Below are 53,173 nucleotides of genomic sequence, written 5' to 3'. Positions count from 1 at the left end.
TGATGGTGGGTCGTGCTGGATTCGAACCAGCGACCAATTGATTAAAAGTCAACTGCTCTACCGACTGAGCTAACGACCCATCTAAATCATTTTTTTACAAACTGGTGGTCGTTACTGGGATCGAACCAGTGACCCCCTCCTTGTAAGGGAGGTGCTCTCCCAGCTGAGCTAAACGACCTGGGAATTCTGTCTCCACCGAGTGGATAAAATGGTGGGTCGTGCTGGATTCGAACCAGCGACCAATTGATTAAAAGTCAACTGCTCTACCGACTGAGCTAACGACCCTCACCACGACCAGTTCCGACTGCATTACTGCTTCGGCTCTGACGGCGGCCTATATTACGGATTTAAATTTCCGGTGCAACAGAAAATTCGTAATTTAAATCCGTTTGCTCACTGTGCGTACAAATGCAGGCTGTTTTTACAGTAGCGTTACGAAAACAGTGACATACAGCAATGTTACAGCTTGCTCAGACTCTGTTTGGCCAACTGGGCCGGCGAGGTGTTGGGATAGCCCTTGATCACCTGCTCATAGAAGGATTTGGCTTCCGCCTTCTTGCCATCCAGCTGCGCCAGCATACCCAGCTTCAGCAGCGCATCGGCTCGCTTGGGGGATTTGCTGTATTTGTTGGCCACGGTCGAGAACTGGGCCGAGGCACCGGCTCTGTCACCCTTGTTGAACAGCAACTGGCCGAGCCAGTAGTGTGCATTGGGAACATAGCCCGAATTGGGGTACTGCTTGATGAAGCCCTGGAAAGCCGGAATGGCTTTGTCGTAGTTCTTCTCTTTGAGCACCATGTTGACTGCTGCGTCGTAGGCCTGATTCTCATCCTGATTGGTTGAGTAATTGGCGGCGGCAGCCGGTGTGGCAGCAGCAGGGGCCGGGGCGGCTGGAGCAGCCTGCTGGCTGCTGGCAACCTTGTCGAGCTCCTGGTAGAGCTGACGCTGGCGCTCTTGCGACTGTTCCATCTGGTAGGTCTGCTGCTCCAGCTGACCACGCAGCTCGGAGACCTCCCCTTGCAGGGAGTCGACCTGTTGCTGCAATTCAGCTTGCAGTCGCAGACGGGCATTGAGGGTGCGCTCCAGCAGGGCAACCCGATCTTCCAGGCTACCGGTGGGCACGATGGCGCCGTTGTTGCCACTAAGGACAACGCCACCACCCGAGTCACCGCCCAGATCGCTGACAGGAGCCGCAGCTTGCGCATTCAGAGCAACCATTACGGCCAGCGCAGCGACAGCTTGCTTGTACACAGATTTCATTCGGATCAAACCTTAGCGTTTAGTACAGATAAAACGGCCAGCGCCATCGTCGCTCGCATATACAGATTTCATTCGGATCAAACCTTGGCGTTTAGTGCAAATAAAACGGCCATCGAAATGGCCGCTTGCATATAAACGAACTTCGTTCGGTTCAAACCTTAGTAAACCAAAACCGCGCGGCGGTTTTTGGCAAAGGCATCCTCGGTGTGGGACATGTCCAGCGGCTTCTCTTCGCCATAGCTGACGATGGAGAGCTGCTCGGCCTGCACACCCAGGGTTTGCAGATACTTGGCAACAGCCTTGGCACGACGCTCGCCCAGGGCGATGTTGTACTCCGGAGTACCGCGCTCATCGGCATGACCTTCGATCAGGACTTTAACGCTCGGGCGCTCGCGCAGGTAGCTGGCGTGGGCATCCAGCAGATCAGCGTACTGACCCTGGATATCGTAACCGTCGAACGGGAAGTAGATCACGTTGTCACGCTGCAGTGCTTCGAACTTCTGACGCATCTGCTCTTCCGGGGACAACATGCCGTTGGCGCCGCCGGTTTGTACACCGCCCATGCCGTCGGTCATACCTGATTCAGCGCCAGCGGCGTCGGAATCAGAAGAAGAACTACAAGCGGCCAGGGTGAACAGTGGCAGTGCGATGGCCAAACCCTTGAGCAGTTTATTGAGTTGCATGCTATTTCCTTAAACCTTTATAACAAAACAAAAAACAATTGGATTTTTATCAATTCAAGAAGGGCGACCAAGCTGGTGCACGAATTTCACCGCTACTGGTCGGAAGCACAGCCTTGAAGCGACCATCAGTCGACACCAACGCGAGACTCTTACGACCCTGATAGATGGTGGCATAAATGATCATGCTGCCATTGGGAGCCACACTTGGCGACTCATCCAGAGCACTCTGGGTAAGGACCAACAGGGCATTGTTTTCCATGTCCTGACGGGCAATACGATACTGTCCCTGAACACGGGTCACCATCACCATGATTTTGCCATCAGGAGTGATGGATGCACCCTGGTTGGATTCACCTTCCCAAGTCATCCGGCGAGTCATACCAGTCGCCAAATTTACGCTATAAATCTGGGGTTTGCCACCACGTTCAGAGGTGAACAACAAATTTTGCCCATCCGGCATCCAGGAGGGTTCGGTGTCGATCACACGGCTGGTTGTGACGCGGGTCAGCTGCTTGCTAGCGACATCAACCACATAGAGGTTCGGTGAACCATCTTTGGAGAGAACGATAGCCAGACGACGACCATCCGGAGACCACTCCGGCGCCCCGTTGATACCGCGGAAACTGGTGATCAGGCTGCGCTGCTGGGTGTAGATATCCTGCACGTAGATTTCGGACTTCTGGTTCTCGAAGCTCACGTAAGCCAGCTTGCTGCCATCCGGCGACCAGGCCGGAGACATCAAGGGCTCGCGGGAGCGCAGCAGGGTCTTCTCGTTGTAACCGTCGTAGTCAGAAATGCGCAGCTGGTACGGGAACTGGGTACCCTGCTGTACGGAGACGTAAGCCAGACGGGTCAGGAAGGCACCGCGCTCGCCAGTCAGACGCTCATAGACGATGTCGGAGATACGGTGGGCAAACTGGCGCATCTGGGCACCCGGGATGGTCGCCATACGGCTATCCAGAATGTAACCGTTGCTCTCGCCACCTTGTGCCTTGGCCAGCTGGCCTTTCAGCACATCGACCAGCTCGAAGTTCACCTTATAGGTGCCGTCACCGACTGCCGAAATGGAACCCACCACCACGGCTTCAACCCCTTGGGAGGCCCAGGGCGCGAAGTTGATCTCGCTGCTGCTGCTCGGGGTTTGCGGCATCTGGCCACGGGCCAGCGGCTTGAACTTGCCGCTGCGCATCAGGTCGTTGGAGACCACTTCCGCGATGTCCTGCGGCAACTGCCCGTTGCCTTCCCACTTGAAGGGAGCGACAGCGATGGGGCGTGCGCTATCAATACCGCCGGTGATGACGATGTCCAGGGCCGCCTGGGCACTCTGGCCCAGCAACAAACAGCCAACCAAAGCAAAAAATACTTTTCTGATCATGGCTTAAATACTCGGTTCCAATATAGATGAGAGGTTAAATTCCTTTCTCGGCGAGAGGTTGCCAACCGGAGGCAAGCAACCTCGTTTTATCACGCTTAGATACTCGGTTCTAACTTCAGGTTAAATTCCTTCAACATCTCGAATGCCGCAGGATCCTTGGGCACAGGCAGTTGATTGGCTTTCAGAACAGCCGCCTTACCGGAACGACAGACCGCCGGGTCACCCTGGCCGTTATCTACCGATATGACAAAGCCACTGCTCGCAAGACGTACGCCGATAGTACATGTTTTGCCCCGCATGGTGGGATCCAAAATCATATACCGCTCAACAGTGGCCTTGATGAGCGCCGCATATTTGTCGACTTCGCCCTGGGCTGCTGCCGATGCCGCCTGACTGCGGGCATTGGCCTCAGCCGACAGCTGCTGCTGCATCATCTCTTCCATCTCTTTTTGCAGCTTGGCCTGCTCGGCGGCTTTACGCTTGCGCTCAGCCGCGATCTTGGCCTGCTTTTCGGCCTCTGCCTTGGCTTTCTTCTCTGCGTCAGCTTTTGCCTTTTTCTCAGCCTCTTCCTTGGCCTTCTTCTCGGCCTCGGCTTTGGCTTTTTTCTCTGCTTCTGCCTTGGCTTTCTTCTCGGCTTCGGCTTTGGCCTTCTTGTCAGCTTCCGCTTTCTTGGCCTTGGCTTCTGCCGCCTTTGCCTTCTCTTCGGCCTCTTTCTTCTCTTGTTCCTTTTTCTTCTTCAGCGCCAACGCCTTGCTCTCGGCTTCCGCCGCTTTACGCTCGGCTTCGGCCTTCTTGGCCTTCTGTTCTTCCAGCTTGCGGGCTTCCTCGGCTTTTTGGGCCTTCTCTTCCGCCTGCTTCTGCTCGGCAACCTTCTTCTGCTTCTCGGCCTCGGCCTTGCGAGTCGCCTCTTCGGCCTGCTTGCGCTTGGTCTCGGCGATGCGAAGCTGCTCCTGTTTCTGAGCCAGCTCACGCTTGGCGAGATCCGTGTCTTCCTTATCCTTCTCTTTCTCTACCTTTTGCGGCTTGGGCTGAGATTTCTGCTGCTGGATCTGCTTGGCCTGTTCGTTGAGGAAGTTCTCATCGAGCATGACGGCATTGACGATCTGCCCCTTCGATTCGGGTCGTTTCGGTTTGCTGAAATCGAGCCCGACAAACAGGATGATGCCGATGATCAGGTGCAGCAGAAACGACGCGATGAGATAACCGGAAATACCACGCTTCACATCCATCTCCGTTAGTTCACCGGATCTGTCATCAGGCCAACCTGAGGCACACCCGCATTCTTGAGGGCCACCATCAACAGGATCACCTCTTCGTAGCGCACGGCCTTGTCACCCGCGACCACCACGGGGGCATTCTGGTTGATCGCCAGATAGCCCATGGCTTTTTCGGTGATGTATTGCTGCATCGCCTCTGGCGTGCCGCTTGGCACCGGCTCGTCATCGGCTTCGCCAGCCTTGATGACATACTCGCCTTCGGTATTGACGCTGACGATGAAGGGCGGCTTGGCATCTTCCGGCAACTGCTCGGACTCAGCCTGTGGCAGATCCACCTTGACCCCTTGCGTGATCACCGGCGTGACCGCCATAAAGATGATAAGCAGCACCAGCATGACGTCGATATAGGGAACCACGTTGATCTCGGCCACCTTCTTGCGCCGGATCCGCTGATAGGTTTGCATTACTGATCACCCTGCTGCTGTGCAATTTGACGGTTCAGAATGGTAGTGAACTCGTCCATGAAGTTGGCGTAGGCGTTCTCCAGCCGCTCGACCTTGTTGGAGAAGCGGTTGTAGAAGATAACCGCCGGGATAGCGGCAAACAGACCCATGGCGGTAGCGATCAGCGCTTCCGCGATACCCGGCGCCACCATTTGCAGGGTGGCCTGCTGAACCTGACCCAGGGCGATAAAGGCGTTCATGATCCCCCATACGGTACCGAACAGACCGATATAGGGGCTGATGGAGCCGATGGTCGCCAGCACCGGCAAGTTGGATTCCAGATCATCCACCGCGCGGGAGAGGGAGACGCGCATGGCGCGGTAGGTACCATCCATCACCGCATCCTGACCACGGGCACCGGCCTTGAGCAAGCGGGCATACTCCTTGAAGCCGGAGTAGAAGATATCTTCCATGCCTTCGATATCATCGCGGCGGGAAGAGGACTCCTGATAGAGGCGATTGAGATCGACCCCTGACCAGAAGCGATCTTCAAACTGTTCCGATGCGAGATTGGCCGCCTTGATCGCCTTTGAACGCTGGATAATCAGCGCCCACGAGACAATAGACATGCTCATCAGGGTCATCATGACCAGTTTTACCAACAGGCTGGCTTGCCAAAACAGGCCAATAAACGAAATTTCAGCGTGCACTTAACAGCACTCCCTTGATTTTTTCAGGTATAGCTACAGGTTTCATTTGCGGATGACTGACACAGGCTATCTGTACCATGGCCTGGGTGATCAGTCGTCCATCAGCCGCCAGGATCTGCTGCGAAAAGCGCAGGGATGCGCGTTTCACTTCAATCACTTGCGTTAATACATTCAATAGTTCATTAAAACGGGCCGCCGAGCGGAAATCGATCTCAGTTCGGCTCACCACGAAGGCATATCCCTCCTGCAGCCAGACGTCCTGTTCGACCCCTTTGGCACGAAGAAACTCGGTGCGAGCACGTTCCATAAACTTGAGATAATTGGCGTTGTAGACGATGCCCCCGGCGTCGGTGTCTTCGTAGTAGACACGCACCGGAAACTCAAAGACTTCCCCCATAACAATCTGTGATCCATTCGACAGTCAGATGGGGGGCTATCATAGCGCAGGGCTGAATAGGAAAGAAGCAGGGGGAGACAGGGAAATCCTGCCTCCCCCCGTTTTTTATGAAAGGAAATATGAATGTGTCAGCCAGAGGCCATACAACAAACTGGGCCAGGCGAGCCAGGGGTTGAACAGCACACGTCCGGGCAGGCTTTTCAGATGAAAGCCAAGCCCGTTAAGTACGCCACAACAGACGGCCCACATCAGCCAGGGAGCAAGCCAGAGACCATGCTCGCTGGTGTTGGCCGCGATCAGATTGGGGGCCTGTAAAATAGCGACGGCCAACAAGGCCGCCGCGAGTAACATCAACCCCTGCCACGGCTGCCGCTCCAGTGGAGCGGCCAGCCTGGCGAGTCGATCACTTGTTTTCATCGATCTGACGATCCATGTTCTCGGTGTGTTCCAGCCACAGCGCATTGATGATGCCAAATGCACAGGCCAGCAACAGTCCCAGGATCCAGGTGAAATACCACATTGTCAGCGCACCTCTTAATAGAGAGATTGTTGGTTATCTTCGATGTGCTTGTTGGTTACCCGGCCAAACATCTTGATGTAAGTCCAGATGGTGTAACCCAGCACAATCGGTACGAAGATCGCTGCGGCCACAGTCATCACCTGCAAGGTGTTGAAAGAGGCGGTAGCATCCCACATGGTCAGGCTCAGTGACGGCTCAAGGCTTGAGGGCATCACGAACGGGAACATAGAGAAACCGGCAGTGAGGATGACCCCGGCAATCGCCAGCGAAGAGCTGGTAAACGCCAACCAGCCGATGTTCATGCGGGCAAACAGCGCAGTCAGCAGGCTCATGGCCAGGCCCAGTACAGGGGCAGCCACCATCCACGGATAGAGGGTGTAGTTGTTCATCCAGGCACCAGCCTGCAGGACAACTTCCTTGTTCATCGGGTTGGATACCGCGTCAGTCGCAGCAGCCTTGACGATGACATACCCTTCCATACCGCTTACCCACCAACCTGCGGCAGCAAACAGCACCAGGGTCAGCAGTGAGCAGATCATGGCGGCAGTGCGGGAACGCGCCAGCACTTCACCGTCGGTCTTCATCATCAACCAGGTTGCGCCCTGAGTGAGCAGCATGAACAGACTCACCAGACCAGCCAGAATGCCGAACGGGTTAAGCAGGCCAAAGAAGTTGCCGTGATAGGTCAACATCATGAACTGGTTAAACTCGAACGGAACACCTTGCAGCAGGTTGCCAAAGGCCACACCAAAGACGATGGGCGGTACGGCGCTACCGGCGAACAAGGCCCAGTCCCAGTTACTGCGCCATTTGGCATCAGCACGCAGGGAGCGGTACTTGAAACCGACCGGACGCAGGAACAGCGCCATCAGCGTCAGGATCATCGCGATGTAGAAGCCGGAGAAGGTCGCGGCATACACCATCGGCCAGGCGGCGAACAAGGCACCACCGGCAGTGACCAGCCAAACCTGGTTACCTTCCCAGTGCGGTCCCATGGTGTTGAGCATCACGCGGCGCTCGACATCTTTCTTGCCGACGAACGGGAGCAGTGCGCCTACCCCCATGTCGAAGCCGTCAGTGATGGCAAAACCGATCAGCAGTACGCCGACCAGAGCCCACCAGATGACACGCAGAGTTTCGTAATCAAACATGGTCGCTCTCCTTATGCCTTGATCTGTTCAAAGTGATACTTGCCAGTCTTCAGGCTGCTGGGGCCAAGACGGGCATACTTGAACATCAGGTACATCTCGATAACCAGAAGTACGGTATAGAACAGGCAGATACCGATCAGAGAGAACCAGATCTCGGCTGCAGGCAGGTTGGATGCAGAGAGGGAAGTCGGCAACACCTCTGCAATAGTCCACGGTTGGCGACCATACTCAGCGACAAACCAGCCAGCTTCAATAGCGATCCACGGCAGCGGGATACCCCACAGCAGACCCTTGAGCAGCCACTTGCGCTTGCCGATCTGGTGACGGGCACTGTCATAGAAGGCCATACCAATCAGCACCAGCATCAGCATGCCGACGGCAACCATGATGCGGAAGGCGAAGAACAGCGGCAGTACCTGCGGGATGGAGTCATCCACTGCGGCCTTGATCTGCTCGTCGGTAGCATCGGTCACGTTGCTGGTGTAGCGCTTGAGCAGCAGACCGTAGCCCAGATCCTGTTTCACTTCGTCGAAGCGAGCGCGGGTCTCGTCAGACTTGTCACCGGATTGCAGCTTGGTCAGCAGGTCGTAAGCGGTCATACCGTTACGAACGCGCAGTTCGTGCTCGCTCTTCAGATCTTTAAGACCGGTGACCTGACCGTCCAGAGAACGGGTCGCAATAATGCCCAGCGCATAGGGGATCTTGATGGCGTAGTCGGTGCGCATCTCTTCCTGATTCGGAATACCGAACAGGGTAAAGGCGGCCGGAGCAGGTTCAGTCTCCCACTCAGCTTCGATAGCGGCCAGTTTCACCTTCTGCACTTCACCGGTCTCGTAACCGGATTCATCACCGAGGATCAGAACGGACACGATGGAAGCCATACCGAACGCGGCGGCAATGGCGAAGGAGCGACGGGCGAACGCCACATCACGATTCTTCAGCAGGTAGTAGGAGGAGATACCCAGCACAAACATGGCGCCACAGGTATAACCAGCCGCCACAGTGTGGACGAACTTGACCTGAGCAACCGGGTTGAGCACCACGTCAGCGAAGCTCATCATCTCCATCCGCATGGATTCGAAGTTGAACTCTGCACCGACCGGGTTCTGCATCCAGCCGTTGGCGACCAGTATCCAGAGGGCGGAGAGGTTGGTACCCAGCGCCATCAACCAGGTGGCAGCCAGATGCTGATGCTTGCTCAGACGATCCCAACCAAAGAAGAACATACCGACGAAGGTGGACTCCAGGAAGAAGGCCATCAGCCCTTCGATAGCCAGCGGGGCACCGAAGATATCGCCGACATAATGGGAGTAGTAAGCCCAGTTCGTACCGAACTGGAACTCCATGGCCAGACCTGTGGTGACCCCCAAGGCAAAGTTGATACCAAACAACTTACCCCAGAATTTGGTCATGTCCCGGTAGATGGTGTTGTTGGTCATCACATAGACGGATTCCATGATCGCCAGGAGAAAGGCCATTCCCAGCGTCAGGGGTACAAACAAAAAGTGATAAAGGGCCGTCGCAGCGAACTGGAACCGCGATAGGTCTACCACATGCTCAGCAATCATGATGTTTCCTCACCGATTATTGGCACGGCTATTTTAAGTTTTAAGCACAAAGCTTCCGTTGGAGGTTAGCGAATGAGCCTTATTGGGACGTGTCACAACAAAACGCGTTCAGTAACCACTGGCATTAACAACAAGGCAATACGAGAACACAAATAAAGCTAATGTTTAACAATTCCAAAACAATCAGCCTAAATTTATTCTCGCCCATGATGACCGGGTTTTTATATCACCTTTATTTGATTGAAATCAATGTAAAAGGACCCGCCATACATGGCTTTGAAAGGCATTTTTAATCTATTTCACGATTATTGACGCGAGCCAGATCACAAAACACGATAAAGCGTAAAACATTGATTTAAATCAATTTAAGAATTTAACATCCCGCTGCTCGGTTTAATTTGAAAAGCGTGAATGACGCGCCTTTTTCCATGTTATCCGAGTCAGGCAATCTGATTCGAAAACTCAATTTAAAATTGCAAAGAATGCATACTCATGCGAACCAATTTCATCAATAAAGACATTAGATAAACTAATTTGAAGAGTGCAATTTTTCTTGTTTGCCGGGGTCGATTCGAACTCCTACAATGCGCCTCGCAGTGAGGGCATACCCTTGGATACAGGCCGGTTAATCCGGGTTCACGGTACGTATTCGACGATCAATTTGAACCTGTCTATTGGAATCGAAGATGAAAAAGTTTGTTGCTAAAACCATCCGTTACTACAAGCTTTCCTTTGTTCAGCTCTATCAACTGAACCGACTCTGAGAGCTCGCGACGGCTCACCTGTTTATTTTCCGGTCTGTGTCCAGACGCACTCACTGTCTGTGAACATCCATCCTGAATTGTCTTTGCCCACCGCATCCGCCGTGGGCTTTTTTTTGCCCGGATAATAAAAAACCGCCTTTGACGGCGGTTTCATGTTCAAACGACTGTTTTTACTTCTCATCTGGTCGCTGAAGACCGAAATGAGCGTAGGCTCGTGTGGTCGCAATCCGTCCTCTGGGTGTACGTTGCAGATACCCTTGCTGGATCAGATAAGGCTCCAGCACATCTTCGATAGTATCTTTCTCTTCCCCGATCGCGGCGGCCAGATTATCGAGACCCACCGGGCCCCCCATAAACTTGTCTATCACAGCCAACAATAACTTGCGGTCCATGAAGTCGAAGCCTTCATTATCGACATCCAGCATGTCCATGGCGCGGGCAGCAATGGGGCCGTCGATCCGGCCATCGGATTTCACCTGGGCAAAGTCGCGCACCCGCCTTAACAAACGGTTAGCAATCCGCGGCGTGCCGCGAGAGCGACGGGCGACCTCAATGGCACCATCTTCCGTCATGTCGAGTCCCAGACAACGGGCGCTGCGGGAGACGATATCGGTCAGATCCTTGACGTTGTAGAACTCCAGCCGCTGGACGATACCGAAGCGATCCCGCAGCGGGCTGGTCAGTGAACCTGCCCGAGTGGTGGCGCCAATCAGGGTGAAGGGAGGCAGATCCAGCTTGATGGAGCGAGCTGCGGGTCCCTCCCCGATCATGATGTCGAGCTGGTAATCCTCCATCGCCGGATAGAGCACCTCCTCCACCACTGGGCTGAGGCGATGGATCTCGTCGATGAACAGCACATCGTTCGGTTCGAGGTTGGTGAGCAGCGCCGCCAGATCCCCCGCTTTCTCCAGCACCGGGCCGGAGGTGGTCTTGATATTGACCCCCATCTCGTTGGCGACGATGTTGGCGAGGGTAGTCTTGCCCAGACCCGGCGGGCCGAAGATCAACAGGTGATCGAGCGCTTCACCCCGCTGGCGGGCCGCTTCGATAAAGATCTCCATCTGTTCGCAGACGGTATCCTGACCGGTGTAGTCAGCCAGCTTCTTGGGGCGGATAGCCCGGTCAATAATGTCATCCTCACGGGCGGCACTGGCCGAGATGAGGCGGTCTGCTTCAATCATCAACTACCTCATACCAGGCTACGCAGGGATTCACGGATGATATCTTCCACCGACATCCCCTCTTTGGCGATCTTGCTGACAATCTGACTCGCCTGCTGCGGCTTGTAACCTAGGGCCACCAGCGCACTGGCCGCCTCTTCGGTCACATCAGGTGCCCGCAATTCGGGCTCACTGGCTGGCAAGGTGACCATGGCCGGGGAGAAGAGGTCGTGACTGACCCAGCCCTTGAGGCGATCCTTCATCTCCACCACCAGCCGCTCGGCGGTCTTCTTGCCGACTCCCGGCAGTTTGACTAAAGAGCTTATCTCTTCACGTTCGACACTCAGCACAAACTGGGTAGCTGTCATGCCGGAGAGAATAGCCAGCGCCAGCTTGGGGCCGACTCCGTTGGTCTTGATCAGCTCGCGGAACAGCGCCCGCTCCTGTTTGTGGTTAAAACCATAGAGCAGCTGGGCATCTTCCCGCACCACGAAGTGAGTATGGATGGTCGCTTCCTTGCCGATCTCCGGCAAATCATAGAAGCAGCTCATCGGCATCTGCACCTCATAGCCAACCCCGCCCACTTCCAGCAGGACCTCGGGGGGCTGCTTTTCAATGACAATGCCTCTCAAGCGACCAATCACGGCTCTCTCCTCACCAATACAACTATTCGTAAATTGGCTCATAGCATAAAGAATAACTGGATAAGTATCCAGCATAGGGCAGCAACACCCTTGTGGTCAGAGAGGCTTTTTATCCAATTTTCCACCATGCTTGATCGGGTGCAGCCAGTGCACGGGATGTTTCAGCGCCGCACCGGCCCCCGAGCGGGGGATAAACCACTACACTAAACCCGTTCGGAACCGAAACTGGTGCCAATGTCGATACCAAGGAAGGCCATCACATGAAAATTGTTACCACCTCCAATCTGGGTCTTGCCATATTGCTCGGCTGTACGCTGGGCATGGGGGTCGTTGGCTGGTATGGCAGCCAGCGGCTAGCCAATCTGCTCTCCTATGTCCTGGGCGCCGCCTGGCAGACCGCCGACGGCGCCATGGAGGGCTCCATAGAGCTGGGCAACCAACAGCTACAGATTCAGAAGATGCAAAACGGAACCCCGCTCAATCGCGCCGAACTCGATGCTGCCAAGGCGGCGACCGATGACGCGCTGGCCCGGGTCAGCCAGGGGCAGCTCATTGATGGTGCGGCCCTTGCCACCATGGAACAGCACAAGCAGGACTATCAACAGCAACAAGAGAAGCTGCTGGCGCTCTATCACGCCTATACCGAGGTGGATCAGGCACTGCATCACAATGCCGATCTGATGGCCCGCCTCTCGACCCAGCTGGAGGTGATCGGCGATGGCGCGGTCGAGGCGCTGACCCAATCCCCCGACCAGACCATCAGCTGGAACAGCGGCCTCTCCACCCGTTGGGAGGCGGCCGACGGGGGGATGGAATCCAACATAGGCTTTTTGCGCCAACTCTATGCGCTGGAGAAGATGCGCAGACAAGGAGTCACAGAGGCGATCAAGGTCGAGTTGAAAGAGGCGACCGATTTCTACCACGAAGCGATCGACAGCATGCTCGGCACCGGGCTGTTCGATATCGAGGGAACCGGCGAATTTGCCGGCAAAACACTGTCGGCAGAGTATCGCGCCCTGTTGGCCCGGCATCAGCAACTGATGGGACAGTGGGTCGATGCGCTCGGCAGCTATCAGGCCCAGCAGTCCGTCTATGAGGTCAGTGCCGATGAGCTGCGACAACAGCTGGTTGCCATCGAGGAGAGCGGCGATGCCACCGTCGAGGATCAGGTGGCCCAGCTCAACGGCATCATCAGCCAGACCCGAACCCTGCTGCTGGGTGGCCTGTGCTGAGCCTGATCATGGTCACCCTCTGCGGCTTCTGGCTGACCCGCAAACTGGTAACCCCGCTGCTGCAAGTGGACAAACGAATGCAGGATATCGCCGCCGGCGAGGGAGACCTCAACGCCCGCATCAACCTGCAACGGGATGACGAGATAGGCTCGCTGGCCAACAGCGTGGATCGTTTCATCGAGAAATTGCAGAAGATGATCAGCTCCACCATGGACAACAACCAGCACATCAGCGAACACGTTCACACCTCGGTCAACCGGGTGGAGGCAATCAGCCAGAGCAGCCGCCAGACCGCCGAACATGCGCTGGCCCTGCACCACGACAGTGAACAGATGGTGCAGGTCGCCACAGGTATCTCGGACAACTGCAGCATGGCGGCCCACAATGCCAATGAGGTGCGCCAGCTGACCACCGAGAGTAGCCAGTATGTCGCATCCGCCAGCGCGGGCATGCAGCGGGTGGTACAGGAGGTGAGCGAGTGTGCCATCGCCATCAACTCACTCAAGGAGCAGGCGGGTCAGATTGGCCAGATCATCTCCACCATCAGTGGCATCTCGGAGCAGACCAACCTGCTTGCCCTCAATGCGGCCATCGAAGCGGCCCGCGCGGGGGAGATGGGGCGTGGCTTTGCGGTGGTTGCGGACGAGGTGCGCACCCTGGCCAATCGCACGGCGACATCAAGCGCCGAGATCAGCCAGGTGATCAGCAGCATCCAGCAGCAGACCGAAACCGCCTATCTGATGATGCAGCGCAACCTCAAGACGGTGGAGTCCGGCATGCAGGACTCCGAGAATACCAAGCAGATCCTGTTCAAGGTGGAAGGCGCCATCGACCAGCTGGCCGACATGGTGCAGCAGGTCGCCGTAGCCACAGGTCAACTGTCACACACCCTGAGCCACTCCTCTGACAAGGTCTCCGGCATCAGTCTGCAAGCCAGAACTGGCGAACAGGAGGCGCAGGAGTGTCTGCAGCTCGCCTCCTCGCTCCATCAGGCCAGCCTGCTGCAGCAGCGCCTGCTCTCTCAGTTCAGAGTCTGAGCCCCCTGTAATAGCAAGGATGCCACTCATATGAGTGGCATCTTTTTATTACCGGTCGCTCATTCCTGCCGCCTTAACTTCCTCAACGTCCTATGGCCAGTTGAACAGCCAGGCTCAGCATGATGATGCCAACCAGCAGATCGATCCCCTGCTGCACACGGCTGCGGGCCAACCAGGGCGCCAGTGCCGCAGCACCCAGCGCCAGCGAGTAGAACCACACCAACGAGGCCAGCATGGCCCCCGCAGCAAAGGCCGGACGCAGGGACTCGTTCACCTGACTGCCAAGGGAGCCGAGCAGCATCAAAGTATCGAGATAGACGTGAGGATTGAGCAGCGTAACACCCAGCGTCATCGCCAGCACGCTTTTGGCACCCATCTGCTGAGCAGACTCGGCAAGCCCCTCCCCTTTGCCACGCCAAGCACTGAGCAGGGAACGGCCACCAAACCAGCCGAGAAACAGTACGCCCCCCCAGGTGAGCAGTGCCATGCCGAGGGGGCTGGTGGCCAGCACATTGGCTCCGCCAAATACGCCGATAGCAATCAGGGTGAGATCGCAGAGGCTGCAGAGCGTGGCCGTCAACAGATGGTGATTGCGATGGATGCCCCGGCTCAGCACAAAGGCATTCTGGGCGCCGATGGGGATGATCATGGCCAGACCGATGGTGAAGCCTTGTAGTGTCGTTGCGAGCATCATGGAGAGTACCGTTCGAAATGATGAATGAGCGGCACTATAGCGATGGCGGTTCCTTCTTAGAAATTCATTGATTTACTGATTGATTCATTTTGCTAATAAAAACCGGCATACCCAGCCGCTGTTCCAGCCCTTGTCAATTACCGGATCTGACAATTGTGACCCTCAGAGTGCGGCAGGAGAATCTGTTGCGCCTGTGGGCTCAGCCTACTGCAGCAATCTGGGGAAGTTGGTAACCACGACTTGCTCCAGATTGGGTAGCAACAGCCCCGTACTAACCCCTTTGGCAATGGCCTGATAGCGGTTCATTGAGCCGGTTTTGCGGGTGACCTGATTGAGATGGTAATTGACCGTGCGCTCCGTGATCCCGAGGATGCAGGCGATCTCGCTAGAGGTCTTCCCTTCACTTGCCCAGAACAGGCACTCGGTCTCGCGCTCGGTCAAGGGGTCTTTACCCGCACTGTCCATCATGCTGAAACGCACCACCCGAATGGCCGCCTCGAAGATGTAATTGGACATCCAGGAGAGGATCGGCGAGGACTCCAGCAGCAGGTCGCTCGAGGCCCGCTCGGAGGTGATGAAGGAGAGAATACCGTTCTCCCCGGCAGCACCGTGCAGAGGGAAGGAGATGCCGTTACGCAACCCGAACTCGGCTGCCAACCCCATCACGTCCATGGTTCCCTCCTGCAGAAAACTGGCCCGCTCATCGAGGCGGTTCCAGTAAATGGGCAGCGTCTGCTTGCGTGCCAGCCGGATCACCGGATCGCACGCCAGCATGTTGTTTTCGGTATAGGCCTGCACCCAGGAATCGGGACACTGGTTGAACAGCACCACCTTGGGCCTTTGCATCGACATCGGCAGGATCAGGGCGAAGCGATAGTAGTCATAGCCCATCCCGAGCGTAAAGCGACCGATCAGTTCGGCCAGACGATTGCCGTCCGTCACCGAAGTGAAATGTTCTAGGTACTCAAGCAGTTGGTCTCTGTTCATATGAAAGCCCCCTTGGCCAGACATGTGATTATAACGGCGAATAGCAAGATAGAGGGTCCATAATGTTGGTTTTTAAAGGAAAATTGAGAGAACATCCACGAAACGAGGTGGAGAATGAACTCTATCGCTTTCGAAATCGCGTCTTTTCCGACCGGCTAGGCTGGGATGTCGAGTCTCATCGGGGCCTAGAGCGTGACAGCTTCGACACGCCAGACACCCATTGGGTTCTGATCGAGGACGAACAAGGGCTGTGTGGCTGTATTCGTCTGCTCAACTGTGCCGATGCCTATATGCTGCCCACCATCTTCCCCACCGCCCTTGCCGGTGAAAGCGCGCCACGCACTCCCGATGTCTGGGAACTCACCCGTCTGGCTATCGATGCCCAGCGCGCACCGCGCATGAGCAATGGCGTCAGCGAACTCACTTGCGTCATCTTCCGCGAGGTCTATGCCTTCGCCCATGCCCACGGGATCCGGGAGCTGGTCGCCGTCGTCAGCCTGCCGGTGGAGCGCATCTTCCGCCGACTTGGCCTGCCCATCGAGCGGCTCGGTCATCGTCAGGCGGTCGATCTGGGGGCGGTAAGGGGCGTTGGCATCCGCTTCCATCTGGATGAGCGCTTCGCGCAGGCGGTCTCCCAACCTCTGCTGGGCCATTATCAAACCAGCCATTATCCACTGCAGCAACCGTCACCGGTGCTGGCAGTTCACTCATAAAAAATCCCGGGAAAACAGACCCGGGATAAAGATGTCGCTACGATCTGCGCAGGGCTACCCCATGCGGCACCAGAGAGTATCCTCCCTCAATGGCCTGACCACTACTGTCAAAAATCACAGCGCAACGCCCCTTCCACCGCCCATTGTTGTCCCCTGCCGAGTGACGTAGAGTCAGCCCTTGGGCAACGGAAGGGAGAGAAGATGAAAGAGCTGGACTACAAACTGCTGCGGGCACTGGATGCGGTACTGCAGGAACAGAACTTCGATCGGGCGGCCAAGTCGCTCCATATCACCCAGTCGGCCATCTCCCAGCGGATCAAGCAGCTGGAGCAACAGTTTGCCGAGCCGCTGCTTATTCGTAGCCAGCCGCTGCAGGCCACCGCGCTCGGCCAGAAGCTGCTGGCCCACTATCGGCAAGTACATCAGCTTGAGCTCGAACTGGCGGGGGAGCTGACCCCCGACCAGCCGCAAGGGCCAATCCGGATCAGCATCGCAGTGAACGCCGACAGCCTGGCCACTTGGTTTTTGCCCGCCATAGCCCCCTTGTTGAAACAGCACCCCATCGAACTCAACCTGCTGGTCGATGACGAGAGCCGTACCCTCGACAAGGTCCGCGAGGGTCAGGCCTTTGGCGCGGTCAGCCTGCATCCCCAACCGCTGGCGGGTTGCTGCGTCGATGAGCTCGGTGAGATGAACTATCTGCTTACCGCCAGCCCCGCCTTCGTTGCCCGCCACTTCCCTCGCGGCCTGACCCGTGAGGCGCTGGCCAAGGCACCGGCGGTGGCGTTCGATCAGCGCGATGACATGCATGTGAGCTTTATGAGAGAACACTTCGGGCTGGAGCCAGGCGGTTACCCCTGCCATACGGTCCACTCGTCAGAGGCCTTCGTCGCCATGGCCGAGCAGGGGTTGGCCTACTGTCTCATTCCCGAATTGCAGATAAGAGGCCAGCTCTCAGGCGGGTCACTGCTCAACCTCAGTCCCGACCACATCCTGACGGAACGCCTCTACTGGCACCGCTGGGTACTGGAAAAAGGGGTTCACAAGCAGCTCTCCCAACGCCTCATCGACCATGCCAGATCGCAGTTGAAACCACGCTGAGCAGGCCATTCACCTTGGCTTTGCAGGGCTAAAAACGTATAGTGCTGGGCGATCCTTCATCAGGTCTCCACCCAGGTTTTCACTTCAGGTTCCTCACTTATGTTCCAAGACAATCCGCTGCTGGCCCAGCTCAAGCAACAAATTCGCGAAAACATCCCGAAGAAAGAGGGTGTTATCCGCGCCTCGGACCGGGGCTTCGGCTTTCTGGAAGTCGATGAGAAGACCAGCTATTTCGTGCCGCCTCCCTACATGAAGAAGGTGATGCACGGTGACCGGGTGACCGCCCTGATCCGCACCGAAAAAGAGAAGGAAGTGGCCGAGCCGGATACCCTGCTGGAGCAGTCCGTCACCCGCTTCGTGGCCCGGGTCAAGATGTTCCGCGACCGCCTCAACGTGGTCGCCGACCACCCGCTGATCAAGGATGCCATCAAGGCCCGCGTCAAGAAGGGCCTGGATGAGAAAGAGTTCAAGGAAGGTGACTGGGTGGTGGCAACCCTCAAGCGCCATGCGCTGGTCGACGGCAACTTCTCTGCCGAGATTATCCAGAAGATCGCCGCCCAGGAAGATCACAATGTGCCCTGGTGGGTGGTGCTGGCGCGCCACAATCTGGCCCAGGTCGAGCCGGCTGATTTGCCGGAGTGGAAGGTGATCGAAGAGGAAGAACTGCCCCGTCGTGACCTGACCAAGGTGCCCTTCTTCACCATCGACGGTGCCAAGACCAAGGACATGGACGATGCGCTGGCCATCACCAAGCTGGACAACGGCTGGGAGCTGCTGGTCGCCATCGCCGACCCGACCGCCTATGTGGCCGAAGGGAGCGAGCTGGACAAAGAGGCCGCCCAGCGCGCCTTTACCGTCTACATGCCGGGCCGCAACGTGCCGATGATCCCGCGCACCCTCTCCGACGAGCTCTGCTCCCTGAAAGAGGGTGAGGAGCGCAACACTCTGTGTGCCCGTCTGCTCATCGCCGAAGACGGTCTGCTGCTGGAGGAGACCGAGTTCTTCGCCGCTCGCATCTGCTCCCACGCCCGTCTCAACTATGACGACGTCTCCGACTGGGCGGAGCACGGCAAAGAGCTGGCCATCGACGCCGGCGTGCTGGCCCAGCTGCCGCTGATGAAGGCGATGACCGAAGCGCGCATCAAGTGGCGCACCGAGCATGCGCTGGTATTCCCGGATCGTCCCGACTACGACTTCGAGCTGGGCGAGAATGGCGAAGTGCTGGCCATCCACGTCGAGCCGCGCCGCATCGCCAACCGCATGGTGGAAGAGTCGATGATCGCCGCCAACATCTGCGCCGGTCGCGTGCTGGGCAAGAGCGTCGGTTACGGCATCTTCAACGTTCACACCGGCTTTGACGAAGAGTCCCTCGACGGCGCCATCGACCTGCTGAAGAGTGCCGAAGCCCCGTTCGAGCGCGACGAGATCGCCAGCCTCTCCGGCTTCTGCGCCCTGCGCCGCTGGATCGACAACCTCGACACCCGCTGGCTGGATGGCAAGATCCGCCGCTTCCAGAGCTATGCGCTGATGTCCTCCGAACCGGGCGCCCATTACGGTCTGGGTCTGGATGCCTACGCCACCTGGACCTCCCCGATCCGTAAATACGGCGACATGGTCAACCATCGTCTGCTCAAAGCGGTCATCGCCGGCAAGACCCCGGGTGAGCGCCCGAGCACCGAGCTCACCGAGCATCTGACCGCCTGCCGCCGCCTGCACCGCATGGTGGAGCGTGACATCGGCGACTGGCTCTATGTTCGCTACCTGAAAGCCGCGGCTGGCACCGATCAGGTATTCAACGCCGAGATCATCGACGTGATGCGTGCCGGTCTCAAGCTGCGTCTGCAGGAGAACGGCGCTGTGGTCTTCCTGCCTGCCCGCCATATTCTCGACAACAAGGATCGCCTGGAGTGCAACTGGGACAACGGCCGCGTCTATCTGGACAAGACCGAGGTGGTCTACGAGCTCGGCCAGATCATCGAGGTGAAGCTGACCGAAGCGGTGGAAGAGACCCGCTCCCTTATCGCCAAGCCGGCGGTGGAGTTGGTGCCGGGCCCGGCACCGGAAGCCCCGGCGGCCGAGAGTGCGCCAGCCGATAGCAGTGAAACGCCCGCTGAGACTGCCCCCAAGGCAGAATAAGCCACGCAGAATCATCTGATCTGCCGAGAGCCCGCCATCGTGCGGGCTCTTTTTTGCCCGGCATCCCGCCCTACAAGCTGCCATATATACCGTTATGGCACACAGTTCTATCCACGATTGGCAGAGAACGCAGTGAATGTCTCCACCAGCAGGGCTGAAAGCAACCGTTATGTGCGCTGCCTCTCCTTTCTGACATATTAATCAAGGAGAAATATGTCTATACTCGCTTGGGTACAATCCAAGGGATATTGGTATGCAGGAATGGGACCCGGAACACTTCACCAACTTTGCTCAGTTATGCGAAGTGAGCCTCGCCACCATCCGTGAAAAGACCGATGCCGAACGCCTCTACCTCTGGCTGAAAGCCCCCGAACCGCAGCTCTACAGTTTTCAGCTCGATCAGGGGCTGACCACGCTTGATCTCGCCCATCTCGGTCAACTGACCCTGCCCCACCACCTGATCGACAAGGCGATGGAGAAGGGACAACTGGTGATCGAGCAGCTCCAAGCACCGCCGGATCCCGGCGAAAATGTGGAGCCCGCCCAGCCTCAGCTACGCGCCTGTTTCCCTCTCAAGCGTCACATGAAACTGGAAGGGGTCATCTATCTGGAGACCCGCCGCCGCATCGATCGCCTCTCCTCCCACCAGCGTCAGGGCATCCAGCTCCTTATCCACTATCTGACTGCCGAGCTCAGCAATCACCTGCTCTCCAGCCAGGTCAATCAGGAGCGGGACCAGCGGCTCCATACCCAGACCGATCTGGTACAAAGTCAGGCACTGCAGGGCTCCTTCCTCACCATGTTGCAGGCGCTGCACATGGTCAGCGTCACCCTCTCCCGCAGTCGCAGCGAGAACGATCTGCTGCGGGATGCCGTGCTGCTGGCCCGCAAGGAGCTGCAGTTCGATCGGGTCGCCATCTTCCTGATCGAACCCGATGGCAAGACCATGCGCGGCACCTGGGGCACCAGCGAAGAGGGCGAGCTGATGGATGAACACAACTTCATCAGCCCCATTCCGGATCACCCCACGGTGCAAGAGGCGCTCAGGCGCAAGGACTACGTGCTGGTGATGGAAGATACCCCCCTCTACTACGAGAAGCAGCAGGTGGGCCGTGGCTGGAACGCCATGGTATCGCTATGGGATGGTACTACCCCCATCGGCTGGATCGCCGCCGACAACCTGCTCTGGCACCGTCCGCTCAAGGCCTATCAGAGCGAGATCTTCAAACAGTACGCCGCCATTCTGTCACAACTGCTGATCCGCCAGCGTACTCAGGAGCAGTTGGAAACCCTCAACCGCCAGCTGGAGGCCAGGGTCGCCGAGCGCACCATGCAACTGGCCGAGACCAACCGTGCGCTGGAGGAGGCCAATCACCGCCTCTCCCTGCTGTCGCTGGAAGATCCCCTCACCGGCATCGCCAACCGGCGCCAGTGGGACATCACCATGCAGCGGGAGTGGGAGTGGGCACGACGCACCCAGAACCTGCTGGCGGTATTGATGATCGACGTCGACGAGTTCAAGGCCTACAACGACCACTTCGGCCATGCCAAGGGGGATCTCTGCCTGCAACAGGTGGCCCATGTGCTGCGGGATGCAGAGCGGCGCTGTACCAATCTGGTCGCCCGTTACGGCGGGGAGGAGTTCGTCATTCTGCTCTGCGCCCCCCAACCCGGTGAGGCCGAACAGCTGGCCGGGCGGATCCACGATGGTCTTGCCCGCTTAAAAATGCCCCATCCCGCCTCGCGGGTTGCTGATTTCATTACGGTTAGCATAGGCTTTAGCTATCTGGTTCCCTCCCTGGACGGAGCATGGCAGACCCTGACCGAACAGGCTGACCAGGCGCTCTACCACGCCAAGTCACAAGGGAGGGCCCGCACTCTGGCCTATCGGTGATCCCATGCTGTTGCGTCGCTACCCCATCTTCAATCGTCGCCAGGCTCTGGTGGCCTACGGCATCGACTATCAGCTCAGCTCACCGGCCGAATGGCCTTCACTGGTGCAACATTGCCGCCTGCTGGCGCAGGGGCGTCAATATCTGGTGCCCTTCACCCACGAACAGCTCGATGAACAGCGCCCCCTGCTGCTGGATCAGGACGCGATCCCGCTGGTTGAAGCCTCCAGTGAACGCCAGCCCAACTCGTTCCCGGTGCTGGAGCAGTGGCGCGACAGTCGGCGCAGACTGGCGGTGCGCGGCGCCAACCGGGATCCACGCTGGCTCGGCGCCAGCCGCCTGCTGGTGTACTGGATGGGGGAAGAGGGGATCTGCCAGCCCACCGAGCACAAGCGGATGGCGCTGAACATCGAAACCTGGGCGGATTTTCTCCCGCTGCGGGAGGCCGGGGTCGACTTCTTTGCCGGCGGCTTTCTCGCCCGTCCCGAGCTGGTCAATCAACGGGCCAACCAACCCGATATGGCGCTGGTACAGCAGATCCTTCAGCTCATCTGCCACGAAGAGTTCTCCTTCGCCCAGGTAGCCCGCCTGCTGGAGCAGGATGCCTGGCTGCCCGGCCTGCTGCTCACCTACGTCAACGCCCCCGGCTTCGATCATGCCGCCCCCATCACCTCGGTGCCCCGCGCCCTCTCCTATCTGGGGGAGCAGGAGATCCGCAAGTTCGTACTGATCAACGGTCTGGCCCGGGTGAGCCAGCACATGCCGGAGGCCTGCACCCGCATGGCCATCGCCCGCGGCCGCTTCTGCGAGTTGATTGCCCTCACCGCCCTCGGTAAAGCGGAGGCAAGCTGGGCCTTTCTGGTGGGACTGGTGCTCGATGGCTCCCTGCTGTCGGAACCGCTGATGGCCCACCTGCCCAAGAGCGTGCAGCGCGCCATCGAACTGCACGAAGGGCCACTCTTTCATCTGTTTCAGCTGGTCAGCACCTATGAACAGGGTAACTGGGCCCTGCTGGAACAGCTTGCCCCCAAATATCAACTCGATCCGGCCCAGCTCACCCCCGTCTATTTTCAGTCACAAATGTGGGGGCAAGCGTTTCTCACCAGCTAGGTGATGGCGAGGCGGGGAGCCACTGGCTAGAATGGGTTCCCTTTTTTCAGAGACTGACCCGCACCATGACGCTTTCCGGATTCCAAGGCCTGATCTTTGACCTTGATGGCACCCTGGTCGACTCCATGCCGCTGCACCTCGCCGCTTGGGAACATACCGCCCGCGAGTTTGGCTTTCACTTCAATGCCGACTGGTTCTATGAGCTGGGTGGCATGCCGAGCCGCAAGATAGCCCTGCTGGTGGCACAGGAGCAGCAGATCCCTCTCGATCCGCTCGAAGTCACCCGCTGCAAGACCGCCCACTATGTTGCCAACCTGCACAAGGCGACCGTCTTTCCCGCCATGCAGGCGCTGGTCGAGCGCTATCATGGCGTCATCCCGATGGGGATCGGCACCGGCTCGCCTCGCGTCAACGCCGAGGCTGTGCTGCGCAACACCGGGCTGGATCGCTATTTCTCCGTGGTGGTCACCGCAGACGATGTGGAGTTGCACAAGCCCAATCCGGACACCTTCCTGCTGGTCGCCAGCAAGCTGGGGGTCGAGCCATCAGGCTGTCTGGTGTTTGAAGATACCGGAATCGGGGTACAGGCCGGAGAGGCGGCGGGTATGCAGACCTGCATGGTCAAAGAGGGCAAACCGGTCGGCATAACGGCATAGTGCGGAAAAAAATATCGCCCTGCAAGGGGCGATAACCGGAACCGGCTCTCATACGGGACATGAATGAAAATGAGAGCAGGTTCCGTCAGCCGCTGACGCAGGGCGCGTCAACGGGGAGTGCGGGGCAGACGATTACTCGTTGTTGCCGCCGCCCTGATTGTCGTCATAACGACCCGGCGCACCGTGGGGACGCGGCGCCATGGAGACACGTGGCTTGCGAGCACGCTGGATATTCACCTGCGGACGGCCGGTGTGCATGGCGATGGTGGAGATCTTGGCCTTGTAGACCAGCTGCTGGTTACCATGAGCATCGGTCAGCAGCACGCTGTACTGGTCGAACCCGCTGATGGTGCCTTCCAGCTTGATGCCGCTCACCAGAAAAATAGCGACCTGACTGCGGTTCTTGCGCAACCAGTTGAGGGCAGAATCTTGCCCGTTCCCGAGGGAGAAGGCTTGCTCAATCGTGGAGTAGCTGGGGGATTCAGTTGTCATAAATTATTGTCCCGCGGAAAAAAAGTGGCGTTTGATTGTGCTAAATGGGCACTGGCTTGTCAAAGTCATTCTCACTCCCGCCAGCAATAGCGGCCTCCGGGGGCTGGTCGCTGACCAGCACAACTGCGATAATCGCCAGCTCTGGCTCTACCACGGGCCTTATCTGGGGTTTTATCTTGCATCCGGTTTCACACCAACACCACACCACCTATGTCCATGATGCCACTGCCTGCGAAGAGTGTGACCTGCTGATACCGGCCACACCGCTCGAGGTGGGACAGGCCAGCTGCTGCCCCCGTTGTGGGCACACCCTGAGTCGCCACCTGCCACAGCAGGAGTTGCGGCCGATCTCCTACGGGTTCGCGGCACTCATCATGTTCGTGCTCGCCAATGCCTTTACCTTTATGTCCTTCTCGGCCAAAGGGGTGGGCCAGGAGATGACCTTTTTGCAGAGCATCACCACCCTGGTGGATGAGGGCTATCTGTTTCTCGGCGCGGTATTGAGCCTGACCCTGATCGGCCTGCCGCTGGTCTATATGGGCTCCATCATGCTGGTGCTGTGGCGGGTCGATAAAGATCTGCACAGCAATGCCCTGCGCTCCCTCGGCCGTCTGCTCTGCCGGATCAAACCTTGGCTGATGGTGGATGTCTTTCTGGTGGGGGTGCTCATCTCGCTGGTCAAGCTGATGGGGATGGCCGACATCAAGATGGGGCTGTCATTCTGGGCTTTCGTCGGTTACACGGTGCTGCTCATCAAGATGATCTCCTCACTGGATCAGATGTGGCTGTGGCAGCGGCTGTTCGGCCCGACCGAGGCGCGGGATATCGACCCGGAAGCGGGCGCGCTGGAATCAGGTCTGGTGGGCTGCCACATCTGTGGCGCTCTGAGCGAGGTGGGTAGCCACAGCTGCTCCCGCTGCGGCGGCAAGCTGCATGCGCGCAAGCCGGGCGGCCTGAACCGTACCTGGGCGCTGCTGTTTACCTCCGCCATTCTCTACATTCCGGCCAACGTCTATCCCATCATGGATACAGTGTTTCTCGGTGATGACAGCCCCTCCACCATTCTCGGCGGTGTGGTGCTGCTCTGGGCCATGGGCTCCTACCCCATAGCTGCGGTGATCTTTTTCGCCAGCGTGGTGGTGCCACTGGTGAAAATACTGGCGCTATTCTGGCTTTGCTATATGGTGCAGCGCGGCAATGTCACCTCCCCCCTCGGCAAGCTCAAACTCTATCGCATGACCGAATTTGTCGGACGCTGGTCGATGATCGACGTCTTCGTGGTGGCCATTCTGGCGGGCCTGATCCGGCTCGACAATCTGATGACCATCTATCCCGGCCCTGCGGCCGTCGCATTTGCAGGTGTGGTGCTGATCACCATGGTCGCCGCCATGAGTTTCGACTCCCGCCTGATCTGGGATTTACAACAAGGAGAACGCGAACGTGAGTGAGCGTAAAAAAAGGTGGAAACCGGGCTCTGACTTTCTGAGCTCTGCCGCCGCAATCTGGATGGTGCCCCTGCTGGCGCTGTTCATCGGTCTCTGGATGCTGTTCCAGCACTGGTACTCCCAGGGCCCCAGCTTCACCCTGACAGTCGCCACTGCCGAGGGCATAGTCGCTGGCAAGACGGTGATCCGCTCCCGCGAAGTGGACGTCGGCCGTATCGAGGCAGTCGAGCTGAGCGATGACTACAGCCATGCGGTGCTGAAAGGACGGCTGACCAATGCCGCCTCCGGCATGCTGCGCGGTGACAGCCAGTTCTGGGTGGTCAAGCCCAGAGTGGGCCGTGAAGGGGTATCGGGTCTGAGCACCCTGCTCTCCGGCGCCTATATCGAGCTCGCCCCCGGCAAGAAAGGTCGGGCGCGGGACGAATACGCCATGCTCGATAAACCGCCACTCGCCTCCCTCGATGCCAAGGGGCTGCGTCTCACCCTCAGCAGTCGCGACACCCGCGCGCTGGGGGAAGGCTCCCCCATCAACTATCAGGGCTTCACCATAGGTCAGGTGGAAGAGGCGAAGTTCCTGCCGGAAAAGAGCGAGATGCAGTATCAAATCTTCATCCACGCCCCCTATGACATTCTGGTGAGCAGCAACTCCCGCTTCTGGATGACCCCGGGCTTTGAGGTATCCATGAGCAGCGAGGGGATGAAGGTGAAGATGGATTCGCTGGAGAGCCTGATCGATGGCGGCATCACCATGGGTCTGCCACCCGGCTGGGCACCTGGCGAGCCGGTCAAACAGATGGAAGGGTTCACCCTGTTCCAGGATGAGGCGAGCGTGCTGGCCGGTAGTCTGGATCAGTTCATCGACTACGTCTTCCTGTTCGATGACAACGTGGGTGGCCTGCACCCGGGCGCGGCGGTGCAGTATCGCGGCATTCGGGTCGGTACCGTCATCTCCGCCCCCTACCTCATCGAGGACAAGGGCGTGCAGATCTTCAAGAGCCGCCAGATCCCGGTGCTGGCTCGCATCGAGGTACAGCGCCTCTCCCACCGCTATGCCAAGGCGGAGAAAGATCAATGGCGCGCCCTGTTCGGCAAGCAGTTCAAGGAGGGGTTGCGTGCCAGCCTCAAGACCTCGAGCCTGCTGACCGGCGGCAAGATCATCGATCTCAACTTCTATCCGGACGCGCCACGTTTCGAGCAGGCCAAGCTGGCCGGTTATCAGGTCTTCCCCACCGTGCAGGGTGGGTTGGATCAGATCGAGCGCAAGGTAAACCTCATCCTCGACAAGTTTGTCGACATGGACATGGCGACCACCCTGACCAAGGTCAACGGGTCACTCACCACCCTGGATGGCACCCTGAAGAACATCAGTGCAGTCAGCGCCAACCTGAACAAGCTCACTGCCAAGGATTCCACCCAGCAGCTGCCCGCCTCGCTCAACGAGAGCCTCAAGCAGTTGCAGGAGACCTTGCAGGCCTATGATGCCCAGTCGCAGACCAATCAGGACCTGCGCCAGTCGGTGCAGACCCTCAATCAGTTGATGCGCGAACTGCAGCCGCTGGTGCACTCCCTCAACGAGCAGCCCAGCTCGCTGATCTTCGATCGCGCGCATCCATCGGACCCTGAGCCCAAGCGAGGCAAACAATGAAAAAAGAGATCCTGACGCTGGCCCTGCTGGGCCTGCTGGCGGGTTGCAGCAGCCAGCCAAGCCTGCACTACTACTCGCTCGATGGCGACAACCAGCAACCCGTGACGGCCCCGGCCCAACCGCAACACCAGTTGGTGCTGCGCCCGGTGGCGCTGGCCAGCCAGCTCGACCGGATCAGTTTGGTCTATCAGCTGGAAGGGCAAGAGCTGCACTTCACCGAGTACCATCGCTGGGCCGGTGCGCTGGACGATCAGCTCAACCAGCTCACCCTCAATGGCCTCTCCACCCGCCTGCCGGGCTGGGTGGTACGGCAGGATGGCGCCCGCAAGGGGCCGGTGCTGACTATTCTGGTGGAGCGCTTTCAGGGCCGTCATGACGGCAGCGCCGTGCTGAGCGGTCGCTGGCGCCTGCTGGCGGAAGATGGCACCGTGCTGCGCGATGCTCCCTTCCGTCAGGAGCGGGTACTGCCGGCCGATGGCTACAACGCGCTGGTGAACGAGCTGGGTCAGGGCTGGCAACAGCTGCTCGACCAAATCGCCGCCGAGGTGCGCAAGCAGGGTTGAGCACATCAACCTGCGAGCATCAGATAGAAAAAAACGACGCCAGTTGGCGTCGTTTTTTATATGGGCAAGAGTCGGGAGGCGACTTATGCCTTGGCAGGCTCAGGCGTGCTACCGCTTCCACATGCATGGCGTGGAGGGGGAACATGTCCATCGCTCCGCGCCCATGCCTACTCACACGTTCGCTGGCAAGCTCAGACGAGCAACAGCCTCGACATGCATGGAGTGCGGGAACATATCGACCGGTTGCACCTCGTCCAGCACGAAGCCCTGCTTGACCAGCCAGGCAAGGTCGCGGGCCAAAGTCTGCGGGTTGCAGGAGACATAGACCAGACGACGGGGCGCCATGGCGATCAGGGTCTGCAGCACCGCCTTGTCACAGCCTTTGCGGGGCGGGTCCATCACTACCACGTCAGCGGTCACGCCTTGGGCGTGCAGCTCGGGCATCAGCTGCTCGGCCTTGCCAACGTGGAATTCGGTGTGCTCGATGCCGTTGAGGGCGGCGTTGCGGCGGGCATCGCTGATGGCGCTCTCCACCGACTCGATCCCCACCACCTTGGCGGCCTTGCCAGCCAGGAACAGGGAGATGGTGCCGATACCGCAATAGATGTCGAACACAGTCTCGTTACCGGTCAGCTCGGCATACTCGAGGGCGCTGGAGTAGAGCACATCGGTCTGGGTCGGGTTGTTCTGGAAGAAGGAGAGCGGCGAGATCTCGAACTCGAGTTCGTGGATCTTGTCGCGGATCACCCCTTCGCCGAGCAGCACCCGGTTGGTCGCGCCCAGAATGCGGTTGGTGCGCTCATCGTTGATGTTCTGCACCAGGGTGGTGACCGGCAGATCGCTCAGGGCTGCCAGCAGCTCGGCTTCGAACGGTAACTCCTCGCCCAAAGTGACCAGCACCACCATCAGCTCGCCGCTCTTGAAGCCCTTGCGGGTCATCAGGTTGCGCACGCAGCCGCTGTGGTTTACTTCGTCATAGGCGGCGATGTCGTGCGCGCGCATCCAGTTGCGCACCCGGGCGTTGAGCTCGACGTGCAGCGGATCCTGCACCGCACAGTCATCGGCGGTAATGAGATCGTGGGAGTGCTTGCGATAAAAACCAATCTCGGCACCGGCATCGCAGCCACGCACCGCATATTGCGCCTTGTTGCGATAGGCGAACGGGCTTTCCATGCCAAGGATATCCTTGACCGGAGTATCACCCAGCCCAGCCTGCTCCAGTGCGCTCTGCACCAGTGCCTGCTTGAGCTTGAGCTGGGCCGGATAGGCCAGCGGGCGCACCTGACAGCCACCGCACTCGGTGTTGGGGCAGAAATCGGCAACCCGATCTGCAGAAGGTTGGAGCAGCTCGGCAACCTTGCCGTGCAGATAGTTCGGCTTGACCTCGGTCAACTCCACCAGCGCCTGCTCACCGGGCAGCAAACCTTCGACAAACAGGGGGCGATCGAACAGGCGTCCTTTGCCATCTCCTTTGTCGGTCAGTTCCAGGATCTCGATCTGGTGTTGATGTCCCACTAACGGCATGAGCGGCTCCAAAAGTACTAAAAATGGGGGGTGATGAACGCGGCAGAGCCATGCCCATCGAGAAAAGGTGGCAGAGTTTAGCGGAGATCCGGCCAAATTGCAGGCATAAAAAGCCTGCTTGTTGCAATGGTCATTACTCCTGGCCATCTGCCGGGCGTGGCCACCTTTCGGGTTGCGGCAAATTTAGCCCTTGGGCCATAACGCCCAGCCTGTTAAAATTCCGCCCTTGAAATTATCCTGGGCCCCGCGCCCGTTCTAGCTAAGGTCTACCGCGATGCGTACCAGCCAATATCTGCTTTCCACTCTCAAGGAAACCCCCTCCGACGCTGAAGTTGTCAGCCACCAGCTGATGCTGCGCGCCGGGATGATCCGTAAACTGGCCTCCGGCATGTATGCCTGGTTGCCAACCGGTCTGCGGGTACTGAAGAAAATCGAGAACATTGTTCGCGAAGAGATGAACAATGCTGGTGCCGTCGAAGTCTCCATGCCGGTGGTACAACCCGCCGAGCTGTGGCAGGAGTCCGGCCGCTGGGATGACTACGGTCCCGAGCTGTGCCGTCTGACCGACCGTCACAACCGTCCCTTCGTGCTGGGCCCGACCCACGAAGAGGTGATCACTGCGCTGGTACGTTACGAAGTGAACAGCTACAAGCAGCTGCCGCTCAACCTCTACCAGATCCAGACCAAGTTCCGCGACGAAGTACGCCCCCGTTTCGGCGTGATGCGCGGCCGCGAATTCCTGATGAAGGATGCTTACTCCTTCCACATCGACAAAGAGTCTCTGGTCGATACCTACGAGAAGATGCACGCCGCCTACTGCAAGGCGTTCACCCGCATGGGTCTGAACTTCCGTCCGGTGCAGGCCGATACCGGCTCCATCGGTGGTACCGGTTCCCACGAATTCCAGGTGCTGGCCGAGAGCGGTGAAGACTTGATCGCCTTCTCCGATAGCTCCGATTACGCCGCCAACATCGAGATGGCCGAAGCGCTGGCACCGGCTGGTGAGCGCGCTGCCGCCACCGCAGCCCTGACCAAGGTTGCCACCCCGAACGTCCACAGCATCGACGAAGTGGCGGCCTTCCTGAACGCGGCTCCGACCGCCATCGCCAAGACCCTGCTGGTACTGGCAGAGGAAGATGAGCACGGCAAGCAGGCCGTCATCGCGCTGGTACTGCGTGGCGACCACGAGCTGAACGAGATCAAGGCCGAGAAACTGGCTGGCGTGGCCAACCCGCTGACCTTCGCCAACGACGAGCAGATCAAAGCTGCCGCCGGTTGCGACGCAGGCTCCATCGGCCCGGTCGGCTTTGCCGGTCGCATCATCGTCGATCGCAGCGCCGCCCACTTGGCGGATTTCGTCTGCGGCGCCAACGAAACCGGCTTCCACCTGACCGGTGCCAACTGGGATCGCGACATCGCTACCTATGAAGTTGCCGACCTGCGCAACGTGGTAGAAGGCGACCCGAGCCCGTGTGGCCAGGGCAAGCTGCTGCTCAAGCGCGGTATTGAAGTGGGCCACATCTTCCAGCTGGGTACCAAGTACTCCGAAGCGATGAAGGCGAGCGTGCTGAACGAAGCTGGCAAGTCCGTCACCATGGAGATGGGTTGCTACGGTATCGGGGTTTCCCGTCTGGTTGCTGCCGCCATCGAGCAGAACAACGACCAGTACGGCATCATCTGGCCGGACGCCATCGCCCCGTTCGAAGTGGCCATCGTGCCGATGAACATGCACAAGTCCGAGCGCGTGGCCGAGCAGGCACAACAGTTCTACGCCGAGCTGAAAGCCGCCGGTGTGGACGTGCTGTTCGACGACCGTAAAGAGCGCCCGGGCGTGATGTTCGCCGACATGGAGCTGCTGGGCATCCCGCACGCCATCGTCATCGGCGATCGCGGTCTGGACAACGGCGTGGTGGAGTACAAGTGCCGCCGCACCGGCGAGAAGCAGGAAGTGGCCATCAGCGACATCATCGCCATGCTCAAGGCCAAGCTGGGCCGTTAATTCCGCCCTCTTCCCGATATAAAAAAGCGCGCCATTTGGCGCGCTTTTTGTTTCTGTATGTTCTGACGACGGCAACCGGATGGCGGGCTTCGCCTCAGGGATTGCGACCGATAAAGAGGTCGGTCACGTGGCAGCTGCTTCTGGCTTCCAGCGCATCGAGCATATAGGCCGCCGCATCTTCCGGGGTCATGAAGCCACTCGGGTCCACGTGATCCGAGTTGTCCCAGAATTCGCTGCGGATCCCGCTCGGGTAGAGGTTGACCAGCCGCAGCGGCGAGCCTTTCAGCTCGGCGCGTAAGGATTCGAGAAAGCCGCGCATCCCCCATTTGGAGGCGCAGTAGAGGCTCTCGTTGGCCTTACCCACCTGAGCGGCGGAGGAGAGCACATTGGCCAGCACTCCACCTTTCTCACCGATAAGCCGCACCGTCTGCTGAGCCACCAGAATGGTGGAGATGAGATTGCTCTCCACCACCCGGCGGATCTGCTCGGCGGTGTAGACACCGACCGGGCCAAACTCGCCCACCCCGGCGCAGTGGATCACCATGTCGGGCTGCCCGCCCCACTCCACCGCAGCGGCGAAGGCAACGTCGACCTCTTCATGGTGCGCCAGATCGGCCGCGATGCCGATCACCGCGCTGCCGAGCAGTTGTTCCTGCTCCTGCAGTCGCTGATAACGGCGCCCCATCATGGAGACCTGATGGCCCCGCTCAACCAGTCCGATGGTCAGCGCCCGGCCGAGACCAGAACCGGCACCTGTCACTATGATGTGGCCCATTATCGCCCCTCGTCGTCAGTCGACGGTCAGATTAGAAAGTGAATTCATCACCCATGAACCATCCATCGACAGAATGCTCTGATAGATGTTGGCGAAGAATATCACCCCCGTTGTCAGACAACGTCAGATTAGAAAGTGAATTCGCCGCCCATGAACCAACCATCGACAGACTGGTCGATATTGGCGAAGTCGACCTTGGCTTCACGCCAGCCGGCACGCAGCTTGATCGGCATGGAGGAGAACTTGTAGGAACCACCCAGACGGTAGTCATAGTTGTCCGCATCGTGAGTGCGCAGATCACCGAAGAAGGCGATGCCGGTGCCCGGGATCTTCACTTCACTGCCGGCATAGGCCATCAGGGTATCTTCGTCATAACCCTTGCGACCGACATAGACCTGCTCGCCATCGTAGTGACGGCCGGTCATACCCAGATCGATCTTGAACAGATCGTTGTTGAACAGACGGTAGTAGAGGCTCAGATCGTAGGCGGTCAGATCGTTTTTGAAGTTGCCGCCGGAGGTGCTGAAATCGGAGACTTCAAACTTGGCGTTCGGCAGGAAGATGATGCCGTGTTCCAGTTGCAGATAGCCGTTCCAGTTGTAGCTGTCGTCATAGCTGCCATCAGCACTGGTGCCATAAGCCTGACCACTGCCCTTGGCGGCCCATACGTCGGCACCGGCGGCAAAACGCCAGTCGTCAGCGGCCATGGCACTCTGGCTGCACAGAGCCAGCACAAAACCGGCAATCAGCGTCTTTTTCATTACGTCACTTCCTCTTGCATACATGGAAAAGAGCACTATTTTACTCGGTGCAGCCAAAATACCCAGCGTCAATCCTGAACAAACGACGACAAATGTCAGTGCTTCATATGCTTCATCTCTGCCATCGGCTCAATCGGCTTCACCGGCAGTGACAGATCCAGCTTCTGACCATCATCCATGGTGAGGGTGAGCGGGAAAGGGGTCTGCTCGGAGAGCGTGCCCACCTCGAACAGCATGATGTGCAGGCTGCCCGGTTTCAGCACCGCCTCGCCCTTGGCCGGGATCTCGATATTCTCGACCTGGCGCATCTTCATCACGCCATTTTCGTGCAGATGAGTGTGCAGCTCGGCACGCCCCGCCGCCGCAGAAGCCGCCGCCACCAGCTTGACCGGCTGGTCGGCGTCATTCTTGAGCACCATAAAGGCGGCAGTGTTGGGGGAACCCGGCGGCAACAAACGCACATAGCCATCGACGGCCTCGACCTTGGCCAGTGCAGGCGCAGTCATCCCCAGAACCAGCAGAGAATAAAACGCACGTTTAAACATGGTTGAAATCCTTTTATGATGTTGTTAAACGGCGCCAAGGTTACCCCAGCAGCAACCTTTTTTGCACCTTTCAATAACAAGGATTTAGACATGGCCCCCATTCTCATTGCCGAGCAGCAGGATGGCTTGCTCACCCTGACCCTCAACCGCCCCGACAAGCGCAACGCCCTCAATACCGAGCTCTATAAGCAACTAGTGGCAGCGCTGCGAGAGGCGGCAGCCGATGAGGAGGTGCATGTCCTGCTGTTGCAGGGGCAGCAAGATTGCTTTACCGCGGGCAATGATCTGGCCGACTTTATGGGCAAGAGCGCGCTGGAGCCCGACGACCCCATACTGCAGTTCCTCCACACCCTGGCCGACTTCCCCAAACCCGTGATCGCCGCTGTTGGCGGCCCGGCGGTGGGGATTGGCACCACCATCCTGCTGCACTGCGATCTTGTCTATCTGGCGGATAACGCCCGCTTGCAGCTCCCCTTTGTCGAGCTGGGGTTGGTGCCGGAGTTCGCCTCCAGCCTGCTGCTGCCACGTCTGGTGGGACACCTCAAGGCAGCGGAGCTGTTGCTGCTGGCTGAGGCGATTGATGCCGAGGAGGCGCTGCGACTCGGGCTGGCCAACAAGGTGGTGGCAGCCGATGGAGTGCTCTCCTTTGCCCGCGAGCAGGGGCTGAAGCTGGCGGCCAAGCCACCCAGAGCGCTGCAAAAGAGCAAGGCGCTGCTGAAACAGGAGCTTAAACAGGCTGTGCACTTTGTCATCGATCTGGAGGCGCGCGCCTTCGCCCAGGCACTGCAAGGGGAAGAGGCGCAACAACGCATCGCCCAGAAACTCCAACGGCGAGGTTGACCTGTCGCTCAACGCCAGTCAGTTGAGGCGAAAACGGCCGATCAGCTCGCAGCCCTGTACCTTGTCCTGCAACTGGATCAGCCGGGCAATTTCCGGATTGGGGTGGCGCTTGAGAAAGGCGAGCAGGGCACCGCGACAGCAACCCAGCTCGCTGATCAGTGCCTCGCACTCCCGGTTCGGGCACTGCGGCACCAGCGCCGTCACCAGCTCGGAGGCAAGCTTCAGGTAGCGCAGCTCGTAAGTCGGCTCATCCATCGCCCGCCAAAAGTCGGCCAGCCGGTGACAGGTGGCGACCCGCATGGTGGCCAGCTCGGTCAACTCCACCTGGGTCATCTCGTAAACATCCCCCAGCGCCTGCTGATAAAAGCAGATCGCCGCCCCCAGCGAACCGGCCTGCCAGGCACGCTCCGCCTCCAGCATGTATCGTTGCCAACTTTGCGGTGTCATCTCGCTCTCCCGAATCCGTCATGGTGGGAGTGTTATCATGGCTAATTGAGAATAAATATCAACCAGAGGGTTAGTGCAGGATCTCTGCGCAACCTTGGCAAACCCGGCGCCCGACCTTATGATCGCGCCCTTCCCTCTTCTTTGGAGCACACCACAATGCGACCACACCTCCCGCAGATGCTGGGTTGCTCCCTGCTCTGCGTGCCCCGCATGCTGGTCTGGATCTATTAGCTGCGCTCAAGCGAACGCAACCCATCCGATCCATTCAGCAAAGGAGTACCAATATGAGCACCTGCCAACACTGGTCGCAGGTCGAATACCTGCACCTGACGGTGACCAACCCCAATATCTGCCTCAAAGGGCAGCACAGCTACTACTCGGGTGCCTGGGATGGCCCCTTCGAAGAGGTGGCGGTGCGCTACCTCCATGGCGATCCCTTCAGCCGCAGCCCGGAAACCGGCTGGGAGCCGCTCTGGCATATCGACCGGCTCCATATCGGCGACTATGTGCAGATTGCCGCCGGAGTAAAGATCATCATGGGCGGCAACCACACCCACAACACGTCCTTCATCAGCACCTATCCGTTCGCCGATCTGGCGGCGCTCCAGCGCAGCTACCGCCCCGCTGGCGATACCCGCATCGGCAACGATGTCTGGATCGGCATGGAGGCGATGATCATGCCCGGCGTCACCATCGGCGACGGCGCCATCATCGCCGCCCGCTCGTTGGTCAATCAGGATGTACCGTCCTATGCCATGGTGGCGGGCACCCCGGCCAGGGTGGTGCGAATGCGCTTTGGCGAGGAGGAAATTGCCCGGCTACAGGCCCTCGCCTGGTGGGATTGGCGGGATCAACAGGTCAACGATCTGCTACCGCTGATCCAGCAAGGTGACGTCGCCCTGCTTGAACAGGCGGCTGCCCACTGGGCGGAGCGCCATGAGTGACCACCGCTAACCAGTAGCTGACAGCATAAGGGCGACCCCGGGGTCGCCCTCTTTTATCTCCGGCATGCTCTGGACGCCGTCATCGCACATCCACTCATTGCGCGCTTTTGGACTGGTTGAGGCTGCACTGCTTGCCGGGATAACCGGGTAGATCCTTGGCATCGCTGCCGCAGGCGAGCCGTTTGGCCTGTTGCAGGCGGGCCGCCAGATTGGCGCTGTCCACCGGCATCCACTGCATCTGCTTGCCGAGCCAGCTGGCCCAGGCAAACTCGACGAAATAGACCTGTTTGTCCTTGCGAAAGTAGCCCGCATTCTGCAGCAGTCCGGCGAGGGTGCGATAGGGGTAATCAGGCAGCTTGTCGATGCTGGTCGGCAACTGCTCCGGGGTCAGTGGTTGCCCCTTCTCATCCTTGAGCCAGGCCCAATGGTTGTTCTGCATCTGGCTCCAGAAGTTGGCTTTGTCCTGCAGACGGCCAATCACCTTGACCCGGGCATCCTTGACGCCCTGCTGCCACAACGCCTTGGTGAGATGGTGGCGGTCCACCAGCCAGTAGCTGCCATCCGGCGCAATCACCACGGGGATCTCTTTCTTTTTCATCAACTTGTCGAGCTGCTTTGCGCTCATGCCCGCCAATGTGGCCTGGGTCTCATCGACCTGGATCTGGCCGACGCCCCCCTGAGTCGGGTGCAAGGCATCGATGCCGATCTCGCACCAGTTGCCCACCGCTGTGTCGCTCTGGCACGGGGCCAACGCCCAGGCACCCTGGCTCAACACACAGGCCAGCAATAACCATGCTTTCATCGTTTGACACTCCTCACCACATTGAACTGCACGGACGCCGGGAACGCTCTTCTACCCCGATTGGGAGTGAGAGTCGAATGCTGGCGGTCAGACCAGCAAACGGGATATCATGATTTCCCATCTGTCGGCGATATTTTCTCGCCGAGTTTTCTCCCCGCTTCACACTATTTGAAGGATCCGACCCATGAAAGGATGGACCCCCTTGCTGGCCCTGCTGGGCTGTGCTGCTGTCCAGGCTGCCGATATTCCCGCCGGAACACAACTCGCCGCCGAGCAGATTGTCGTTCGCCACCTCAAGGATGAACCTGCGAGCCTGAGCCCGCTCAAGCTGGTCGGCCTGCCGGAGTTGCAGGTACTGCGGGATCTGTTCGAGGGGCTGCTGACCCAGGGGCCGGATGGCAAACCGGTTGCCGGGGTGGCGGCCAGCTGGGAGAACAAGGGCAACCAGTTCTTTACCTTCCATCTGCGCCCGGATGCGCGCTGGTCCAACGGCGATCCGGTCAAGGCCGGTGACTTCGTCTACGGCTGGCGCAAGCTGGTCGACCCGAAAGAGGCGGCCACCTTCGCCTGGTTCGCCCAGCTGGCCCGTTTCGACAAGGTGGACGAGATAGTCGCTGGCAAATTGCCTGCCAGCGAGCTGGGGGTCAAGGCCCTCGATGACCACACCCTGCATGTGACCCTCTCCCAGCCGGTGCCCTACTTCCTGAACCTGCTGAGCCACCCCAGCCTGTCGCCGCTCCATCAGGCCAGCATCGAGCAGTACGGCAACCAGTGGACTCAGCCCGGCAAACTGGTGGGCAACGGTGCCTTTGTGCTGAACAACCGGGTGGTCAACGAGAAGCTGGAGCTGACCCCCAACCCTTATTACTGGGATCGGGCCCATACCGTATTGACCAAGGTGATCTTCATGCCGATCAATCAGGAGAGCGCGGCCACCAACCGCTATCTGGCGGGCGATCTGCATATCACCGAATCTTTCCCAAAGGAACAGTACGACAAACTGAAGCAGCAGATCCCGAATGAGGTCTATACCCCGGATCAGCTCGGCACCTACTACTACGCTTTCAATACCCGTCAGGCACCACTGAACGATGTGCGGGTACGCAAGGCGCTCTCCTACACCATCGACCGCGCGCTGATCGCCGACAAGGTGCTCGGCACCGGCGAGAAACCTGCTTATCACTTCACTCCGGATGTGACCGCCAGTTTCACCCCGGCCGCCAACCTGCTCTCCACCAGCAGCCAGCCGGCGCTGGACAGCAAGGCCAAGTCCCTGCTCAAGGAGGCCGGTTACGGCCCGGACAAGCCGCTCAAGCTGACCCTGCTCTACAACACCGCGGAAATTCACAAGAAGATGGCGCTGGCGATTGCCAGCATGTGGAAACAGAAGCTGGGCGCAGAGGTCGAGCTGACCAATCAGGAGTGGAAAACCTATCTCGACAGCCGCCAAAGCGGGCAGTTCGAGGTGATCCGCTCCTCCTGGGTCGCCGATTACAACGACCCGTCAGCGTTCCTCGGCCTGTGGGGCTCTCGTCACAGTGGCAATATGGCTGGCTTTGCCAATGCCCGTTATGACCAGCTGCTGGCAGAGGCGGCCAGCACCCAGGATGCCGCCAGCCGCAGCAAGCTGTTTGGCGAGGCGGAGACGATCCTGCTGGATCAAGCCCCCATCGCCCCCATCTACCAGTACACCAATGCCCGCCTCATCAAGCCATGGCTCAAGGGCTACCCCATCAACAACCCGGAAGATGTGGCCTACAGCCGCCAACTCTACCTCGTCAAACACTGAGACCGGCCACAACGATGCGAGGCCCTGCGGGGCCTCGCTATTGATACTGTTCACATCCCGATTTACAGCCTAAAATGCCGCCCCTTCTGTTCAATTAATCTTCAATACCCAGTCAGACATGCGTTATTTGATACTGCTCTCGTTGTTGTGGACCCTGCCCGCGCAGGCCAATAGCGAATCCCAATGCCAGCAAGAGTTTGTCGGCTGGATGCTGCACCAGCAGCAACAGTTCAGCGATCGCAAGTCTGACAAGATGGAGCGGCGCCGGGCCGAACGGGCCATCGAGTTGGCTCGTCAGGAGTACGACAAGCAGACCAGCTTTTGCAAGACGATGGAGCTGGTGCGCAGCTACAAAGATAGCGATCCGCGCTTTAAACCGAGAAGCGGCGAAGTTCACGATTTCACACCGGCCAGCTAACCCTCACTTCATCAATTCATTGTGTTGATTAATTGACCCAAGCCAAGTTCGGGGCACTGAAGAGCCTTAGAATGATTAACTGAGAACGACAATAAAAACATAGTTATCAGTTAGTTGGCTTTTTCAGGAACGACACATGACCAAACTCCATCAGGAGGGGGAGATACACTTCCCCGACAACATCGCACTCATCTCGACCACGGATCCCGCCAGCCATATTACCTATGCCAACCAGCACTTCTGTGATGTGGCCGGATATGGAGCGACCGAAATGGAAGGAGTACCCCACAATCTGGTGCGACACCCCGACATGCCCAAAGCGGCCTTCGCCGACATGTGGCAGCGGCTGCGACAGGGCAAAAGCTGGATGGGGCTGGTCAAGAACCGCGCCAAAAGCGGTCAGTTCTATTGGGTAAACGCTTACGTCACCCCGATCCTCAATGCGCAGAAGGAGATCGTCGAGTTCCAGTCGGTGCGCACCAAACCCGCCGCCAGCGATGTGGCCTGGGCCGAGCAGCTCTATGGCCTGTTGCGCAGCGGCAAGGCGCTTCCCTGGCTGAGCCGCTTTCACTTTGAACCGGGTCAGCTGACCCTCTGGCTCTCCGTTTCTGCCTTGTTCACCACCCTTGCTACCTTTGCTACCGGCAACCTGTTATGGCTGCTGCCCACCGCCTTGTTGCTGTTGGCACAGGCAACCCACGGCTGGCGATTGCAGCAACGGCTGGCTCATCTGCTCACCCTTGCCGATCAAGACAAGGGAACCCGCCTCTGTCAGGTGCTCTACACCCGACGGCGCGACACCCTGGCGGCCGTCGAACTGGCCCTGCGGATGAAACAGGCCGAGCTCAAGGCCGTGGTCGGGCGCAGCGCCGACACCAACCAGCAGATCCTGCAGGCAGCCGAAGATGACCGGGGCAATATCCAGACCATTGATACTCATCTGCAGCAGCAGCGCGCCCACAGCGAGCAGCTGGCGACCGCCATCACCGAGTTGAGCCACTCCATTCGCGATGTGGCCCACAGTGCCCATGAGGCGAGCAATCTGGTCATAGAGGTACAGCAGGTATCCGACGAGGGGCTGCAAGCATTGGCGACCACCCGTTCTGCCGTCAACCAACTCCATCAGGAGCTGGATGCCAACCACGCCGTGCTGGCCCAGCTCACCAGCGACAGCCAGAAGATCAGCGGCATTCTGGAGGTGATCAGTCAAATCGCCGACCAGACTAACCTGCTCGCTCTCAATGCGGCCATCGAGGCCGCCCGGGCGGGCGAACAGGGGCGCGGTTTTGCCGTGGTGGCGGATGAAGTGAGGGCGCTGGCCCAGAAGACCCGAGCCTCGACCAGCGAGATCCACGAGATGATCCAGGCGCTGCAACAGACTACACAACAGCTGTCGGACGGGATGACACAAGGGGCACAGACTTCGGTGCGCTGCCAGCAGCACGCAGGCACCACCGCCGACGTGCTCACCCAGATCAACCGGATGCTGGGGCAGGTAACCCGCACCAGCGACGAGATCGCCCAGGCGGTGAGTCAGCAGGCCGACGTCACGGCGACCCTCGATGAAGGGGTGCACCAGATCCACCAGCTAGCCAGCCACACCGCCGACAACAGCAGGCAGGCGCTAGATGGCATCACCCTGCTGGTAGAGCGGCTGCAGGATCTCTCGCGGCTGATCAACCAGTTCAGATATTGAAGCGACAGCGATCAAAAAAGCGCGTCAACTGACGCGCTTTTTTCGCTTTGCCTGACAGGAGAGTTATTCGCCCTGCTCGCTGGCGGCAAACTCCGGCACCTTGGCCATGGCATCCAGCACCACCTGAATACCGGCGCCCGGTTTGCAGGCGTTCTCGCTCAGGTGACGGCGCCAGGCGCGGGCCCCCTGCATGTTCTGGAACAGCCCCAGCATGTGGCGGGTCATGTGGGAGAGGTAGTTGCCCTTGGCCAGCTCCTGCTCGATATAGGGCAGCATCATCCGCACCACTTCGTGGCGGCTCGGCACGGCGTTGTTCTGGCCGAACACCAGATTATCCACCTGCGCCAGAATGTAGGGGTTTTGATAGGCTTCGCGCCCCATCATGACGCCATCGACGTGTTGCAGGTGCTCGAGAGTCTGCTCCATGGAAGTAACACCACCGTTGAGGGCGATGGTCAGCTCCGGGTAATCCTGCTTGACCCGATAGACGCGGGGATAATCGAGGGGCGGGATCTCGCGGTTCTCCTTGGGACTCAGGCCGCTCAGCCACGCCTTGCGGGCATGGACGATAAAGGTGTCGCAACCGGCATCGCGCACCTGTTCGATGAATGCCTGCAGAAATTCGTAGGAGTCCTGATCGTCGATACCGATACGGGTCTTCACCGTCACCGGAATATCGACCACATCGCGCATCGCCTTGACGCAGTCCGCCACCAGCGCCGGTTCCCCCATCAGGCAGGCACCAAAACGACCGTTTTGCACCCGATCGGAGGGGCAGCCGACGTTGATGTTCACCTCGTCATAGCCGCGCTCCTCGGCCAGCTTGGCACAGCGCGCCAGATCGGCCGGATTGCTGCCACCCAGCTGCAGGGAAATGGGGTGCTCCTGCTCGCTGTAACCCAGATAATCCCCCTTGCCGTGGATGATGGCACCGGTGGTCACCATTTCGGTATAGAGCAAGGTCTGGCGGCTCATCAGTCGATGAAAGTAACGGCAATGCCGATCAGTCCAGTCCAGCATGGGGGCAATCGAGAATGTCTGGAGGTGGACAGGCTTGCCAGATATGGCCTCAGAGCCTGATTTAACGGGGTTTTCACTGATTTGTTTCTGAGTCATTTGCGGGTGTTTCCAGACATTTGTTGATTGAACCTGCCCCATATCTGCCCCACCATTTCATGGGGCAGGTGTACTCCACGAGGTATCTATGGCCGGCTACACAATAGAAAAACGTAGGACCAGCAAAGGCGAGTTACGCTATCGCTGTACCGTCAGGGAACATAAAGGCGAAGAGGTAGTATACCGAGAATCTCGAACCTTTGGCAGACAGTCCGACGCCAAGAGCTGGGGAACGCAGATGTTGGCGATGCTCGAAAGAGACGGCCTCCCGAGCAAACGCCAGCCTGTTCCGACCATCCGCGAACTCATTTCGCTCTACCGTGCCCATCCAGCCATCAGCCCCACCATAGGCAGAACCAAGGCTTATTGCCTCGACCTGGTTGCCGATTGCGATATCGCCAAGCTCAATGCCGACGAGCTCACCATCAAAGACTTAGTCGATCACTGTCAAGCCAGAAAAGATGCGGGAGCCTCTCCAGCCACCATTGCCCATGACATAAGCTACCTTGGAACTGTTTTTGCTGCCGCAAACCCGGTCTTTAATATCCCCGTCGACAATAAGCTCATCCTGGAAGCACGCAAGACCCTCAACAACCTGAAACTGGTAGGTAAATCTCAAAAGCGCACCCGCCGTCCGGTAAATGACGAGTTAGCACAGATCATTACAAAATTGGAAATGCGACAAAACCGAGTTACAGCGAAAATTCCTTACACAGATATGCTCGATTTTGCCATCTTGAGCTGTATGAGGATAAGCGAGGTATGCAAAATTAAATGGTCTGACGTCGATGAACGAAATAGGGCCGTGTTGGTGGAAGATCGCAAAGATCCAAGGAAAAAAATTGGAAATCATATGCTGGTCCCTCTTCTTGGGGATGCATGGACGATCCTGAACAGACAGCCAAAAACCAATGAGAGAATATTCCCATATAATAGCCGAAGTGTTACTGCAGGTTTTCAGCGAGTAAGAAAAGAACTTGGCATTGAAGATCTTAGATGGCATGACCTAAGGCGTGAAGGAGCCTGTCGCCTTTTTGAGGCTGGATTTGTGATTGATGAGGTGGCACAGGTTACTGGCCATAGAAACATAAATATTCTTTGGCAAATCTATACAAATCTATATCCAACCAGGGTACATAAAAAATTTGAAAAATTAAAAATGAACATTCAAGAATAGAGATATGACATTTTAAAAAGACACCTGCCTGCGAGTTTAACATGAAAGGCCCCAAGGGTTGCCATCCCGCCAAAGACTAGATTACCCCCCCCCCAACAGAGAACTTGGTAATTATACATTTAGAACACCATAAAAACTTAAAACACAGGGGGTGCAAAAATCAGCACCACATGAAACGACATCGCAACCACCTGTTTTACTTGAATATTATATTTTCATATAAATAAAATAGAGTTATTACTCACAAAAATGCATTTCGCAGACGTACTATAGCAACACAACACGCACACAACGTGAAAAATATTTTGCTCTAACAACCTAACCAATCAAAAAATAGGGTATTGTTGCGATGAATGTTCTTGTGGTAAGCAGCTTTGGTGTAATTAAAGATATATTTAGATCAGTATTAAAACAGCAGTCTTTCATTCAAGATGTGAGATTAATAAACCCCAGTGAAATAAAAAGTGCAGATGTACGAATAGGGCATAAATTTGATAACAACCTAGATCTGATAATCTATGATCTGGACACCACATGCTATTGCTCCGATAGAAAAATCAGAGCAATTGAGGAGGCCATGAACTTATCTGCCAAAAGGGGTAACAATAGTAAAATCTTGTTTGTTGCCAGTGAAGCACAACTGGCAACCACACAAGAAAAAGTAAGTTTTATAGATGACTACTTGATCATTAAACCATTTAGAATAAAAGATGTAATACACAAATTAAAAGATATAAACTCACAAAGTTTACTAATCAATACATTATAACATATGATTAGTCCCAGTATGAGAAAACACCGTCCAATTTCATTTTATACATCAGGTTGGCGTTAGGTTTGTCAACTGTCGCAGGCCTCAATAAAAAAACATAGTCATTGCCTATTTTTTTTATATGAAAGCGCCTTACAACAGGAGTCAGATACTCAGCACTTAGTATATTAAGAGCATCCTGAGTACTTGAAGTTATAGGCGGGGTGACAACATTTTTGCTTATAGACACAGTCATCAAATATGGCTCTCTATAAGCAACAAGCATTGTATTACTAATGGTTAAGCCACTATCTTTAAAGTGTGTTAGTGTTCTTAGCACACCGTTCTTGCAAACACCAGCAATAGTTATATTTGGAGTGTCAAGTTGAGAGCGATAATCGCAACCATAGCTATTAACGAATGGCACGAGCAAAAACAAAAGTGGAAATAATAACACTATAAAAAGTGAAAGCTTAGTGCTTTTTCTCATAAATACCTTTCCCAGTAACAGGGTCTATACCATAGATATAAGTCCCACTATCTGACGGAGCCCCCTCCAGAACAGATGGTGATAAACCAACCGATTCAACAGTACATACTGTAATGTTTTTATACTCAACACAATGTAAAGGCTCGCGGTCTCTTAGCAAGCTCACCACTGCAGCCCAAAGGATTGCAACTACAACGCCTAAAAATATAAAACGGAATGATAGCACAGGTTGGTAAAATGCTTTGACCCACCTAACAAAATGACTATCAAGTAAGCTTTTACCTGTCGTGATAGATGTACTCTCGGAAGCAATAGCTACACTTCCATCCTCTGCTGCTCTCATAGAAATAACACCAGGTAGAAGGCGATACCCCTCACGGGGAAGGGTCACAATAAGAGGCTCATTCGTCACCTTAAGCAGTATGCTTCTAATATTTTTTATAGCCATATTAACAGAATTAGGAACAACTATTCGCCCAGGCCAACCCACAACCAGAAGAGCGTCCTTTGATACCACCTCTCCTTCTCGCTCGATAAGACACTTGATAATTGCCAGCTCATTCTGGTTCAGATGCCCTATCACAGAATCACCGCTAAACACAAAGCCAGTAAACTGATCAACGTAAACCATGAAACCCCACCTGTAGAGATCGCTTTCTGACAGTATAAGTAAAAAAACATAACAATACAGCAACTAAAGTCAGGGCGGCTTCATTTGACACAACAAAATCAATTATCACAGTGATTTTAGTGATTTACCTCGAGTGTTTCAGATTTTCTTTATCGTGTACCAGCAACTTAGCCCCCGCCACAAAGCTAACAAAGAGCCAGCCAAGACCAAGAAAAAACATCAATGCATTTACAAGAATTATTCATAGCTTTAATAAAGAAGTATTTGGCCAACAACTAAATTGAAGGCCAATTGATAATGATATCTATATTATTTAATCATTGTTTTCCACTTACCTATATCTGTAAATCTTTTATCTAGATGGGGCAAACGCTCTCCATAACTCAACATAGGGCTCCATGAAGACAAAGAGGCCGATGCCAAGTCTCGGTTTACAATAGTCATATTTCCAGCACAGATTGCCGGTTGCGCCCTTAACCCGTCATCAGGAATTCGTCCATACTCTGGTTCAATCAGTTCATAAACAGTTTTCGTATTTGTATTTAGACTTGCCTCATCATCATAAGTACAAAACAACTCCATACCATTGGAATTTACAAGGTCACCAGTGGCAGAGTCTTGTTCTTCGAAAACATTATATGAGAGATAAACGTTTTGAGGTACATTAAGTGTTGCGTGCTTATAGTTACTATAATAATAGTAATTGGCTCTCTCTGAAAAGCGATTAGCATGAATATGGAAATTGTTTATTGGAGCATCTTCCCAATCTCTTTGATTGACATCTATATTTCTAAAATGAGTTAGAGTTAGAGTTAGAGTTAATTGTTCACCATTTCTGATTACCAATGCAGCATCAGATTCTTTATAGCTACCAAAGTAGTTCTTGCTTATAGTCATGTTCTTATGAAGGCGAAGAGTAGCTAAATAGCTATTATCCAAGTCTCTTTGGTTCGTAATTGGATTATACGCATTTTTCTCCCCATCGTTCTCAAGTACGTTACCCACAAAATCAAGGTCATCATCCATGTTACTAAACCAAGCCATAGTAAAATTCCCCTGTGGCTGCTTCCTAAAATCATTAAACATGAAAGAATCATAGCCTAGCTCAGAGAAATACCTTGAAAAAAACCATCTATCTGCGAGCGTCTAGACAATGAAAGTTCATGGGTAGGCTTAAGAAAAAGTTGATAAACTTCATAACCAGTATATTCCCTTGCATGGGTTCCTGTACCGGACCAGAATTTATCATAACCTAACGCAATAGCGTTGCCGAAAATATTCCCTCTTATCTCAGCACCTTTAGTTGCATAGGAATAAAGACCAATCCCTGGGCTCTGCGCATTGCGAAGAAAAACATTACTAATAACATGCTTTCCCTTATGCTCAATGAATGGCTGCTCACTTTGCGTTTTTGTATTAAAAAAGATATTCAAAATGGAAGCTATTCTTTGTTTTCTCCCTCCATTAAACATAGCTCGAATGTTGTCAAAATATAATTGTTCGATCTGAAAGTTGTCGAGTTCAGTATACCAATCACCACCAGTGTGAATAATCGCACCTTTTTTAGATCTAAGGATTGAAGGACCGTATTGGTTCGAGCCGACAAGCCTTACTCCTGACTTTGGATATATCTGTGACTCAATATTATATGTGCCAGATGGAAGATAGATGACCACAGGTACATCATCCTTATACATTGATGAGGCTAATACAATCAGGTCATTTAATTGTGATGCCATATCATCTTGTATGCCAGGAGTAATCCCATAATCTGCAGAACAGATTACAGTGACAGGCTGTTTTAAATTATTTTTTGTTGCGAAATATGCGGGAGCAATATTGGCTACTGACTTATCAGTATCTATACTCTCCCCAAGACATAGAGCGTTTCCAGGGGAATTAGCAAAAACCGAGAATGGAGCATAAGCAAAAGTAAGAAGAAATGTCACAACTAACTTAACATCCCGATTCATAATAGAATCCTCATGAAGTAAATTTAAAAATGGAACATTACAGCAGTATCAATCATCAATTTACATTATGTAAATTTGGTGTTTTCTCTCTAATAAGAGCCTTCCAATATAAACAAACCTCATCTTGTTCTTGAGCCCTACTAGAATAAATAGCGGTACGACTAGGCAATCTGAACACTTTAATGTGCTTTTTATATGATATGACTTTGATATCATAAAGGCCTCCACGATGCTTTATCCGATAAAGATCGTCACTAAGTTGCTGGTCAGTTAGTTGGAATTTTTTCAACACTTGGCAGAGTGGTACAAATTCCTTCTCATCATAGAGCCATGAGGCTATCGCATAATACCTTGGGATTCTCTTGCCTAAGAACATAACGTTATACCCCTTTCGAAATGGTTAAATAAAAAAGAGGGTAATAGTGTGGTTTAACCTTGTTCAACCCTGTCTTTTTTTATATCTACATTAATTGCATTAGATGCAACACAGTTTAGTGATAATGCTTGGTATGCCGAATCATCATCAAAAATAGAAGTCTTTAAAAGTAGCATGCCTTGATTAATTTCATCACGTTGCAAAATAAAATGCTTACCATCAAATCGTATTTCACATACATCAACATCAATCTCAATATCGTGTTCAAAATTGAACTTCAATGTTACGGACATCATATAAAACAACTCCAAATTTTAATATTTAAAGCTTACTGTTCCATTGCATCCTCACCTGTCGATACACAAACCAGGTAGTTATTATTGGTGCACCATTCCCTATCTATAGTCTGAATACCCTTTGCTCCCGGATCCATATTGGCACCAACCCAGCCACTGTAGTTATCATCCCATTTACCACAATCCCAACGATGGTCTGTAGTGCCCCACCAGGCACGATCCCCCCAAGGGGTAACGGTACCAGTCTGACTGCTGTTGAACACAAGCTCATGGCCTGACGAACTGGCGTTAGTATTAATTATTGTTGTAAGGGCATCACGCCAAGGCCCCCCACGGCGATAAATAACGCCAGGAGATACAACGTCTGCACGATTGGATAGCAAAGCCTTGAACTTCAAGAAACCAAATGTCTCTGTAATCCTGGAATCAAGTTGGCGACTCTGTGTACATATTTGATCTGCTTTATTATATGTAGCATTCCAGTCAGCGGCACCAGCAGCAAATGTGCCAGATACCTTTCCTGCCAAGGTAATCACTTCATTATTAACAGAGAGTGTCAGTGGAATAAAAATCCGTCTCTGTTTGCCATTGTTGGTTGCGATAACATTCAAGCCAACATGATAATCCCCGGTCGGAACGATCAGGTTATCACCATGATAAAAAGAGAGCCTGAGTTTGCCGCTGACAGCAGAATTCATCGTGTAGGTATTACCAGAGCGATCGACATTGCTAACTCTGATTTTTACAGGAACGGTAAACTGAGAAGATGGATGATAAGCTAATGCCTCAACCATCGAATACCCTCTGGTTGGGGTTGGTGAAATAGTATCAGGCGCGCTCTTCACACTCCCAGCATTATATTCAGGAGGAACAGTGAAATAAACGGACTCATTGGCTGCCGCATAGTGCGCTGAATCAAATGATTGAGCATCCGTAAGCTTGACATCATTGATATAATCGCTACTGGTTCGATATTTATCATAAAATGGTTTCAGATTTTTTACTGCATCAACTGTCAAATCTTTCGATACAAACTCAAAATTACTTTGTGTTATATAGTTATTGCGTATATTGTCAGAATTGATCACTTTTATATACGAATTGGTAGTACCTGCAGTGTAGTGGGCACAGCCTGCATCACCGACAGTTTTTTCATCAGCCATGGCAGCGAAGGCGGCCATCAATCTGGTCTCAACGCCTCCCTCACTACTGGTAAATGCGTTTTCAAGGAAGGTCAGCGTACCACTCTTCAAACGATTGCCAGATATGACATATGAGATAGACCCAACACTGCCAGTGATAGTTCCAGCAACAGATGACAGCATGCTCCCATTGTAAAAATCGGAGGATGTGACAATCCCATCTTTGGCAATCACAGCATATTGTCGTTGCTCAGGGAGCTTGATCGATGCGTCATTTTTTAAGGAGGTAATAACCGATGAGGCATCCTTCCCTTGATTCAGTAACTGATTAGCTTTGGCCAATACTGCTTCATTACGATAAAGCAACCCTTGATGTTGGAATATTCCCTGACTAGGCACAATCATGTTGGTTTTATCGAGCAGGGTCATTGGCACAGTCTGCCCGTTACTGGCCAGGCAGCTTCCAAGAGCACTCCCCATGCGATGATGGCTAGTGTCAATTGCAATAATTGAATATGTTGCATTAGCCGCAATTGGAAACAACGCAATGATAAATGCTTGTGCAACACGGTGTAATCCATGGAACATCATCTTTGTCACCTCCCCTTGTATTAACAGCTGAAGTGTTCGTTCGCGTACCCACCAAAATAAATAAGCGTTAACACTTCACGATTAATTTAAAAATGGAACAGCAGGCTATATACAAGACCACGACAACACAAGCCCTTAAAAACTCAAACGAATCCACAAATAGCGATTGGCTCTGATTATTATTTAATATTAGGCAAGGCATTTTATTATGTAGGTGAGTTTGTGGGGATGCGATACATGCCAGGGAACATATTGGCCAGCGACTGCGTTAGCTTTGATAACGACTTTACTCAAACCATCGGATTAACCGCATAGGGCAAGCAATCACAAAGCAAGCTAGATTGACTACCTATCATTGCAACCCCAATTCAGCACTGCAATGGCTATCCCAAACCGATGTGTTGTCCGCACTCATCAAGAACAGAGACTAGATCCGTTAGCGACTTCACGATTGAGAGGGCTCAACCGTTCTTAACTCCATAAAAAACCGGCACAGGGTTAGCTGTGCCGGTTGATATCTGTAGTGGTCAACCAAATCAGGTACTTGAGCAGACCGCTTATATTACGCCAATCAGGATTGTGCTTTTACGCACACGGCCGGAGTGGTCATCCCCCAGGATTGGGCGAGCCGCCACCATAGGTAACGATACCCCCAGTCTCCAGATAGACAGTACGGTAATCCGGTTTGGCAACCTCTTCCGAGGTCCAGTAAAGATGACCTTTGGGCCAGCTACCCGGTCGCTTGACCTTATCCGCAGAGATTGCAACCAGCTCGGCCGAACTGAGCAGACGCAAGCCGCCCCCTTGTCGTTGGTTGTGACAACAATGAACTGCTCCCCATCCATATCGACAAAACGCGCTGCGCCGCTGGTAACTGTAAAGGTCACCACAACTCCTTCCCCCACCAGGTTGCCTACGGCATCCTTGACCGTCGCACTTACCGCGTTGGTAGCACTGCCATCAGCAATCGCACCGGTCGCAACGGTAAAGTCCGTCCCCTGGTCAGCCACAAATGCAAAACGCTCGGTCGCATTCACCTCGTGAGCTATCCAAGTCGCCGTCACTTCTGTGTGGCCTGCCCGGGTGCTTGTCAGCACAGTGCTCATCTGACCATTCTCATCCGTTGTCAGCGTCTGTGACTCATGTAGCTCATTGCCACTGCGTGCAGCTTCATCCACGGCACTAAACGAAAGCGCGACCACTTCACCAGGTCAAGACCGTATTTGGCCACCACGTCGGCGTCACTGTCATCACGCCACCTGCAACCGGATTACCACTGGCCAGCATTGCCACCGTCACCAACGTCTGCTTGCGATAATCCATCACAATCGTGTTGTTACGCTCACCCAGGTCATAGCGACGACCCATCAGGGTGCGCGACTGACCAACACTGGCTCCATAAAGTTGCTTGGAAAGCGGTACACCCAGACCAGACGCAGGTTCAGGTCCATGCTGACCGAGGTGTCATGGGTTGAGCCCCAATGCTTCTGACCGACACCAAACGTCAGCAAAGAGAAGGGGGTATATTCCAAACCATAGGAGAAGGCAGATGGATTGACGGCCCGCTCACTGGTACCTGCCAGCGCCACCTCCTCACCGTAATATAGCTCAAAGGCAGCGTTGGCCCCCAGTTGCGGATAAGAAGGCAGATAGGCTTTCAGACGCACATTTAACCATTGGCCGCCAATTTCAGATAATCGTGCAACAACTCAGCACCCAAACCAAGACGAAGGTTATTCCCAGTCAGGTCATAGTCATAAAATGAGTTAACACCGAACATGACCTCTGGCTGAAAGAAACGCGCCCCCAGACCCGCATTAAAGAAAGTCCGCTCTTCATCAGCGCGCGCACCAAGTTGGGTATAAAAGAGGTAGTCCTTACCTTCCAGTACGGACAACAGAAAATCAAACGACCCCTTGTCGGTCGAATTCAATGAAACAGCGGCAGTACCAAACTGCCCCATCCCGGAATTAATGGCGCCATTGACTGCAGACTCACCCATCGAAATAGCACGAGACTTTGCCTGGTCGCCGACATTGGAATTGGAAAGCAGCTGACCGGATTCCACCGCGACAGTGGCCATCGCCTTTTCAGACGCCTCGGTTTCAAAAGGGTTGGCCGCAGAACTGGCTGAACTGCCAAGGTCAGGTAATTGCTGGGCAGTGTTGACCACCGCATCTTGATTGGAAGAATTAACCGCCGCACGTACAGCCGGGGTGAATGCCAGTGCAAGCGGATATGACAACTGCAATACTATGTTTAACCAGGCAAGACCATGCTTTACTCGCATAGCATTAGAACCTACCTGACTACCCGAACCAGTCCATTTTGCACTGAACTGTTCAGCAACACTTTTACCTTTTTTACCTTTACACATATTTAGCACCCAGCATTAATGATCAGAACAAGACAGCTTATTGCACGGCGAAACACAATCGCAGGGCAAACTCATAAAAGCTAAAAATAAAAGGCAATAAAAAATAAAAAACAACAAAAACAATGACATACAAAACACCACCACATACGCCAACCATAGAGAGACCAGCAGAGCAACAAGAAAACAGAGATAAAAAAAGGCTGACAAGAAACACTTGCCAGCCAAACAGGCACAATTTGAACACACATATCGGGATGATGATTTCATACAACAAAAACCACCGACACAACCTCGATCAAGAAAGTTATGCCGAGCAGATCGTAACGACAACACCACTCAAAACAACTAATAAAAAATAATATCAACAGGGCGTAATGAATGGAGGGGGGGGTGAGAGAAACTTATCCAAATTTATTAGCTGAAAAGATGGTTGCCAGAAGCAATAATAGCATTGAAGGCATTTCAAATCAGGCATGCCTTCAACACTCTCATATCAACATAATTAATGATACTCAAAAGAACGAACGGTAGATATCCAAACATGTTTAACTTTCTTATCAGATCTAAAAAAAATAGTAATAAAAAAGTTTTCGTCGTCAAACGTAAGGGGAAGCTTCTGCTTGCGCTGAAAAACAATATGGTAAACGATGTGCCTAGCCTCATATCACTTTATCATGATAGCAACAGGAGCGGGTGGAAGATTGTTGCAGATCAGGTTTATGCCCGGGATGAACATGAAGCTGCATTGAAGGTTCAGTTTTTAACTGACTCTCATGGTTTTATGATGGCAGCATGCTTTATTAATGCCCTACTGGTTGTCCTTGCACCAAACCTTATAGTTAATGCATTTCTGGCATTCTCTTGTATTGCTGGATATGCTTATGCTCTCTGGGCGATGTATAAATTTCAGAGCCCCGCATTACAGACACTAACCATGCAAAATAACATCAGACACCAAGATTGAGAAAACGCCATTTTAAGGTTGTAAATATGATTCGACATAATCGTTAGGGAAAGTGCGAACAAGTCCCTGATGTGAGATCATGAGCCCCACTTGGCATCAGGGATAAGGTTCAGCATGGGTCATCATGCTCACCTTCGCGGATAGCGAGTTCAATGGCAAACGCCGCAAAACCCGTAAGGAGTTATTCCTGGCTCGCATGGAGGCGTTGCTCCCATGGACAATGATGCTGGAGGTCATCGAGCCCGTCTATCCCAAGGCAGGTAATGGCCGTCGCCCCTACCCACTCGATACCATGCTGCGCATTCACTGCATGCAACAGTGGTATAGCCTTAGCGACGGCGCCATGGAGGATGCGCTCTACGAGGTTACTTCGATGCGTCTGTTTGCCAAGCTCTCACTGGACCAGGCCATCCCCGACCGCACCTCCATCATGAACTTCCGCCATCTGCTGGAGCAGCACCAGCTGGCCCGGCAGCTCTTCGACGCCGTCAACCTGTGGCTTTCTGACGCCGGCATCATGATGAAGCAAGGCACGCTGGTCGATGCCACTCTCATTGAGGCCCCTTGCTCGACCAAGAACAAGCGTGGCGAGCGTGACGGCGAGATGCACCAGACCAAGAAAGGCAATCAATGGTACTTCGGCATGAAGGCTCATATCGGTGTCGATGCCAAGAGTGGCCTGACGCACAGTCTGGAGACCACGGCAGCCAATGAGCACGACCTCAATCAAGTGGGAAATCGGCTCCATGGCGAGGAGGCATTTGTGTTCGCTGACGCAGGATGTCAGGGTGCAGAAAACCGTGAAGAGCTGGCGGATGTAAAGGCACAATGGGCGATTGTGATGCGACCTGGCAGGCTCAAGGAGCTCAAAAAGCATCCGCGCAAAAACAAGGCTGTGATTGCCTTTGAGAGGCTCAAATCCAGCATCCGCGCCAAAGTGGAGCACCCGTTTCGGATCATCAAACGTCAGTTTGGCTTTGTGAAGGCGCGGTTCAAGGGGCTGCGCAAGAACGACAACCAACTGGCGATGTTGTTTACGCTGGCGAATCTGTTTCGCGTGGACCAGATGATACGGGCATGGGATAGCTGTGCCCAAAAATCGAGATAAGCCTCGAAAATGAGGCTAAATGGCGCTTAATAGCCGAATACTTGCG

52 protein-coding genes, 3 tRNA genes and 1 pseudogene are annotated in these 53,173 nt (G+C 55.4%); 20 read left to right on the top strand and 36 right to left on the bottom strand.

Annotated features, from left to right (window positions below):
* Positions 1-3: 3 nt before the first annotated feature.
* The 16 genes from AB5Y71_RS18345 to ruvA all read right to left on the bottom strand — a co-directional run bounded on the left by AB5Y71_RS18345 (position 4) and on the right by ruvA (position 11,892).
* Positions 4-79, bottom strand: a tRNA-Lys gene (locus tag AB5Y71_RS18345).
* A 23-nt stretch (positions 80-102) separates the two neighbouring features.
* Positions 103-178: transfer RNA gene (locus AB5Y71_RS18340), tRNA-Val, on the bottom strand.
* 31 nt (positions 179-209) lie between these two features.
* Positions 210-285, bottom strand: a tRNA-Lys gene (locus AB5Y71_RS18335).
* Positions 286-459: 174 nt separating this feature from the next.
* Entirely contained in the window at positions 460-1,260 is an 801-nt protein-coding gene (ybgF, locus tag AB5Y71_RS18330) for a tol-pal system protein YbgF (RefSeq protein WP_368172181.1), read from the bottom strand.
* Between the two features lie 158 nt (positions 1,261-1,418).
* Entirely contained in the window at positions 1,419-1,943 is a 525-nt protein-coding gene (gene pal / locus AB5Y71_RS18325; protein ID WP_005304908.1) for a peptidoglycan-associated lipoprotein Pal, read from the bottom strand.
* Positions 1,944-1,992: 49 nt separating this feature from the next.
* Positions 1,993-3,318: a Tol-Pal system beta propeller repeat protein TolB gene (gene tolB, locus AB5Y71_RS18320; protein ID WP_005335728.1), complete on the bottom strand. Its 1,326-nt coding sequence runs from the start codon at positions 3,316-3,318 to the stop codon at positions 1,993-1,995.
* Positions 3,319-3,413: 95 nt separating this feature from the next.
* A complete protein-coding gene (tolA, locus tag AB5Y71_RS18315; protein ID WP_013723471.1) occupies positions 3,414-4,547 on the bottom strand; it encodes a cell envelope integrity protein TolA in 1,134 nt (377 codons plus the stop codon).
* Positions 4,548-4,552: 5 nt separating this feature from the next.
* Positions 4,553-4,999 carry a protein TolR gene (gene tolR, locus AB5Y71_RS18310; RefSeq protein ID WP_005335733.1) on the bottom strand — a complete coding sequence of 149 codons (447 nt, stop codon included), beginning with the start codon at positions 4,997-4,999 and terminating at the stop codon, positions 4,553-4,555.
* Positions 4,999-5,688: a protein TolQ gene (gene tolQ / locus AB5Y71_RS18305; RefSeq protein ID WP_005335735.1), complete on the bottom strand. Its 690-nt coding sequence runs from the start codon at positions 5,686-5,688 to the stop codon at positions 4,999-5,001. The genes tolR and tolQ overlap by 1 nt, the downstream gene beginning before the upstream one ends.
* The gene (gene ybgC, locus AB5Y71_RS18300; RefSeq protein WP_005335737.1) at positions 5,678-6,085 is read right to left on the bottom strand and encodes a tol-pal system-associated acyl-CoA thioesterase; all 408 of its coding nucleotides are present in this window, start codon (positions 6,083-6,085) and stop codon (positions 5,678-5,680) included. Before ybgC ends, tolQ begins: the two co-directional genes overlap by 11 nt.
* A gap of 105 nt (positions 6,086-6,190) precedes the next feature.
* Positions 6,191-6,502, bottom strand: a complete 312-nt coding sequence (locus AB5Y71_RS18295) for a cyd operon YbgE family protein (RefSeq protein WP_041202810.1) — start codon at positions 6,500-6,502, stop codon at positions 6,191-6,193.
* Positions 6,489-6,605 (bottom strand): cytochrome bd-I oxidase subunit CydX, encoded by a 117-nt coding sequence (cydX, locus tag AB5Y71_RS18290; protein WP_005304933.1) that lies wholly within the window; start codon positions 6,603-6,605, stop codon positions 6,489-6,491. Before cydX ends, AB5Y71_RS18295 begins: the two co-directional genes overlap by 14 nt.
* Positions 6,606-6,619: 14 nt before the next feature.
* Positions 6,620-7,756 (bottom strand): cytochrome d ubiquinol oxidase subunit II, encoded by a 1,137-nt coding sequence (gene cydB, locus AB5Y71_RS18285; protein WP_005335741.1) that lies wholly within the window; start codon positions 7,754-7,756, stop codon positions 6,620-6,622.
* Positions 7,757-7,767: 11 nt separating this feature from the next.
* The gene (locus AB5Y71_RS18280; protein WP_005335743.1) at positions 7,768-9,324 is read right to left on the bottom strand and encodes a cytochrome ubiquinol oxidase subunit I; all 1,557 of its coding nucleotides are present in this window, start codon (positions 9,322-9,324) and stop codon (positions 7,768-7,770) included.
* A gap of 934 nt (positions 9,325-10,258) precedes the next feature.
* Positions 10,259-11,269 carry a Holliday junction branch migration DNA helicase RuvB gene (ruvB, locus tag AB5Y71_RS18275; protein WP_005335744.1) on the bottom strand — a complete coding sequence of 337 codons (1,011 nt, stop codon included), beginning with the start codon at positions 11,267-11,269 and terminating at the stop codon, positions 10,259-10,261.
* A gap of 8 nt (positions 11,270-11,277) precedes the next feature.
* The gene (ruvA, locus tag AB5Y71_RS18270) at positions 11,278-11,892 is read right to left on the bottom strand and encodes a Holliday junction branch migration protein RuvA (RefSeq protein WP_005335746.1); all 615 of its coding nucleotides are present in this window, start codon (positions 11,890-11,892) and stop codon (positions 11,278-11,280) included.
* A 260-nt stretch (positions 11,893-12,152) separates the two neighbouring features.
* Between ruvA and AB5Y71_RS18265 the strand changes: the two are divergent.
* A pseudogene (locus AB5Y71_RS18265) lies at positions 12,153-14,161 on the top strand (methyl-accepting chemotaxis protein).
* A gap of 82 nt (positions 14,162-14,243) precedes the next feature.
* On the opposite strand, the gene lysE reads toward AB5Y71_RS18265, so the two are convergent.
* Together lysE and AB5Y71_RS18255 are read right to left on the bottom strand one after the other, a co-directional pair.
* The gene (lysE, locus tag AB5Y71_RS18260; RefSeq protein WP_368172182.1) at positions 14,244-14,852 is read right to left on the bottom strand and encodes an L-lysine exporter; all 609 of its coding nucleotides are present in this window, start codon (positions 14,850-14,852) and stop codon (positions 14,244-14,246) included.
* Between the two features lie 207 nt (positions 14,853-15,059).
* Positions 15,060-15,842: a LuxR family transcriptional regulator gene (locus AB5Y71_RS18255; RefSeq protein WP_005335753.1), complete on the bottom strand. Its 783-nt coding sequence runs from the start codon at positions 15,840-15,842 to the stop codon at positions 15,060-15,062.
* A 62-nt stretch (positions 15,843-15,904) separates the two neighbouring features.
* Here AB5Y71_RS18255 and AB5Y71_RS18250 point away from each other — a divergent pair, with 62 nt between their 5' ends.
* From AB5Y71_RS18250 to AB5Y71_RS18225, 6 genes are all read left to right on the top strand, one after another.
* The gene (locus tag AB5Y71_RS18250) at positions 15,905-16,555 is read left to right on the top strand and encodes an acyl-homoserine-lactone synthase (protein WP_042081537.1); all 651 of its coding nucleotides are present in this window, start codon (positions 15,905-15,907) and stop codon (positions 16,553-16,555) included.
* Between the two features lie 201 nt (positions 16,556-16,756).
* Positions 16,757-17,656 carry a LysR family transcriptional regulator ArgP gene (locus AB5Y71_RS18245; RefSeq protein WP_368172180.1) on the top strand — a complete coding sequence of 300 codons (900 nt, stop codon included), beginning with the start codon at positions 16,757-16,759 and terminating at the stop codon, positions 17,654-17,656.
* Between the two features lie 99 nt (positions 17,657-17,755).
* A complete protein-coding gene (locus tag AB5Y71_RS18240) occupies positions 17,756-19,792 on the top strand; it encodes an exoribonuclease II (protein ID WP_368172179.1) in 2,037 nt (678 codons plus the stop codon).
* A 253-nt stretch (positions 19,793-20,045) separates the two neighbouring features.
* Complete coding sequence (locus AB5Y71_RS18235; RefSeq protein WP_005354784.1) at positions 20,046-21,686, top strand: sensor domain-containing diguanylate cyclase; 1,641 nt, start codon at positions 20,046-20,048, stop codon at positions 21,684-21,686.
* Positions 21,687-21,690: 4 nt separating this feature from the next.
* Entirely contained in the window at positions 21,691-22,794 is a 1,104-nt protein-coding gene (locus AB5Y71_RS18230; RefSeq protein ID WP_368172178.1) for an EAL and HDOD domain-containing protein, read from the top strand.
* A gap of 65 nt (positions 22,795-22,859) precedes the next feature.
* Positions 22,860-23,450, top strand: coding sequence for an HAD family hydrolase (locus AB5Y71_RS18225; protein WP_368172177.1), 591 nt, complete (start codon positions 22,860-22,862; stop codon positions 23,448-23,450).
* Positions 23,451-23,582: 132 nt separating this feature from the next.
* On the opposite strand, the gene hfq is transcribed toward AB5Y71_RS18225, so the two are convergent.
* Positions 23,583-23,942: an RNA chaperone Hfq gene (hfq, locus tag AB5Y71_RS18220; protein ID WP_005335772.1), complete on the bottom strand. Its 360-nt coding sequence runs from the start codon at positions 23,940-23,942 to the stop codon at positions 23,583-23,585.
* A gap of 176 nt (positions 23,943-24,118) precedes the next feature.
* Here hfq and AB5Y71_RS18215 point away from each other — a divergent pair, with 176 nt between their 5' ends.
* From AB5Y71_RS18215 to AB5Y71_RS18205, 3 genes are read left to right on the top strand one after another with little or no spacing between them, the layout of a single operon-like run.
* Positions 24,119-25,390 (top strand): paraquat-inducible protein A, encoded by a 1,272-nt coding sequence (locus AB5Y71_RS18215; protein WP_040066978.1) that lies wholly within the window; start codon positions 24,119-24,121, stop codon positions 25,388-25,390.
* On the top strand, positions 25,383-27,032 hold the full coding sequence (gene pqiB, locus AB5Y71_RS18210; protein ID WP_005335774.1) for an intermembrane transport protein PqiB: 1,650 nt from the start codon (positions 25,383-25,385) through the stop codon (positions 27,030-27,032). Before AB5Y71_RS18215 ends, pqiB begins: the two co-directional genes overlap by 8 nt.
* Positions 27,029-27,595: a membrane integrity-associated transporter subunit PqiC gene (locus AB5Y71_RS18205; RefSeq protein WP_139735563.1), complete on the top strand. Its 567-nt coding sequence runs from the start codon at positions 27,029-27,031 to the stop codon at positions 27,593-27,595. Before pqiB ends, AB5Y71_RS18205 begins: the two co-directional genes overlap by 4 nt.
* Positions 27,596-27,766: 171 nt before the next feature.
* On the opposite strand, the gene rlmD is transcribed toward AB5Y71_RS18205, so the two are convergent.
* Positions 27,767-29,119 (bottom strand): 23S rRNA (uracil(1939)-C(5))-methyltransferase RlmD, encoded by a 1,353-nt coding sequence (gene rlmD / locus AB5Y71_RS18200; RefSeq protein WP_368172176.1) that lies wholly within the window; start codon positions 29,117-29,119, stop codon positions 27,767-27,769.
* 274 nt (positions 29,120-29,393) lie between these two features.
* On the opposite strand from rlmD, the gene AB5Y71_RS18195 reads away from it, so the two are divergent.
* Entirely contained in the window at positions 29,394-31,118 is a 1,725-nt protein-coding gene (locus tag AB5Y71_RS18195) for a proline--tRNA ligase (protein WP_368172175.1), read from the top strand.
* Positions 31,119-31,212: 94 nt separating this feature from the next.
* Here the strand turns inward: AB5Y71_RS18195 and AB5Y71_RS18190 are convergent, their stop codons facing one another.
* The 3 genes from AB5Y71_RS18190 to AB5Y71_RS18180 all read right to left on the bottom strand — a co-directional run bounded on the left by AB5Y71_RS18190 (position 31,213) and on the right by AB5Y71_RS18180 (position 33,199).
* Positions 31,213-31,893, bottom strand: coding sequence for an SDR family oxidoreductase (locus AB5Y71_RS18190; protein ID WP_042052437.1), 681 nt, complete (start codon positions 31,891-31,893; stop codon positions 31,213-31,215).
* A 128-nt stretch (positions 31,894-32,021) separates the two neighbouring features.
* Positions 32,022-32,654, bottom strand: coding sequence for a TIGR04219 family outer membrane beta-barrel protein (locus AB5Y71_RS18185; RefSeq protein WP_106844095.1), 633 nt, complete (start codon positions 32,652-32,654; stop codon positions 32,022-32,024).
* 95 nt (positions 32,655-32,749) lie between these two features.
* Positions 32,750-33,199: a copper chaperone PCu(A)C gene (locus AB5Y71_RS18180; RefSeq protein WP_005335782.1), complete on the bottom strand. Its 450-nt coding sequence runs from the start codon at positions 33,197-33,199 to the stop codon at positions 32,750-32,752.
* A gap of 90 nt (positions 33,200-33,289) precedes the next feature.
* Here AB5Y71_RS18180 and AB5Y71_RS18175 point away from each other — a divergent pair, with 90 nt between their 5' ends.
* The gene (locus AB5Y71_RS18175) at positions 33,290-34,039 is read left to right on the top strand and encodes an enoyl-CoA hydratase-related protein (protein ID WP_058056455.1); all 750 of its coding nucleotides are present in this window, start codon (positions 33,290-33,292) and stop codon (positions 34,037-34,039) included.
* 18 nt (positions 34,040-34,057) lie between these two features.
* Here the strand turns inward: AB5Y71_RS18175 and AB5Y71_RS18170 are convergent, their stop codons facing one another.
* A complete protein-coding gene (locus tag AB5Y71_RS18170; RefSeq protein ID WP_005335785.1) occupies positions 34,058-34,486 on the bottom strand; it encodes a DUF2753 family protein in 429 nt (142 codons plus the stop codon).
* Between the two features lie 284 nt (positions 34,487-34,770).
* Here AB5Y71_RS18170 and AB5Y71_RS18165 point away from each other — a divergent pair, with 284 nt between their 5' ends.
* A complete protein-coding gene (locus AB5Y71_RS18165; protein WP_236361416.1) occupies positions 34,771-35,430 on the top strand; it encodes a CatB-related O-acetyltransferase in 660 nt (219 codons plus the stop codon).
* Positions 35,431-35,524: 94 nt separating this feature from the next.
* Here AB5Y71_RS18165 and AB5Y71_RS18160 read toward each other — a convergent pair whose 3' ends face one another.
* The gene (locus AB5Y71_RS18160; protein ID WP_075115998.1) at positions 35,525-36,232 is read right to left on the bottom strand and encodes a ParB-like protein; all 708 of its coding nucleotides are present in this window, start codon (positions 36,230-36,232) and stop codon (positions 35,525-35,527) included.
* 184 nt (positions 36,233-36,416) lie between these two features.
* On the opposite strand from AB5Y71_RS18160, the gene AB5Y71_RS18155 reads away from it, so the two are divergent.
* The 3 genes from AB5Y71_RS18155 (at position 36,417) to AB5Y71_RS18145 (ending at position 40,135) form a co-directional block, all read left to right on the top strand.
* Entirely contained in the window at positions 36,417-38,021 is a 1,605-nt protein-coding gene (locus tag AB5Y71_RS18155) for an ABC transporter substrate-binding protein (RefSeq protein ID WP_368172174.1), read from the top strand.
* 118 nt (positions 38,022-38,139) lie between these two features.
* Positions 38,140-38,439: a hypothetical protein gene (locus AB5Y71_RS18150; RefSeq protein ID WP_005335795.1), complete on the top strand. Its 300-nt coding sequence runs from the start codon at positions 38,140-38,142 to the stop codon at positions 38,437-38,439.
* Positions 38,440-38,575: 136 nt separating this feature from the next.
* Positions 38,576-40,135 carry a methyl-accepting chemotaxis protein gene (locus AB5Y71_RS18145; RefSeq protein WP_368172173.1) on the top strand — a complete coding sequence of 520 codons (1,560 nt, stop codon included), beginning with the start codon at positions 38,576-38,578 and terminating at the stop codon, positions 40,133-40,135.
* A gap of 63 nt (positions 40,136-40,198) precedes the next feature.
* On the opposite strand, the gene dusA is transcribed toward AB5Y71_RS18145, so the two are convergent.
* Positions 40,199-41,251 carry a tRNA dihydrouridine(20/20a) synthase DusA gene (gene dusA, locus AB5Y71_RS18140; protein ID WP_368172172.1) on the bottom strand — a complete coding sequence of 351 codons (1,053 nt, stop codon included), beginning with the start codon at positions 41,249-41,251 and terminating at the stop codon, positions 40,199-40,201.
* 88 nt (positions 41,252-41,339) lie between these two features.
* Between dusA and AB5Y71_RS18135 the strand changes: the two genes are divergently transcribed.
* On the top strand, positions 41,340-42,428 hold the full coding sequence (locus tag AB5Y71_RS18135; RefSeq protein WP_368172171.1) for a tyrosine-type recombinase/integrase: 1,089 nt from the start codon (positions 41,340-41,342) through the stop codon (positions 42,426-42,428).
* Between the two features lie 349 nt (positions 42,429-42,777).
* Positions 42,778-43,197, top strand: coding sequence for a hypothetical protein (locus AB5Y71_RS18130; protein ID WP_368172170.1), 420 nt, complete (start codon positions 42,778-42,780; stop codon positions 43,195-43,197).
* A gap of 7 nt (positions 43,198-43,204) precedes the next feature.
* Here AB5Y71_RS18130 and AB5Y71_RS18125 read toward each other — a convergent pair whose 3' ends face one another.
* From AB5Y71_RS18125 to AB5Y71_RS18080, 10 genes are all read right to left on the bottom strand, one after another.
* Entirely contained in the window at positions 43,205-43,669 is a 465-nt protein-coding gene (locus AB5Y71_RS18125; RefSeq protein WP_368172169.1) for a hypothetical protein, read from the bottom strand.
* Positions 43,653-44,300 carry a transcriptional regulator gene (locus tag AB5Y71_RS18120; protein ID WP_368172168.1) on the bottom strand — a complete coding sequence of 216 codons (648 nt, stop codon included), beginning with the start codon at positions 44,298-44,300 and terminating at the stop codon, positions 43,653-43,655. The genes AB5Y71_RS18125 and AB5Y71_RS18120 overlap by 17 nt, the downstream gene beginning before the upstream one ends.
* Positions 44,301-44,609: 309 nt before the next feature.
* Positions 44,610-45,386: a hypothetical protein gene (locus AB5Y71_RS18115; protein ID WP_368172167.1), complete on the bottom strand. Its 777-nt coding sequence runs from the start codon at positions 45,384-45,386 to the stop codon at positions 44,610-44,612.
* Positions 45,387-45,400: 14 nt separating this feature from the next.
* A complete protein-coding gene (locus AB5Y71_RS18110; protein ID WP_368172166.1) occupies positions 45,401-46,273 on the bottom strand; it encodes a glycosyl hydrolase family 28-related protein in 873 nt (290 codons plus the stop codon).
* A gap of 429 nt (positions 46,274-46,702) precedes the next feature.
* On the bottom strand, positions 46,703-46,945 hold the full coding sequence (locus AB5Y71_RS18105; protein ID WP_368172165.1) for a hypothetical protein: 243 nt from the start codon (positions 46,943-46,945) through the stop codon (positions 46,703-46,705).
* Between the two features lie 32 nt (positions 46,946-46,977).
* A complete protein-coding gene (locus AB5Y71_RS18100; protein WP_368172164.1) occupies positions 46,978-48,678 on the bottom strand; it encodes a DUF1028 domain-containing protein in 1,701 nt (566 codons plus the stop codon).
* Between the two features lie 606 nt (positions 48,679-49,284).
* Positions 49,285-49,473, bottom strand: a complete 189-nt coding sequence (locus AB5Y71_RS18095; RefSeq protein ID WP_368172163.1) for a hypothetical protein — start codon at positions 49,471-49,473, stop codon at positions 49,285-49,287.
* A 408-nt stretch (positions 49,474-49,881) separates the two neighbouring features.
* Positions 49,882-50,046 carry a hypothetical protein gene (locus AB5Y71_RS18090; protein ID WP_368172162.1) on the bottom strand — a complete coding sequence of 55 codons (165 nt, stop codon included), beginning with the start codon at positions 50,044-50,046 and terminating at the stop codon, positions 49,882-49,884.
* Positions 50,046-50,345 (bottom strand): inverse autotransporter beta domain-containing protein, encoded by a 300-nt coding sequence (locus tag AB5Y71_RS18085; RefSeq protein ID WP_368172161.1) that lies wholly within the window; start codon positions 50,343-50,345, stop codon positions 50,046-50,048. Before AB5Y71_RS18085 ends, AB5Y71_RS18090 begins: the two co-directional genes overlap by 1 nt.
* Positions 50,346-50,347: 2 nt before the next feature.
* Positions 50,348-51,055, bottom strand: coding sequence for an inverse autotransporter beta domain-containing protein (locus AB5Y71_RS18080; protein ID WP_368172160.1), 708 nt, complete (start codon positions 51,053-51,055; stop codon positions 50,348-50,350).
* A gap of 541 nt (positions 51,056-51,596) precedes the next feature.
* Here AB5Y71_RS18080 and AB5Y71_RS18075 point away from each other — a divergent pair.
* On the top strand, positions 51,597-52,019 hold the full coding sequence (locus tag AB5Y71_RS18075; RefSeq protein ID WP_368172159.1) for a hypothetical protein: 423 nt from the start codon (positions 51,597-51,599) through the stop codon (positions 52,017-52,019).
* Between the two features lie 124 nt (positions 52,020-52,143).
* Positions 52,144-53,127, top strand: coding sequence for an IS5 family transposase (locus tag AB5Y71_RS18070; RefSeq protein ID WP_368172158.1), 984 nt, complete (start codon positions 52,144-52,146; stop codon positions 53,125-53,127).
* Positions 53,128-53,173: the final 46 nt, after the last annotated feature.

It is taken from the genome of Aeromonas sp. R9-2, from assembly GCF_040908025.1.
In the GTDB taxonomy this organism is placed as follows: domain Bacteria; phylum Pseudomonadota; class Gammaproteobacteria; order Enterobacterales; family Aeromonadaceae; genus Aeromonas; species Aeromonas veronii.
The sequence above is the reverse complement of the archived record's forward strand: the minus strand, read 5'-3'. Positions and strand labels throughout refer to the sequence as shown.

Bases quoted from the DNA above. Each gene is read 5' to 3' on its own strand.
- ybgF (WP_368172181.1), bottom strand. From the start codon at position 1,260: ATGAAATCTGTGTACAAGCAAGCTGTCGCTGCGCTGGCCGTAATGGTT.
- pal (WP_005304908.1), bottom strand. From the start codon at position 1,943: ATGCAACTCAATAAACTGCTCAAGGGTTTGGCCATCGCACTGCCACTG.
- tolB (WP_005335728.1), bottom strand. From the start codon at position 3,318: ATGATCAGAAAAGTATTTTTTGCTTTGGTTGGCTGTTTGTTGCTGGGC.
- tolA (WP_013723471.1), bottom strand. From the start codon at position 4,547: ATGGATGTGAAGCGTGGTATTTCCGGTTATCTCATCGCGTCGTTTCTG.
- tolR (WP_005335733.1), bottom strand. From the start codon at position 4,999: ATGCAAACCTATCAGCGGATCCGGCGCAAGAAGGTGGCCGAGATCAAC.
- ybgC (WP_005335737.1), bottom strand. From the start codon at position 6,085: ATGGGGGAAGTCTTTGAGTTTCCGGTGCGTGTCTACTACGAAGACACC.
- AB5Y71_RS18295 (WP_041202810.1), bottom strand. From the start codon at position 6,502: ATGAAAACAAGTGATCGACTCGCCAGGCTGGCCGCTCCACTGGAGCGG.
- cydX (WP_005304933.1), bottom strand. From the start codon at position 6,605: ATGTGGTATTTCACCTGGATCCTGGGACTGTTGCTGGCCTGTGCATTT.
- cydB (WP_005335741.1), bottom strand. From the start codon at position 7,756: ATGTTTGATTACGAAACTCTGCGTGTCATCTGGTGGGCTCTGGTCGGC.
- AB5Y71_RS18280 (WP_005335743.1), bottom strand. From the start codon at position 9,324: ATGATTGCTGAGCATGTGGTAGACCTATCGCGGTTCCAGTTCGCTGCG.
- ruvB (WP_005335744.1), bottom strand. From the start codon at position 11,269: ATGATTGAAGCAGACCGCCTCATCTCGGCCAGTGCCGCCCGTGAGGAT.
- lysE (WP_368172182.1), bottom strand. From the start codon at position 14,852: ATGCTCGCAACGACACTACAAGGCTTCACCATCGGTCTGGCCATGATC.
- AB5Y71_RS18255 (WP_005335753.1), bottom strand. From the start codon at position 15,842: ATGAACAGAGACCAACTGCTTGAGTACCTAGAACATTTCACTTCGGTG.
- AB5Y71_RS18250 (WP_042081537.1), top strand. From the start codon at position 15,905: ATGTTGGTTTTTAAAGGAAAATTGAGAGAACATCCACGAAACGAGGTG.
- AB5Y71_RS18245 (WP_368172180.1), top strand. From the start codon at position 16,757: ATGAAAGAGCTGGACTACAAACTGCTGCGGGCACTGGATGCGGTACTG.
- AB5Y71_RS18240 (WP_368172179.1), top strand. From the start codon at position 17,756: ATGTTCCAAGACAATCCGCTGCTGGCCCAGCTCAAGCAACAAATTCGC.
- AB5Y71_RS18235 (WP_005354784.1), top strand. From the start codon at position 20,046: ATGCAGGAATGGGACCCGGAACACTTCACCAACTTTGCTCAGTTATGC.
- AB5Y71_RS18230 (WP_368172178.1), top strand. From the start codon at position 21,691: ATGCTGTTGCGTCGCTACCCCATCTTCAATCGTCGCCAGGCTCTGGTG.
- AB5Y71_RS18225 (WP_368172177.1), top strand. From the start codon at position 22,860: ATGACGCTTTCCGGATTCCAAGGCCTGATCTTTGACCTTGATGGCACC.
- hfq (WP_005335772.1), bottom strand. From the start codon at position 23,942: ATGACAACTGAATCCCCCAGCTACTCCACGATTGAGCAAGCCTTCTCC.
- AB5Y71_RS18205 (WP_139735563.1), top strand. From the start codon at position 27,029: ATGAAAAAAGAGATCCTGACGCTGGCCCTGCTGGGCCTGCTGGCGGGT.
- rlmD (WP_368172176.1), bottom strand. From the start codon at position 29,119: ATGCCGTTAGTGGGACATCAACACCAGATCGAGATCCTGGAACTGACC.
- AB5Y71_RS18195 (WP_368172175.1), top strand. From the start codon at position 29,394: ATGCGTACCAGCCAATATCTGCTTTCCACTCTCAAGGAAACCCCCTCC.
- AB5Y71_RS18190 (WP_042052437.1), bottom strand. From the start codon at position 31,893: ATGGGCCACATCATAGTGACAGGTGCCGGTTCTGGTCTCGGCCGGGCG.
- AB5Y71_RS18185 (WP_106844095.1), bottom strand. From the start codon at position 32,654: ATGAAAAAGACGCTGATTGCCGGTTTTGTGCTGGCTCTGTGCAGCCAG.
- AB5Y71_RS18180 (WP_005335782.1), bottom strand. From the start codon at position 33,199: ATGTTTAAACGTGCGTTTTATTCTCTGCTGGTTCTGGGGATGACTGCG.
- AB5Y71_RS18175 (WP_058056455.1), top strand. From the start codon at position 33,290: ATGGCCCCCATTCTCATTGCCGAGCAGCAGGATGGCTTGCTCACCCTG.
- AB5Y71_RS18170 (WP_005335785.1), bottom strand. From the start codon at position 34,486: ATGACACCGCAAAGTTGGCAACGATACATGCTGGAGGCGGAGCGTGCC.
- AB5Y71_RS18165 (WP_236361416.1), top strand. From the start codon at position 34,771: ATGAGCACCTGCCAACACTGGTCGCAGGTCGAATACCTGCACCTGACG.
- AB5Y71_RS18160 (WP_075115998.1), bottom strand. From the start codon at position 36,232: ATGAAAGCATGGTTATTGCTGGCCTGTGTGTTGAGCCAGGGTGCCTGG.
- AB5Y71_RS18155 (WP_368172174.1), top strand. From the start codon at position 36,417: ATGAAAGGATGGACCCCCTTGCTGGCCCTGCTGGGCTGTGCTGCTGTC.
- AB5Y71_RS18150 (WP_005335795.1), top strand. From the start codon at position 38,140: ATGCGTTATTTGATACTGCTCTCGTTGTTGTGGACCCTGCCCGCGCAG.
- AB5Y71_RS18145 (WP_368172173.1), top strand. From the start codon at position 38,576: ATGACCAAACTCCATCAGGAGGGGGAGATACACTTCCCCGACAACATC.
- dusA (WP_368172172.1), bottom strand. From the start codon at position 41,251: ATGACTCAGAAACAAATCAGTGAAAACCCCGTTAAATCAGGCTCTGAG.
- AB5Y71_RS18135 (WP_368172171.1), top strand. From the start codon at position 41,340: ATGGCCGGCTACACAATAGAAAAACGTAGGACCAGCAAAGGCGAGTTA.
- AB5Y71_RS18130 (WP_368172170.1), top strand. From the start codon at position 42,778: ATGAATGTTCTTGTGGTAAGCAGCTTTGGTGTAATTAAAGATATATTT.
- AB5Y71_RS18125 (WP_368172169.1), bottom strand. From the start codon at position 43,669: ATGAGAAAAAGCACTAAGCTTTCACTTTTTATAGTGTTATTATTTCCA.
- AB5Y71_RS18120 (WP_368172168.1), bottom strand. From the start codon at position 44,300: ATGGTTTACGTTGATCAGTTTACTGGCTTTGTGTTTAGCGGTGATTCT.
- AB5Y71_RS18115 (WP_368172167.1), bottom strand. From the start codon at position 45,386: ATGTTTAATGATTTTAGGAAGCAGCCACAGGGGAATTTTACTATGGCT.
- AB5Y71_RS18110 (WP_368172166.1), bottom strand. From the start codon at position 46,273: ATGAATCGGGATGTTAAGTTAGTTGTGACATTTCTTCTTACTTTTGCT.
- AB5Y71_RS18105 (WP_368172165.1), bottom strand. From the start codon at position 46,945: ATGATGTCCGTAACATTGAAGTTCAATTTTGAACACGATATTGAGATT.
- AB5Y71_RS18100 (WP_368172164.1), bottom strand. From the start codon at position 48,678: ATGATGTTCCATGGATTACACCGTGTTGCACAAGCATTTATCATTGCG.
- AB5Y71_RS18090 (WP_368172162.1), bottom strand. From the start codon at position 50,046: ATGGGTCGTCGCTATGACCTGGGTGAGCGTAACAACACGATTGTGATG.
- AB5Y71_RS18080 (WP_368172160.1), bottom strand. From the start codon at position 51,055: ATGTGTAAAGGTAAAAAAGGTAAAAGTGTTGCTGAACAGTTCAGTGCA.
- AB5Y71_RS18075 (WP_368172159.1), top strand. From the start codon at position 51,597: ATGTTTAACTTTCTTATCAGATCTAAAAAAAATAGTAATAAAAAAGTT.
- AB5Y71_RS18070 (WP_368172158.1), top strand. From the start codon at position 52,144: ATGCTCACCTTCGCGGATAGCGAGTTCAATGGCAAACGCCGCAAAACC.